This is a genomic window from Methanobacterium sp. BRmetb2, from assembly GCA_003491285.1.
Classification (GTDB): Archaea; Methanobacteriota; Methanobacteria; order Methanobacteriales; family Methanobacteriaceae; genus UBA117.
Genome location: CP022705.1, coordinates 1309556 through 1367226 on the forward strand (window position 1 = coordinate 1309556; position 57671 = coordinate 1367226).

At 32.8% G+C, this 57671-nt stretch carries 63 protein-coding genes (2 of these 63 running past the window's edge); 19 read left to right on the forward strand and 44 right to left on the reverse strand.

The genetic code is table 11. The annotated features are described in order from the left end of the window. From CIT01_06535 to CIT01_06575, 9 genes are all read right to left on the reverse strand, one after another. A protein-coding gene (locus CIT01_06535; protein ID AXV37874.1) for a glucose-1-phosphate thymidylyltransferase crosses the window boundary here: on the reverse strand, window positions 1–870 show its 5' portion. The gene continues 423 nt to the left of window position 1, outside the view; only the first 870 of its 1293 coding nucleotides appear in the window; its start codon is at window positions 868–870; its stop codon lies beyond the left edge, outside the window. Then, the gene (gene glmM / locus CIT01_06540) at window positions 867–2222 is read right to left on the reverse strand and encodes a phosphoglucosamine mutase (protein AXV37875.1); all 1356 of its coding nucleotides are present in this window, start codon (window positions 2220–2222) and stop codon (window positions 867–869) included. The genes CIT01_06535 and glmM overlap by 4 nt, the downstream gene beginning before the upstream one ends. A gap of 2 nt (window positions 2223–2224) precedes the next feature. Next, window positions 2225–3457 (reverse strand): phosphoglycerate mutase, encoded by a 1233-nt coding sequence (locus CIT01_06545; GenBank protein ID AXV37876.1) that lies wholly within the window; start codon window positions 3455–3457, stop codon window positions 2225–2227. Window positions 3458–3526: 69 nt separating this feature from the next. Beyond that, window positions 3527–4192 (reverse strand): TIGR00297 family protein, encoded by a 666-nt coding sequence (locus tag CIT01_06550; protein AXV37877.1) that lies wholly within the window; start codon window positions 4190–4192, stop codon window positions 3527–3529. 13 nt (window positions 4193–4205) lie between these two features. Then, on the reverse strand, window positions 4206–4793 hold the full coding sequence (locus CIT01_06555; GenBank protein ID AXV37878.1) for a 30S ribosomal protein S3ae: 588 nt from the start codon (window positions 4791–4793) through the stop codon (window positions 4206–4208). Between the two features lie 462 nt (window positions 4794–5255). After that, window positions 5256–5600: a hypothetical protein gene (locus CIT01_06560; GenBank protein AXV37879.1), complete on the reverse strand. Its 345-nt coding sequence runs from the start codon at window positions 5598–5600 to the stop codon at window positions 5256–5258. A gap of 49 nt (window positions 5601–5649) precedes the next feature. Further along, entirely contained in the window at window positions 5650–6390 is a 741-nt protein-coding gene (locus tag CIT01_06565) for a methyltransferase type 12 (GenBank protein ID AXV37880.1), read from the reverse strand. A 33-nt stretch (window positions 6391–6423) separates the two neighbouring features. Further along, window positions 6424–6993, reverse strand: a complete 570-nt coding sequence (locus tag CIT01_06570) for an FMN reductase (GenBank protein AXV37881.1) — start codon at window positions 6991–6993, stop codon at window positions 6424–6426. A 202-nt stretch (window positions 6994–7195) separates the two neighbouring features. After that, window positions 7196–7954 carry a transcriptional regulator gene (locus CIT01_06575; protein ID AXV37882.1) on the reverse strand — a complete coding sequence of 253 codons (759 nt, stop codon included), beginning with the start codon at window positions 7952–7954 and terminating at the stop codon, window positions 7196–7198. 161 nt (window positions 7955–8115) lie between these two features. On the opposite strand from CIT01_06575, the gene CIT01_06580 reads away from it, so the two are divergent. From CIT01_06580 to CIT01_06610, 7 genes are all read left to right on the forward strand, one after another. Continuing rightward, entirely contained in the window at window positions 8116–8355 is a 240-nt protein-coding gene (locus CIT01_06580; protein ID AXV37883.1) for a hypothetical protein, read from the forward strand. Between the two features lie 283 nt (window positions 8356–8638). Then, window positions 8639–9091 carry a hypothetical protein gene (locus tag CIT01_06585; protein ID AXV37884.1) on the forward strand — a complete coding sequence of 151 codons (453 nt, stop codon included), beginning with the start codon at window positions 8639–8641 and terminating at the stop codon, window positions 9089–9091. A gap of 91 nt (window positions 9092–9182) precedes the next feature. Further along, window positions 9183–9626, forward strand: a complete 444-nt coding sequence (locus CIT01_06590) for a hypothetical protein (protein AXV37885.1) — start codon at window positions 9183–9185, stop codon at window positions 9624–9626. Between the two features lie 81 nt (window positions 9627–9707). Beyond that, a complete protein-coding gene (locus CIT01_06595) occupies window positions 9708–10085 on the forward strand; it encodes a hypothetical protein (protein ID AXV37886.1) in 378 nt (125 codons plus the stop codon). A 5-nt stretch (window positions 10086–10090) separates the two neighbouring features. After that, complete coding sequence (locus CIT01_06600; GenBank protein ID AXV37887.1) at window positions 10091–10288, forward strand: transcriptional regulator; 198 nt, start codon at window positions 10091–10093, stop codon at window positions 10286–10288. 19 nt (window positions 10289–10307) lie between these two features. Beyond that, complete coding sequence (locus tag CIT01_06605; GenBank protein AXV37888.1) at window positions 10308–10973, forward strand: CPBP family intramembrane metalloprotease; 666 nt, start codon at window positions 10308–10310, stop codon at window positions 10971–10973. 44 nt (window positions 10974–11017) lie between these two features. Continuing rightward, window positions 11018–11362, forward strand: a complete 345-nt coding sequence (locus tag CIT01_06610) for a hypothetical protein (protein AXV37889.1) — start codon at window positions 11018–11020, stop codon at window positions 11360–11362. A gap of 86 nt (window positions 11363–11448) precedes the next feature. Here CIT01_06610 and mtnP read toward each other — a convergent pair whose 3' ends face one another. The 5 genes from mtnP to CIT01_06635 all read right to left on the reverse strand — a co-directional run bounded on the left by mtnP (window position 11449) and on the right by CIT01_06635 (window position 17547). Next, window positions 11449–12231, reverse strand: coding sequence for an S-methyl-5'-thioadenosine phosphorylase (gene mtnP / locus CIT01_06615; protein ID AXV37890.1), 783 nt, complete (start codon window positions 12229–12231; stop codon window positions 11449–11451). 73 nt (window positions 12232–12304) lie between these two features. Beyond that, entirely contained in the window at window positions 12305–13753 is a 1449-nt protein-coding gene (locus CIT01_06620; GenBank protein AXV37891.1) for an RNA-splicing ligase RtcB, read from the reverse strand. 534 nt (window positions 13754–14287) lie between these two features. After that, complete coding sequence (locus CIT01_06625) at window positions 14288–14737, reverse strand: archease (GenBank protein AXV37892.1); 450 nt, start codon at window positions 14735–14737, stop codon at window positions 14288–14290. A gap of 391 nt (window positions 14738–15128) precedes the next feature. After that, window positions 15129–16271 carry an AAA family ATPase gene (locus CIT01_06630; GenBank protein AXV38750.1) on the reverse strand — a complete coding sequence of 381 codons (1143 nt, stop codon included), beginning with the start codon at window positions 16269–16271 and terminating at the stop codon, window positions 15129–15131. A 250-nt stretch (window positions 16272–16521) separates the two neighbouring features. Further along, window positions 16522–17547, reverse strand: coding sequence for a hypothetical protein (locus CIT01_06635; GenBank protein ID AXV37893.1), 1026 nt, complete (start codon window positions 17545–17547; stop codon window positions 16522–16524). Window positions 17548–17705: 158 nt separating this feature from the next. Between CIT01_06635 and CIT01_06640 the strand changes: the two genes are divergently transcribed. Continuing rightward, entirely contained in the window at window positions 17706–20747 is a 3042-nt protein-coding gene (locus CIT01_06640) for a restriction endonuclease subunit M (protein AXV37894.1), read from the forward strand. 6 nt (window positions 20748–20753) lie between these two features. Here CIT01_06640 and CIT01_06645 read toward each other — a convergent pair whose 3' ends face one another. From CIT01_06645 to CIT01_06665, 5 genes are all read right to left on the reverse strand, one after another. After that, entirely contained in the window at window positions 20754–21728 is a 975-nt protein-coding gene (locus CIT01_06645; GenBank protein ID AXV37895.1) for a hypothetical protein, read from the reverse strand. Between the two features lie 84 nt (window positions 21729–21812). Continuing rightward, entirely contained in the window at window positions 21813–22301 is a 489-nt protein-coding gene (locus CIT01_06650) for a hypothetical protein (protein AXV37896.1), read from the reverse strand. Between the two features lie 234 nt (window positions 22302–22535). Beyond that, window positions 22536–23015, reverse strand: coding sequence for a hypothetical protein (locus CIT01_06655; protein AXV37897.1), 480 nt, complete (start codon window positions 23013–23015; stop codon window positions 22536–22538). Between the two features lie 199 nt (window positions 23016–23214). Beyond that, the gene (locus CIT01_06660) at window positions 23215–23976 is read right to left on the reverse strand and encodes a 6-hydroxymethyl-7,8-dihydropterin pyrophosphokinase (protein AXV37898.1); all 762 of its coding nucleotides are present in this window, start codon (window positions 23974–23976) and stop codon (window positions 23215–23217) included. A gap of 135 nt (window positions 23977–24111) precedes the next feature. Then, the gene (locus CIT01_06665) at window positions 24112–24525 is read right to left on the reverse strand and encodes a hypothetical protein (protein AXV37899.1); all 414 of its coding nucleotides are present in this window, start codon (window positions 24523–24525) and stop codon (window positions 24112–24114) included. Window positions 24526–24853: 328 nt separating this feature from the next. Between CIT01_06665 and CIT01_06670 the strand changes: the two genes are divergently transcribed. Further along, complete coding sequence (locus CIT01_06670) at window positions 24854–26008, forward strand: aminotransferase (protein ID AXV37900.1); 1155 nt, start codon at window positions 24854–24856, stop codon at window positions 26006–26008. A 58-nt stretch (window positions 26009–26066) separates the two neighbouring features. On the opposite strand, the gene CIT01_06675 is transcribed toward CIT01_06670, so the two are convergent. Continuing rightward, the gene (locus CIT01_06675) at window positions 26067–27419 is read right to left on the reverse strand and encodes a B12-binding domain-containing radical SAM protein (protein AXV37901.1); all 1353 of its coding nucleotides are present in this window, start codon (window positions 27417–27419) and stop codon (window positions 26067–26069) included. Then, window positions 27416–29023, reverse strand: a complete 1608-nt coding sequence (locus CIT01_06680) for an acetolactate synthase (GenBank protein ID AXV37902.1) — start codon at window positions 29021–29023, stop codon at window positions 27416–27418. Before CIT01_06680 ends, CIT01_06675 begins: the two co-directional genes overlap by 4 nt. A gap of 179 nt (window positions 29024–29202) precedes the next feature. Between CIT01_06680 and acs the strand changes: the two genes are divergently transcribed. Continuing rightward, window positions 29203–31155, forward strand: coding sequence for an acetate--CoA ligase (gene acs, locus CIT01_06685; protein ID AXV37903.1), 1953 nt, complete (start codon window positions 29203–29205; stop codon window positions 31153–31155). A 126-nt stretch (window positions 31156–31281) separates the two neighbouring features. Here the strand turns inward: acs and CIT01_06690 are convergent, their stop codons facing one another. Further along, the gene (locus CIT01_06690) at window positions 31282–31737 is read right to left on the reverse strand and encodes a deoxyuridine 5'-triphosphate nucleotidohydrolase (GenBank protein ID AXV37904.1); all 456 of its coding nucleotides are present in this window, start codon (window positions 31735–31737) and stop codon (window positions 31282–31284) included. Window positions 31738–31905: 168 nt separating this feature from the next. Continuing rightward, entirely contained in the window at window positions 31906–32415 is a 510-nt protein-coding gene (locus CIT01_06695; protein AXV37905.1) for a protease, read from the reverse strand. A 179-nt stretch (window positions 32416–32594) separates the two neighbouring features. Between CIT01_06695 and CIT01_06700 the strand changes: the two genes are divergently transcribed. After that, complete coding sequence (locus CIT01_06700; GenBank protein ID AXV37906.1) at window positions 32595–32780, forward strand: 4-oxalocrotonate tautomerase; 186 nt, start codon at window positions 32595–32597, stop codon at window positions 32778–32780. A gap of 10 nt (window positions 32781–32790) precedes the next feature. On the opposite strand, the gene CIT01_06705 is transcribed toward CIT01_06700, so the two are convergent. Beyond that, a complete protein-coding gene (locus tag CIT01_06705; protein AXV37907.1) occupies window positions 32791–33288 on the reverse strand; it encodes a hypothetical protein in 498 nt (165 codons plus the stop codon). Window positions 33289–33306: 18 nt separating this feature from the next. After that, a complete protein-coding gene (locus tag CIT01_06710) occupies window positions 33307–33999 on the reverse strand; it encodes a phosphoribosyltransferase (GenBank protein AXV37908.1) in 693 nt (230 codons plus the stop codon). Between the two features lie 204 nt (window positions 34000–34203). Between CIT01_06710 and CIT01_06715 the strand changes: the two genes are divergently transcribed. Beyond that, complete coding sequence (locus tag CIT01_06715) at window positions 34204–34881, forward strand: methyltransferase type 12 (GenBank protein AXV37909.1); 678 nt, start codon at window positions 34204–34206, stop codon at window positions 34879–34881. 44 nt (window positions 34882–34925) lie between these two features. Here CIT01_06715 and CIT01_06720 read toward each other — a convergent pair whose 3' ends face one another. From CIT01_06720 to CIT01_06785, 14 genes are all read right to left on the reverse strand, one after another. After that, the gene (locus tag CIT01_06720; GenBank protein AXV37910.1) at window positions 34926–36113 is read right to left on the reverse strand and encodes a signal recognition particle-docking protein FtsY; all 1188 of its coding nucleotides are present in this window, start codon (window positions 36111–36113) and stop codon (window positions 34926–34928) included. Next, on the reverse strand, window positions 36114–36539 hold the full coding sequence (locus CIT01_06725; protein AXV37911.1) for a prefoldin subunit alpha: 426 nt from the start codon (window positions 36537–36539) through the stop codon (window positions 36114–36116). It abuts the gene before it with no gap. Between the two features lie 4 nt (window positions 36540–36543). After that, complete coding sequence (locus tag CIT01_06730; GenBank protein AXV37912.1) at window positions 36544–36774, reverse strand: 50S ribosomal protein L18a; 231 nt, start codon at window positions 36772–36774, stop codon at window positions 36544–36546. Next, window positions 36771–37445 (reverse strand): translation initiation factor IF-6, encoded by a 675-nt coding sequence (locus tag CIT01_06735; GenBank protein ID AXV37913.1) that lies wholly within the window; start codon window positions 37443–37445, stop codon window positions 36771–36773. Before CIT01_06735 ends, CIT01_06730 begins: the two co-directional genes overlap by 4 nt. Before the next feature lie 8 nt (window positions 37446–37453). After that, complete coding sequence (locus CIT01_06740) at window positions 37454–37699, reverse strand: 50S ribosomal protein L31e (protein AXV37914.1); 246 nt, start codon at window positions 37697–37699, stop codon at window positions 37454–37456. A 12-nt stretch (window positions 37700–37711) separates the two neighbouring features. Further along, window positions 37712–37867 carry a 50S ribosomal protein L39e gene (locus CIT01_06745; protein AXV37915.1) on the reverse strand — a complete coding sequence of 52 codons (156 nt, stop codon included), beginning with the start codon at window positions 37865–37867 and terminating at the stop codon, window positions 37712–37714. A gap of 103 nt (window positions 37868–37970) precedes the next feature. Then, window positions 37971–38555 carry a hypothetical protein gene (locus tag CIT01_06750; protein AXV37916.1) on the reverse strand — a complete coding sequence of 195 codons (585 nt, stop codon included), beginning with the start codon at window positions 38553–38555 and terminating at the stop codon, window positions 37971–37973. A gap of 4 nt (window positions 38556–38559) precedes the next feature. Further along, window positions 38560–38886, reverse strand: coding sequence for a hypothetical protein (locus CIT01_06755; GenBank protein ID AXV37917.1), 327 nt, complete (start codon window positions 38884–38886; stop codon window positions 38560–38562). Between the two features lie 54 nt (window positions 38887–38940). Further along, window positions 38941–39378, reverse strand: a complete 438-nt coding sequence (locus tag CIT01_06760; protein AXV37918.1) for a 30S ribosomal protein S19e — start codon at window positions 39376–39378, stop codon at window positions 38941–38943. A gap of 14 nt (window positions 39379–39392) precedes the next feature. After that, window positions 39393–39626: a ribosome assembly protein YhbY gene (locus tag CIT01_06765; GenBank protein AXV37919.1), complete on the reverse strand. Its 234-nt coding sequence runs from the start codon at window positions 39624–39626 to the stop codon at window positions 39393–39395. Then, window positions 39595–39990, reverse strand: a complete 396-nt coding sequence (locus CIT01_06770; GenBank protein AXV37920.1) for a ribonuclease P — start codon at window positions 39988–39990, stop codon at window positions 39595–39597. The genes CIT01_06765 and CIT01_06770 overlap by 32 nt, the downstream gene beginning before the upstream one ends. A 192-nt stretch (window positions 39991–40182) precedes the next feature. Then, window positions 40183–40746, reverse strand: coding sequence for an adenylate kinase (locus tag CIT01_06775; protein ID AXV37921.1), 564 nt, complete (start codon window positions 40744–40746; stop codon window positions 40183–40185). 47 nt (window positions 40747–40793) lie between these two features. Next, window positions 40794–41570 (reverse strand): ribose 1,5-bisphosphate isomerase, encoded by a 777-nt coding sequence (locus tag CIT01_06780; protein ID AXV37922.1) that lies wholly within the window; start codon window positions 41568–41570, stop codon window positions 40794–40796. A 135-nt stretch (window positions 41571–41705) separates the two neighbouring features. Next, on the reverse strand, window positions 41706–42800 hold the full coding sequence (locus CIT01_06785; GenBank protein ID AXV37923.1) for a GTP-binding protein: 1095 nt from the start codon (window positions 42798–42800) through the stop codon (window positions 41706–41708). A 173-nt stretch (window positions 42801–42973) separates the two neighbouring features. Between CIT01_06785 and CIT01_06790 the strand changes: the two genes are divergently transcribed. Further along, complete coding sequence (locus CIT01_06790; GenBank protein ID AXV37924.1) at window positions 42974–43345, forward strand: CBS domain-containing protein; 372 nt, start codon at window positions 42974–42976, stop codon at window positions 43343–43345. A 198-nt stretch (window positions 43346–43543) separates the two neighbouring features. Here the strand turns inward: CIT01_06790 and CIT01_06795 are convergent, their stop codons facing one another. From CIT01_06795 to CIT01_06815, 5 genes are all read right to left on the reverse strand, one after another. Then, window positions 43544–45982 carry a peptide transporter gene (locus CIT01_06795; GenBank protein ID AXV37925.1) on the reverse strand — a complete coding sequence of 813 codons (2439 nt, stop codon included), beginning with the start codon at window positions 45980–45982 and terminating at the stop codon, window positions 43544–43546. Window positions 45983–46305: 323 nt separating this feature from the next. Further along, the gene (topA, locus tag CIT01_06800) at window positions 46306–48444 is read right to left on the reverse strand and encodes a DNA topoisomerase I (GenBank protein AXV37926.1); all 2139 of its coding nucleotides are present in this window, start codon (window positions 48442–48444) and stop codon (window positions 46306–46308) included. 287 nt (window positions 48445–48731) lie between these two features. Continuing rightward, window positions 48732–48998 carry a hypothetical protein gene (locus tag CIT01_06805; GenBank protein AXV37927.1) on the reverse strand — a complete coding sequence of 89 codons (267 nt, stop codon included), beginning with the start codon at window positions 48996–48998 and terminating at the stop codon, window positions 48732–48734. Continuing rightward, a complete protein-coding gene (serB, locus tag CIT01_06810; protein AXV37928.1) occupies window positions 48991–50493 on the reverse strand; it encodes a phosphoserine phosphatase SerB in 1503 nt (500 codons plus the stop codon). The genes CIT01_06805 and serB overlap by 8 nt, the downstream gene beginning before the upstream one ends. Before the next feature lie 14 nt (window positions 50494–50507). After that, window positions 50508–51053, reverse strand: a complete 546-nt coding sequence (locus CIT01_06815; protein AXV37929.1) for a TATA-box-binding protein — start codon at window positions 51051–51053, stop codon at window positions 50508–50510. A gap of 399 nt (window positions 51054–51452) precedes the next feature. Here CIT01_06815 and CIT01_06820 point away from each other — a divergent pair, with 399 nt between their 5' ends. The 6 genes from CIT01_06820 to CIT01_06845 form a co-directional block, all read left to right on the forward strand. After that, the gene (locus CIT01_06820; GenBank protein AXV37930.1) at window positions 51453–51863 is read left to right on the forward strand and encodes a hypothetical protein; all 411 of its coding nucleotides are present in this window, start codon (window positions 51453–51455) and stop codon (window positions 51861–51863) included. A 148-nt stretch (window positions 51864–52011) separates the two neighbouring features. After that, window positions 52012–53832, forward strand: a complete 1821-nt coding sequence (locus tag CIT01_06825) for a ribonucleoside-diphosphate reductase, adenosylcobalamin-dependent (protein AXV37931.1) — start codon at window positions 52012–52014, stop codon at window positions 53830–53832. Window positions 53833–53855: 23 nt separating this feature from the next. Then, the gene (locus tag CIT01_06830; protein ID AXV37932.1) at window positions 53856–54413 is read left to right on the forward strand and encodes an adenylate cyclase; all 558 of its coding nucleotides are present in this window, start codon (window positions 53856–53858) and stop codon (window positions 54411–54413) included. Window positions 54414–54644: 231 nt separating this feature from the next. Continuing rightward, window positions 54645–55820 carry a homoaconitate hydratase gene (gene aksA, locus CIT01_06835; GenBank protein ID AXV37933.1) on the forward strand — a complete coding sequence of 392 codons (1176 nt, stop codon included), beginning with the start codon at window positions 54645–54647 and terminating at the stop codon, window positions 55818–55820. Between the two features lie 95 nt (window positions 55821–55915). After that, entirely contained in the window at window positions 55916–57169 is a 1254-nt protein-coding gene (locus tag CIT01_06840) for a 3-isopropylmalate dehydratase large subunit (GenBank protein ID AXV37934.1), read from the forward strand. A 55-nt stretch (window positions 57170–57224) separates the two neighbouring features. After that, window positions 57225–57671 carry the 5' portion of a UbiC family transcriptional regulator gene (locus CIT01_06845; protein ID AXV37935.1) on the forward strand. Its footprint extends 84 nt past the window's final position, so the window shows 447 of its 531 coding nt (coding positions 1–447); it begins with the start codon at window positions 57225–57227; its stop codon lies beyond the right edge, outside the window.

Here is a 57671-nt window from a genome sequence, read left to right on the forward strand (position 1 = left end):
TAAATAACAGTTAGGACCAATATCACACCCATCGCCGATGAAAACTGGTCCCTGTATATATGAACCTGATCTAATTATACTTTCCTTCCCAATAACCACAGGACCTTCGATAGTCACTCCTTTTTCAATTCTACCATCAATTTTCCCTTTAACGTCCTTTATAAGTTCTTCGTTAACTTCTAAAAGTTCCCAGGGCCTTCCAATATCTATCCATCTTCTTTCAGATTGGAGTCCTAAAACCACCAAACCCTTATTAATGTAGTAAGTGATAGAATCAGTTATTTCGTATTCATTTCTTTCAGATTTCTCTGTTTTATCTATGGCATCAAATATATCCGTATCAAAAAGATATATGCCGGCATTTATTAGATTACTGGGGGCTTCCTCTAGACTGGGCTTTTCAACGATTTTTTTTATTTCATCCTCGTCTATCTCAACCACGCCGTATAAAGTAGGGTCTTCAACTTCAGTTAAAACTAAAACTGCTTTTGCATACTTTTTAGAATTATATTTTTCTATTAAATTAACAATAAGTTGCGGATCTACTAATATATCTCCATTTAAGACTACAAAATCGTCATTAATTAGGTCACGAGTTTTTCCAATGGCATGTGCTGTTCCCAATCTTTCTTTTTGTTCCACATATCCGATATTTACTCCGAATAGAGACCCGTCACCAAAATAATTCATTATAACTTCTTTTTTATAGCCTACCACCATGGTTATTTCAGAGACACCTGCCTTATGTAGTGCTTCTACATTGTGTTGTAATATTGGTTTGCCCCCAACAGGCAGCATGGTTTTGGGGCGATTCAAGGTTAATGGTCGCATCCTTGTGCCTTCACCCGCTGTAATTATGACGGCCTTCATAACATACCTCTTATAAATTCTGTAGAAATATTTCGAATCTCAGAAGCCATCTCAGGAGTTTTGGCTTCTAAGGTGATCCGAATATATGACTCTGTACCTGATGGTCTTACCAACACCCAACTTCCATCGGTCATAGTGATTCGAACACCATCAATATAATTCACATCAGCCACTTCATTAAAGTTATGGTGAAGCTCTTCTCTTACACTTTCCATAATCCTCTCTTTATCTATATTATCACAGATTATTTTATCACGTATTGTAGGGTAACTGGGGATGTCTTCTAGGAGTTTAAACAGTGATCCATGTTCAGTAACTATTTCCGCAAGTTTTAAACCAGACAATATACCGTCAGGACACATACAGAAATCAGGATGTAACCATGTACCTGATGGTTCTCCCCCAAATGAAGCATCATGATCTGCTATAGCTTCTGCAACGTGAACATCACCTACTTTAGTTAGTAAAACTTCTCCACCAACATTTTTCACACATTCTTCTACACAAACTGAAGCATCTACAGTGGTTACAACTTTACCTCCGATCATACTGGAAACTAAAGCTAAAGTCTTGTCAAAATCAGCTATATTCCCTTTGTCATCCACAGCAATCATTCTATCAGCATCACCATCATGAGCGATACCTAAATCAGCTTTAGTTGCTTTAACTACCTTCATAAGCTCTTGCAAATTTTCTTCGTTTGGTTCTGGGTTCCTACCGGGGAAAAAACCGTCAGGTTGACAGTTGAGAGCTATGACGTCGCACCCTGCTTTTCGAAATAGGATGGGAGATATCAATGAGCCGGCACCGTTACCACAGTCTACAACCACCTTTATATGATGTTTGATTTTTACCCTTTTAAGCAGTTCGTCCATATAGTAGGATATAATATATTTTATATCCTTTATTTTACCTATATGTTCCCAGGTTTCCTCTTTAAACTCATTATTGTGAATTATTCTTTCTATGGCTCTTTCCTGTTCCTGTGTGTAAGCCATACCACTGTTATTCCATAGTTTTATTCCATTATATTCTGCAGTGTTGTGAGAGGCAGTGATCATTATTCCTGCGTCAGCCTGGAGTTTCATGGTAGCGTATCCTACTACCGGAGTAGGCACCATCCCTACTTTTAAAACATTACACCCGCACCTTAATATACCTGAAATTATTGAGTTTTCGAGCATTTCACTTGAAACTCTAGTATCGTAGCCTATAACAATATTACGATTTTTTCCACCAATATAAGTAGCCAAAGCTTTTCCTACGTCCATAGCAAGTTCTGGAGTTATTTTTTCATCCACTTTTCCACGTATACCAGAGGTACCAAAAAGTTTCGGAATGTCATCATCCATGATTATGCACCAAATTTCTCTGATTTATTCATGAGATCCGTTAGAATATTCATAATGTCGCTACCCCTAATCCTGCATAGTCCGCCATGTGCAGCTGATCTTTCACTAAAGATTTCTACATCATCTACTCTTACTTCTGGCCCGGAAATTATGATGGGAACCGGATCTCCAGTGTGGTCCATTACAGAAATTGGGGTGGAATGATCTGCAGTTAAGATGAAGTATAAATTATTCAGTTCCTTTATTTTTCCAATTACTTCATCCACTTTTTCAATAAACTTGACTTTTTCATCAAGATTACCGTCATGTCCAGCTTCATCTGCACCATCAATATTGATTAAGATGAAGTCATAATCGCTTTGAGCAGTATCAATAATACTTTCGGTTATATTGGGGAGATTAGTGTCAATACCACCAGTTGCTCCTTCAACATCAATTAAATCCATGCCAGTTAATTTTCCAATACCTTTAATTAAACCGGTTTCTGCTATACAAGCAGATTTTAAACCGTATTTTTCATTGAAGGGAGGGACATCTGGAACAGCACCTGCACCCCGGGGGAGTATTATATTTGCAGGGTTTTCACCATTTTTTATTCGTTCTAGATTGATGGGATGTTCTTTTAGTAAATTATACGATTCTTCAACCAGTTTGTTTAATATTTCCGCGGTTTTAGCTGCGCTTTTGGTATTATCAAGAGGTTTAACCTTTTTTGGGGGCTTGCCGTCATGTTTTGGATCAGCAGCTGAAACTTTATCAGATAATCCTTCTCCTCGAAGTACTAAAACTGCCCTGTGCCCGGTAGATTCCTTAAAAATGATATTTATGTCTTCAAAACCGTTTAATTTAATGGAATTAATGCTCTGGGATATTTTATCCGTCCCATCTCTTATCCGACCTGCTCTTCTATCGGTGATAATTCCCTCATCACTGACTGTGGAAAAATTGCATCGAAAAGCAATATCTCCTGCATGAACATCTAATCCTACTCCTGCAGCTTCAAAAGGCCCACGACCAGTATAAACTGTGTAAGGATCGTATCCAAGAATAGAAATATGTGCTGTATCACTCCCAGGTCTTATACCTGGCTTTATGGGGTCCATTATTCCATTTATTCCTTTTCTTGCCAATTCATTCATGTTTGGTGTTTTAGCAAATTCAAGTGGTGTTTTATTTCCAAGCTCATTTATGGGCCGGTCAGCCATTCCATCTATTATCATTATTATTCCTTTCACACTATCACCTAAATCACGCTGGTTTATATTTAATCTCCATCAGATATTAATAACCTTTTTTATAAAATTTTAAGCAATCAATATTCCTAAAAAAGCGCCGGTTAAAGTTGCTAATAGGTTAACATGTTCATTGTTGAGATAGTTTCTTCTTTCCAGCACAGCACCAAGGATACTATCCATAAAACAGCCTACAGTGCCTGCGATTATTGATATTTTAAGAGTTACAAACGGATCTGGGAATATATGGAGCAAATATGCTGCAATTCCTATAATACCTGCTCCTAATATTCCAGCAGCAGTTCCTAAAATAGAAATACCTCCATCCGTCCCGGGAGATACCTTTTTGAGGTTTGTAATAAGACGAGGTGTTTTAGCTACACCAATTTCGCTGGCAAGTGTGTCTGCAGTTGCAGTTGCAACCGCACCAATAAAACCTGCGTAGTTACCGAAAGATGCCATAACAAAAGCTACAATACCATTAGATATAACATTTTTCGCAGTTCTTTTACCTTCATAAACCCCTATTTCTTTCTTGTACTGGTGTTTATATCTGGTAAATAACATTCCTAAAATCAAAAAAAGAAAAATTAATAAAAGCCAGTTAAAACCGGCGGTTACTATAATAATAAGACCCATGATAACCATGAATAGAGACCCTAAAAAGTCAAGGGCTCCTCTGTAATAAGTTAATGCCCCTATGATTACACATAGGATCACATATTCCCAGATAATCATGTAGGTCCCAGAATTATTTTGGTTCTTCCATAACCCGAGTCTTTATGATTTCAACCCGTTTTAGGGGGTATATCTTCTTTGCAACATGGTAGATTTCAGATGCAATTTTCCCTGTAACTACAGCTTCTACAAACTCTTCAAAGGTTTTTTCAGCAGCAATTTCTTTTATTAGGCTTTCAATAGTCTCTCTCATGAATTTTTGCTGTGAAGATTTAGCTCTTCTGGTGGTTATAGCCAGAACATGCACCTTCATCTTGTAGCCTTCTTTGGTATTTATAGTTGTAAGGGCGTCAATTCTACTGGACCCTCGTCTTATCATACTTCTAACGTAATCAGTGGTTACTTGATGTCCTACATATTTAGTGGTTGCTGTGTCTCCAGCCACTTCGCTAATCTGAAATGAGAGCTTTACATACTGTTTACTAAAATCACCAGTAAGCTCTCTTAGTGATGCTTCCACACTCCTTTTTTTAAGTATTTCTGGATCTCTTGCAGGAGTTATTCCTATTTCTGATTCTCCAAATGATTTAGGAGTTGTTATCGTGTACCATTTCTTTTCTTTCCACGTATCTCTTACTCTTCTACGTCTAGCTTTAGCCATATTATCACCTTAAATTCGTGATTATTTATAAAAAGAACTTTTTAGATAGTTAATTAAAATACTAAAAAATCTTTATTCAATAAATATTTACTAATAAGTTGCCAGTATTTATTTTCTATTAACTTATAAGTTTAAAATCTTTTATTATACATCTCATTCATGATTTATAAATGTATTGAAGAACTGATTTTTTCACTAAATCAATTGTTTAAACATAAACCAGATTTTCAAAATACAATTAAATCATTTAAATAAATTTTAATTTAAAATATAATAAAATAGTTTTGGAATCTTTTGCCGCCCTGTTAAACAGATATTTGTTTTATTGTTAATCTTCTATTTAAGGATGTTGATCATATCAACATGGCGGAATTTTTTAAGGATCTGAACCGGGGTGATTAAATTAAACTAATTAAATTATTGCTTAATTCTATGACAAAAGCATAAAACTTAATTTAAGACTTATTTATCTCCAAAAAGAGGTTTATTCATAAACTTATAATGTTTAACATAGTTTCCTAAAACATCCAAAACAGTTCCTTCATCCTGGACAACTTTAATATCTGCTTTTTCCAAACCAAATTTAGCATTAATCCCTAACTGAGCACATATAACTAAATCACAATCGTTTATCAACTCTAAAGATAATGACCATTGATGTTTGATTTCAGGGTTGATATTAGTTTTTCTATCTTCCAAAAAAGTTATTTCATAACTCTTTTCATCAAAATCATAGATTGAAAAGATTTGAGCTCGTCCAAAATGAGCGACCTCATCCCTATCTGTCCTGGCAACTGCTATTCTCATTTCAATCACTTTACAATATAGTTTATAATTTCTGTTTCAATTTATTATTTTATTGTTTTAAACCAACGAACACAGGTCTTTCCATGGAACCTTTTTCCCATTTTTTGTGGGTGAATTCTCCATATACTGCTACGTAAAATCCGACTTTTTTCATTAATTCAAATATTTCGCTGGTTTTAAATACACCAATTATGTGACGGTCAATATCAAAATCAAGCTTTTCATTTTCTTTAACCAGAAAAACAAAGTCTGCATTAAATATATTTCCTTCCAGATGTGATTGGCAGATCCTGGCAAGTTTTAGATTATCTTCTACTACAGTATCTACAGAAATCATTCCTTCCATCCAGTTTTCATGGTTAATTCCTAGATCAAATATTAAAACTCCCCCTGGATGGAGATGTTCATAAAAATTTTTCAGAGTTAGTTCATATTCTTTTAAACTGGTATTATAGTTCATGGCACTGAAAAGACAGGTTATAACATCAAATTTGCCTTTTAAATCCAATTTTTTCATATCACCTTCTTTAAATTCAACATCTGGAACTTTTTCTCGGGCGATATCCAACATATCTGAACTTATATCCACACCCAGAATAGAAAAATTCTTTTTTAGGAGATCTGCATGTGCACCGGTTCCACAGGCAACATCCAGTAATTTTTTACCAGCACGGGTCTTATGTTGGGCCACGGCCCATTCTATAAACTGGCATTCTCCTATGTAATCCTTTTTTGAATAGATTTTATCATAGTATTTAGCAAATTTCTTGTAAAGCTCTTCTTTACTCATTTGTCCACCCAAAAATAAAAAATTCATTTATTTTTATTCATTTAATTTGTTTATTAACTTGGCCACATTTTTCCCAAATCTTCTGATTGTTTCTAGACCTTCAGAATCCTCTTGAACTTCTCCTGGTGCCAATCCAAATACCATGTTCCAGTAAGTGGATCCGGGGACGATCATCTCATTTATAAAGAAGAACATCAACATTTCCTGTATAGTGGCGGTTTGACCTCCTCTTCTTGCCACAGCTATAGGACCACCTACTTTCCAGGATAAAAATTGGTCAGATGCACGGGATACCATACCCACTCTCTGCAGGAGGGACATGACATCTCCACGCGCAGTACCAAAGTAAACCGGAGCCCCAATTATGAAACCTTCTGATTCTCTGATCTTTTCTATTATCTCGTTTAATCCATCTTCTAAAGAACATCGGTGAAGTTCGGCGCATTTACCACATGCAATACATGATTGTATTTTTTTACCTCTAAGGGATAAGATTTCAGTTTCTAAACTTTGGTTTTCAATGGATTTGGCACATTCTTCCAGTACCTGGGCAGTGTTTCCATTTGGTCGTGGACTGCCACATATTAAAAGAACTTTTTTCATAAAATTATACCTCCTGCACTTTATTTTCCATAATATATCAATGAATGATTTTAATCTTTTTAAATTTTTTAGATATGGCTATGATTTACATTACGCGAAGTTATGAAATAACCTTTAATTACTTTTAATGACTCGAAATTAATTAAAATCTTTGTTATATATTTGTTATACTCATATTAATCAGGTTGTAATGTAAATAGAATTATTTCTCATTTTCTATGAATTTTTGACAATCAGCAAGTAGTAATAATAGACTGAATCCTTTTTGTGTGATCATATAATCCCCCCGCTCATGCCTCTGTAGAATGATACCACTTTCAAGCAGTTTTTGCAGGTGAAATAGTAAATTACCACCACGAAGCCCTGTTAATTCTGAAAGAGCAGAAAATGTTCGGGTTTTAGAAGACAATGATTTAATTATTTGCAACCTCTGTTTGTTTGATAAAGGTTCGAGTACATTTTTGGCTATGAATTCTTCATTTATTTTAGATATTTCAGATTTTTTTTCTTCATGGTCATTGTAGATATGGAGTGAATTTATAAGACTTAATTGTTTGTTAAAGAGAGAATCAACCTCAGAAAAACAAATTTCGCATTTGTCAAACGGAGCACTATTTCTAATTTCGTTTAATTCAGATTTTTTTTCTTCAATTTTTTCTTTGGGGACAGAATCGCACTTTATAAGTTCTGCATTTTCTGTTAAAAACTTTTGAAATCTTGATTTACAAGTATCTCTCATATGGCAGGGATCTAACATTCCTCTTTCTAGATTTTTTTCAAGGTCTTCAACAACATAATTTGAGATTGAATTTAAAAAATCCTTTTTGAAATCAGATAGTAAATTATCCAGATATTCTTGATTGGATTTTTCAGTCAGACGTTTAATATCATTATGTATTGTTTCTAATTTTGCTTTAACATCACACATTTCTGAATTTTTCGTTTCATTCATATTTTCCATAATAGGATTATGGTAGGAGAAATATTAAAGGTTTGTATTTTGACTTGGAAGGTCATTTTAGTATATAAAAATATACTTAGTACATTTTAATGACGGTTTAATATATATTTATAACTGGGTATATTTTAAGATGTAGTTAAAAAATCAAAGGAGATGAAATAATGGGAGTCAAAGAAGAAATACATGCACAGATTGTAGGGGCACTGGCCGGTGTTAATTTTCCTATAGAAACACCAGAGGCACTTCTAGCAGCATTTCCAGATGGAGCAGAAACCACATGTAAAGCTGGAGATGTCGAACTAAAAGCAGGTGATGCTGGTAAAGTACTTACACCAGATGATTTCCCTTTTAAATCCGCTAAAGATGTTGCCGACACGATAGTTGAAAGAGCAGGGTTATAAAACCCTCTTATTTATTTTTTACTATTTTTCTGTATAATAAACTAATTTTTAGATTTTACTATTTTTTTCATTGATTTTATGTTGGGATGGTTCATTTATTCATTAATAAAATTAATTTTAGACTTATAAGACTCATTCTGCTTAATCAGGTTTTATCTGATTGTTTAGATGCTGAAACAAGATATATTATGAGAAGTTAAGATCAGCACATAGTAATGTTTATGTTACATATAGTAAAGTTTATATAACATTATGTAAAGTACTATTTACATGGGATGATTGGATGAACAACATTTTTAAAATAAATATCAAAGCAGCTTTTGCATTTTATATAATTTTAGATACATTATTTGTTGGAATGGGAATGGGTGTTCCATTTTTCTGTATATTATTTGGATTTCCCGTTGGATGGTACCTTGCAAAGCGGTTGACACTTTTTGAAAGAAATCTAAGCGATATTTTAAGCGATATTTTAAAATATGCATTTTTTACATCAGTTTTTACATTTGTATTAATGTTGATTATATGGGGACCAGCAAGTACACTGCTTTTGAATCCAACTGCAAATTTCGTGAATTTCGGAATGCCATTGATTCTTTTCGACCCTAAAATTAGCTTTATGGGGTGGATTATACTCATGATATTTATATCTCCATTTTTACAGCTACTTATGACAATTTTTGCCTCATATATGGCTTTATGGAGATTATCTAAAAAGGAGAATATGCTAAAATGAAAAATAATCATATAAATATAATTATTCAATTAAAAAGAATTTTTGTGAAGTTAAAAGAAAATATTGGAAAATCAAGTAAAGGTGAAATATTATGAGCTTGCAATCCGGAACAATTATGAAAATACTCTCAATTTTTGAATCTGGTCTATTTATAAAAATATTATCTGTATTTATATCAGCATTATGGTTTGCAGGGCTACTGTTAGCAAATATTTACATCATTGTACTGGCAATTGTACTTTTAATGGCATTAGGCATTGTTTTATACGTCCATAGAGACAATTTAAAAGAAATCTTCCAAGGCGACAGCACTGTTATTATAGAAGATGAGAGAACCCAATTGATTAACGAAAAAGCTGCTACCATGACTTTAGGGATCCTTATAGCAGTTGTAATCTATGCAGGGATAATTATAGTTGCTTTAAGAAATAATTATCCTCAATTTCTACAGGCGGGTTATATCCTTTTTGTAGTAGCATTTTCCTGTTTTATACTTTATTTTGCCTCAAGAGCATATTACAGTAGGAAATATTGATTTAAACCAAAAAATGAAGAGATATGGATTAAAAGAGCTGCAGATAATGAAGTCCATTAAGATAACTATAAAGGTGATAAAATGGAAAATTTTAAGATCTTAAGAATGATTATTGCTATGTTTGTTGGAATAGTAGCAGCACTATCTGTTATCCAAGGAACCCTCCTTCCAGCAATCCTAGCCATAGTTATTGGTGCTATGATATCATATATTTATAAAAAACGTACTCATGAAACTTTAGAAGATGAAAGAATAGTTAAAATAAGTGAAAAAGCCTCCAGAATGGCTATGGTACTATTTTCCATAGCCATAGCCATTATTGGATTAATCCTTATCACTCTAAGAAATGAGTATCCTGATTTTACACAGGCAGGTTATACTCTTTCATATGCTGCTGTTGGTCTTCTAGCCTTGTATTATGTATTCTATGGATATTATAACAAAAAATATGGTTATTGATTTCTATGAATAATAAACTTAAAGTATATCGGGCCATGAGTGACATAACTCAAGAAGAGCTTGCAAAAGAGCTTGGAGTAACCAGACAAACTATAATTGCCATAGAAAAGGAAAAATATGATCCTTCACTGGTTCTGGCTTTTAAAATAGCAAAATTCTTTAAAATACAAATTGAGGATATTTTCATCTATCAAGGGGATTAATATAAGTGAGGAATAAAATATGAACGTATTTGGCACAGTTAAAGACAGAAATAACTTTTTAAAGCTAGTTCTAAAAATTATACTGGTATTAGTTGTTATACATGTTTTAAGAGCATTCATTTTCAACTTTTTATTTGTAACTGTCCAACCAAGTGGACCGTTAGTACTGATTTTTAGAGGTTTAGATTTTATAATCGTAGGTATAATCCTGCTTTTATACTTTAAACCATCTTTAAATGATCTTGGACTTAGATGGGATGATATTCGGCTAAGAAGTAGGATATTTTATATTATGGGATTTTCATTAATTCCCACGCTCATATTAAGCCAATATATATTCAAATGGGATTTTTATATCCTTATTTTCCAGCTAATATATGCCATTATAGCTCCAGTATTTGAAGAACTATTATTCAGAGGTTATATCTGGACTAAGATACGTGAATCCAAAGGAATGATTAATCCAGATGGTTTAACCTTTTTGACTGTTACACTGCTTTTCAGTGTATGGCAACTGGGTTATGCCGATGTATTAATCCGATATTCAAATTTAGGCTTTATCATGATCTTAAAAATGATGGCGGGTCTGGTTTTAGGTCTGATTGTAGGATATTTACGTCTTAAAACAGGTAAAACCTATGCTTCAATCATATTCCATGCTTTATGCAACCTTTTTGAACTTTGATATTTAAAAAACTAGAAAATCAAATTTTCATGAGAGGAAATTAAATGACTAACACTAAAAATAGAATAACCAATTGGAAAAGTTATCTAAAAACCCGGTTATATATTGCTTCATTTATCCTTGCACTTGTGGGATGGTTCATATTATTTGTTTATTTATTTGGCCCATTTTTTGAAAAGGAACTTCTTGCTTTGGAAAGAACCATACAGTCTCCAGTTTTCATATGGGGCCTAAGGATTTTTATCATAGCCGTGATTATACTAGCAATCAAAGAAAAGAAAAGAATTCAAAAATTTTTCGTTAATAGAAGCATCAAGTGGGCAGTATATGTAATCTATGTTATAGGTGCTTTAGGGTGGTTAGCATGGTTTTTGAGCCTATTTTTATGATTAACCCTGTTTTTTGATTATAATTTACTCAATTATTTAGTTACAAGTAATTAGATGCCATCAGTGGGGATAAGAAAGAGGATTTTTTAGAGGTCTTCCACATCAATTTCTACTTTTGCTCCTTCCAGGGCATTTTTACAGGGACAATTCCTGTCATCAGGTATTTTAGCTATTGTTTCAGATATTAATCGAATTAAAACCTTCTCTTTTTTCTCTAAAATTTCAAAAACTTCGTCAATGGTTAATTTATCCGGAGAAATAGAAGCAGCATAATTGGATATAGTGCATATGCTGGCATAACATATTTCCAGTTCCCTTGCAAGTATGGCCTCAGGAATACCAGTCATACCCACTACAGTCCCTCCCAGATTTTTAAACATTTTGACTTCAGCAGCAGTTTCAAAACGGGGTCCTTCAGTACATACGTAAACCCCTTTATCAATCACATCTCCAGAACTTATTAATAAATCTCGCAGTTCGGGACAATATGGATTTGTAATATCAATATGCACGGTATTATAATCATAAAAAGTACTCTTCCTAGTTTTTGTAAAATCTAAAAAATCATGGGGTATTAGAATATCTCCTGGCTTTATGTCTTCATCTAAAGATCCCACAGCATTGGTGGATAAAATTCTGTCAACTCCCAACCTTTTGAAGGCACATATATTGGTATGGTATTTTATCATATGTGGCGGGGTGGTATGACCTTGGGCATGCCGGGGCATGAAAGCAACTTCTTTGTCATGCAATTTAAAAATGGATATTTCAGGAGAATCACCATAAGGGGTTTTAATAACTTTTTTATCGATTATTTCTCCCATTTCAACTATTTCATATATTCCTGTGCCGCCAATTATTCCTATCATCACATCAAACCTCAAATTAAAGTAAATTTATTATAAATTGTTCATTATTTAATTTAAAATAGATTCATGGATTCTATCCTTTTGCCACTCCAAGAGGTACCATTTTACCTACTAATTTGGATATGCCTGATTTGTGTGCAGTTTGTACTACCTTATCAACATCTTTATATGCGCCAGGTGCTTCTTCTGCCACTACCGGCATTGAAGTGGCTTTTATAGCTATTCCTCGAGATTCAAGGGCTTTTTTAACTTCTTCCCCACGATATGTTCTTTTTGCTCCAGCACGACTCATTTTTCGACCTGCGCCATGGGCAGTAGAACCAAAAGTTTCCTCCATAGCAACATCAGTCCCTGCAAGCAGGTAAGAGGCTGTTCCCATTGTTCCAGGTATAAGTACTGGTTGTCCAACTTTTCTGTATTCTTGGGGAATTTCCACTCTTCCAGGTCCAAAAGCCCTGGTGGCTCCTTTTCTGTGCACATACACTTCTAAATCTCTACCTTTGATATTGTGAACCTCTTTTTTTGCTATGTTGTGGGCAACATCATAGATAATTCCCATTTCCATCTCTTCGGCGCTTTTTTTGAATATTTGTTCGAAAGACTCCCTAACCCAGTGTACAATCATCTGCCGATTAGCCCAGGCATAGTTAGCCGCAGCCGACATTGCTTTAAAATAATCCTGGGCTTCTTCTGAATCTACGGGAGCACAAGCTAATTGTCGATCTGGGATATTTACTTTATGTCGTTTATACGCTTTATCCATTATTCTAAGGTAGTCCGAGCAGATCTGGTGACCACATCCCCGTGAACCAGTATGTATCATCACAGTTATGTCACCCTCTTTAACGCCAAAGACATCTGCAGTTTTTTTATCGAATATTTCATCAACTTTTTGGACTTCTAAAAAGTGGTTACCAGATCCTAAAGAGCCTAATTGGGGTATTCCCCTTTTTTTTGCTTTTTCACTTACTTTTGAAGAATCTGCTGCATCCATTTTACCATTTTCTTCTAGGAAACTGAGATCTTCTTCCCAGCCGTATCCATTTTCCACGGCCCACTGGGCACCATTATTTAAAACTTCGTCAATTTGTCCATCCTGTAGTCTTATTTTTCCTTTGCTACCTACACCTGATGGTACATTTTTGAACAATGTATCTATTAATTCTTTAATTTTAGGTTTAACTTCTTTTTCTGTGAGATTTGTTTTTAAGAATCTTACCCCGCAGTTTATGTCAAAACCTACTCCTCCAGGACTTATAACTCCATTATGCCCACTGAAGGCAGCTACCCCTCCAATACTAAATCCATATCCAAAGTGGATATCGGGAAGTCCTATGGAAAATTTTTGGATCCCAGGTAAACAGGCAACGTTTGCTACTTGATCCAAAGCCCCTTTTTCCACTAGCTTTATATCCTGGTCATCCAGATACACTCTACCTGGTACTCTCATACAATCTTTATAACTACTTGGAAGTTCCCATACGCACTCTCGAACTTTTTTTAAGCTATCTTCCATACTCATGATAATCATTCCATCAAATTTCTTAATAAAATTTTTTTAAGATTGATAAATTTGATAATTCCATTGAAATTCAGAAATTTATTAAAAGGTTAATATTAATATTAGTCTATTTTTCTATTTATAATTCATTATTATACTAAAACATATTCAATTAACTTCTTGCCACATATAAAATGAAACCAGGAATTAAAATAAATATTTAGGTTCTAAATGGTATAATGGATGTTAATACTACCATTTACTGCCGATAAATCATAAACAAGTTATTACAATTCTATAAAACACTCTTTTTCTTGACAATATGGTGAGTAAAATTTCCACAGAAATGAAAATTTATAACAAAAAATGGACTTGATGCTGCTTATAATTGAATCAAAATATTTTAAGATATTTATTTTATAAATAGTCATGTTTTAAGTGTTTAAATAATAAAGTTAGTCATACAGTTGAAAAGATTTGTAGAAGTAGGAGAACAGAATTTAAAATAATTCTCAATAAAATAAACTTTTAAATTAAATCATGGTTTTTAGAATTTCATATGTCGAGTATCACTTGTAAAATGTAATTTTGATTCTTTTTTATGTCCATCATGTGATAGGTCACTGCTTTTACTTCATCTCTTGCTTCATGAATATCATAATTAAATTCTTCCCCCCAAATTTTGCCTTTTAATTGATATTCATTCTCTTTTTTTTCTATTTCCACTTTAAATCTGGAAAACACTAGATATTCTGAGTCATGAAATACTAAAAGTTCGGTTAACCAGTCAAAAAGAAGAGCATAGTCATCTTCAGCTTTTATTTTAACTTCTTTCTTTATTGATGGTTGAATTTTGGAGGTATCGGTGATAACATTGAACATAGCTAAAGCTGCATTTTCAAAAGCCCTCTCTAAACTTTCACCATAGGCTCTAAATCCCACATCTGCAGTTACATCAAAAAATTCAAATTTTGGCTTTTGTGATATATTATTTTCAAATTTCAACAAAAATTCCTCTTTTAAACTCTTAATTAATCTTTGTTTTGTAGCTGTAATTATATTTTTTTCTTGAATTGGTGTTTTATCTTAGACATTTGGATTACTTTTCACACGCTCTCTATCTCTTTCTTTATATTAACTGCTGACTAGGGTTATAACAAGGGAGGAAAAATATATGTTAAGAAACAAAAATTCTTCAATTCCAGATTTAAGAAAAAAAACAAGCCTAATTGACCTAAAAAGTGTTAACCTAACTGCATGTATCCTGGTTATATTCATACTAACTGTATTGATTATAAGTATATTGTGTGTGGCTGCTGCTCCAAATTCTAATATACCTGCATCTATTTAATACTTAATAACTGTTTAAACATTTTCATAGTTTCTAGATACAGATTTAATGGTCATCCATAAATTTTCGGATATCACCAGTTTCAAATCTCAGAATAATAACTCTTGATTTTCCTTTGAAACCTTTTCCAGTGAATTTAGTGTCAATAAGTCTTAAAAATTCTAATTTATTCAGAACACGGTTAAAAGAAGAATAACTAGCATTGGTTTTTTCACTAAATTCTTCAAAAAGTTCACCAGCAGTTAAATTATCTCCTGAAAAAGATGTTATACTATTTAATACAACCCTTTCATTCTTTGATAATGATTTAAGGGTTTCAATCAGATTTATAGAACTTGATTTTTTCAAAGCTTCTTGCACATGTTTTTGTTCTATACTTTTTGATGCATCTGCCTCTGCTAAATTAGCACTCACTCTCAACAGATCAATTCCAACTCTTAAATCCCCATTTAACAAGGTTTCATCAGCTATTTCATCTATCAACTCTTCAGAAATAACTTTAGGATAAAATCCAGCTTTTACTCTTCCGTCTAATATACTTTTTATTTCGCTGCGGCTATAAGGATTGAAAACAATTTCTTGTGGAATAAAAACCGAGTTCACATTTTTATCCAAAGCATGGCGAAATTCAATATCAGATAAAATAGCAAAAATACCTGTTTTAATCCCAGGATAAACTTCCTGGGCACGTAAGATATCATAAAATATTTTATTAGCATTTTTGCTGTGGAAAAGGTAGTTAACATCATCTAACGCAACAACCAATGCCTTTTTATTGTCTGCAAGGTGTTGCATTATCTTTTGGTAAATTCTAGAAAAAGGTACCCCGGTTTCAGGGGGTAGGTGACCAAATAGTTTGTTATAAATCTGTGAGAAGATGTTAAAACGGGTGGTGTGTAATTGACAATTGACATAGACACATACTACTCTATCAGAACTTCTTTCCACCAATTCAAAAACTTTTTTCACAGAAGTAGTTTTTCCAGTGGCAGGAGAACCCAGAACCACGGCATTGATGGGTCTGCCCATCTTCAGTGCAGGTCTAATGCAGATAGCAAGTGCTTCCATCTGAGATTCTCTGTATCTAAAATTTTCTGGGATATAATCCTGGTCAAAAACATTCATATCTCTAAAAATGGTTTCATCATGTAAAAGTATATCGTCAATTCCCTTTGCACTGCGTCGCATACTATTGTTTGGTGTCATGATATTATGCCTATGAATATAGAAGATGAACTTTCTATAAAAGACTTTTTTTGATCATGAGGATTGAAAAATCAACTTAAACACACAATCTCGTGAATAAAAAATAAATACCAAAACTTAAAAAAGACCAGACGGACTAAAAGAAACCGTTGACAACCTAATGAAATTCGCAAAAGAAGACCCAGAAGGCTTCGTCAAATACGTGAACAAAAAATAAAATAATTCAAACAAACTAAGTTCTAATTTTTTCTTTTAATTTTTTAAGAAGTTTTTCATCAATTTTATCCTTATTAATATTGATAAATTTAGGTAGATAATCTCTTTTACATAAACCTGAATTCCAAATTTGATTATTATTAATAGAATGAATAACCACAACATTTACTTCTTCAACGCTTAATTCATGGAAAAAAGGTTGTAATTCGCTCATTAACTTTTCAGCATTACGGTATCCATGTACTGTTTTTAATTTTTCAATTAAATTATCTAAAATATATAATCTAGGAAAATTTTTTTTTATGGGAGTTATTAAATAATTTGAAGGAATATTCTTTTCTTTTATAAATTTTCCTTGCCGATGATTCATAAAACCATACGGTTCGATTTCTTTATCCAGTTTTAAGGGTATAAAGCAAATATTTCTAAAACAAGCGATACCTACTTCCTGAGAACACCATTCAGACTCCTTGAAATTTTTGCTTAGTATGGGGATAAACACATCTGTTTTGGCGAGTTCTCTCAGAATGCGTTTTTTCCATTTTTCAGATATTCCGATATCGTCATGGGCCATGAAACAATCTACTCCAAAACTTGCAAGAATTTCTTTTATTTCGGCTGCAACAAGCTTATCTTTACTAGAATAACCTATAAACACCTTAATTTTTTCTTTCGTAGAATTTTTATCTTTAGGACTAATTTCAGATGGAAATTTGTTGTCGTTTAAAAAATCTTTTAAGTCAGGATATTCATTTGGATACTCCTCTTGAATTACTAAATACTTTTTTAAAATATGATTCATCATTTTTTTCGCATTATCTGGATTTTCTAAATACGCATCTTTAAGTACATTTTTAATTGACTGGTAATAATCATCTTCATCATATAATTGGCTATTTAATAGATGATAATGTTCTTCCAATAAATTTTTAAATTCAAAAGCTTCTAAAACCAAATCCCAATCTATTTTAATATCTTCAGCTTCTTCGTTGTAAATTATCTTTGCAACATCACCCACAAAAAGCAAGTCTTTATCAACCATTAAAAACCCCCATAATCCTTAATAATTAAATAACATCAAATTTTACATAAAACTTTTTATTTATATGTGTTAAATAAAATTTATATTACGCTTATCTTTAAAGTTAATCCTATAAAAAAAAATCTTTTATTGGTATTTTAAGGGGGTTTGTTTTTAATATGCCAGAAGCACCAAAAGAAATCATCAGATTGGTTAAAAAATTTGAGGATAATCATGAAAGATATAAAAATCCTAGTTACAATGAGGAACAGCTTAAACAAGAGTTTATAAATCCATTTTTCAAGGCTTTGGGTTGGGATATGGAAAATGAAGAGGATGCAGCTCCCCAATATCGAGATGTCATTTTTGAAGATTCCATTGAAGTTTCAGGGAGTAAAAAAGCTCCTGATTATTGTTTCACAATGGCAGGACAACGTAAATTTTTTGTTGAAGCTAAAAAACCATCAATAAATATTAATAAAGATCGAGAACCTGCTTTCCAAGTGCGAAGATATGGTTGGAGTGCTGATCTTCCTGTGTCAATATTAACTGATTTTGAAGAATTTTCTATTTATGAATCAAGATCTAAGCCCAAAAAGAGTGATAGTCCTAGTAAATATAGGATCAAATATTTTAAATTCACAGATTATGTTGAGAAGTGGGATTATATTTATGAAAGGTTCTCTAAAGAAGCTGTAAGGAAAGGATGGTTCGATAAATTTGCTGAAACCGACAAAAAAAAGAGGGGAACAACTAGTGTTGATGATGAGTTTCTAAAAGAAATGGAAGAGTGGAGGGAACTTTTAGCAAGGAATATAGCTAATAGAAATAAAGAATTAAGTATTGATGATTTAAATTTCGCCGTTCAACAGATTATTGATAGGATTGTATTTCTTAGGAACTGTGAGGATAGAGGGATAGAGAAATATGAACGAATAAGAAATCTTTTGGACAATAAAAACATTTATAATAATTTTTGTGAGTTATGTAAAAAGGCTGACGAAAAATACAATTCAGGATTATTTCACTTTAAAGAAGAAAAAGGCCGACCTAGCTATCCCGATAAATTAACCCTTAATTTAAATATAGATGATGGTGTTTTGAAAAAAATAATTACAAATTTATATTATCCTGACAGTCCTTATGTATTTTCAGTTATACCTCCAGAAATATTAGGCCATGTATATGAACAGTTTTTAGGAAAAGTTATAAGATTAACTCCTTCGCATCAAGCTAAGGTTGAAGAAAAACCTGAAGTTAAAAAAGCAGGCGGAATTTATTATACTCCTAAATTTATCGTTGATTATATTGTAGAAAATACTGTAAGAAAACTTTGTAAAGGTAAAACACCTAAAACAGTTTCAAAATTAAAAATATTGGATCCTGCGTGTGGATCAGGATCATTTTTGTTAGGGGCATATAATTCACTTTTAGATTGGCATTTAGAATATTATATAAAACAAAAGGATAAGAAAAAGCTAACTTCTAGAATTTATCCTGGAAAACATAATGAATGGTATTTGACTATACAGGAAAAGAAAAGAATTCTTTTAAATAATATATATGGTGTTGATTTAGATCCGCAGGCGGTAGAAGTTACAAAGTTATCTTTATTACTCAAAGTTCTGGAAGATGAACATAAAGAGGTGATAGATGTTCAAAGTCAATTTGGACAAAGAGCACTGCCTGATTTAGATGGAAATATTAAATGTGGAAACTCTTTAATAGGAAATGAAATTTATGAAGATTCTGACTTAGATGAAAGTGATATTAAACGTATTAATCCTTTTGATTGGGAAAAAGAATTTGGAACTACTAAATTTGATGCAGTTATAGGCAATCCACCGTACATACGTATTCAAGCAATGAAAGAATGGGCTCCAATTGAAGTTGAATTTTATAAGAAAAATTATGTTTCAGCAAGTAAAGGGAACTATGATATTTATATTGTTTTTGTTGAAAGAGGTCTTGAGTTATTAAATGAAAAAGGACGATTAGGATTTATCTTACCCCACAAGTTTTTCAATGCAAAATATGGAGAATCTTTAAGAGGACTAATTGCTGAAGGCGGTTATTTGGATAAAATTGTCCACTTTGGAGATTTACAGATTTTTAACAATGCTTCAACATATACCTGTTTATTATTTTTAGATAAAAAGCCCAATAAAAGGTTTGAATTTGTTAAAGTAGAAGATTTAGAAAAATGGCGTAGATTAGGAGAATGTGTTAAAGGTAAAGTTAGTCTTAAAAAGGTATCAGATAATGAATGGAATTTTATTGTTGGAGAATGTGCTGAATTATTTGAAAAATTAAGTAAAATGCCAGTTAAACTGGGTGATATATCAAAAAGGATATTCCAAGGCTTAATAACTGGTGCAGATAATGTTTTTATATTAGAAAATTTAGAAAATGGTGTATATTTTTCTAAAGCTGCTAATAAGTCCTATAAATTAGAAAATAATCTTTTACATCCATTGTGTAAAGGTTCTGTAAATATTCGTCGTTATCATATTTCAAATTTAACTAAATCAATTTTATTTCCTTATGAATTTGTCAATGGAAAAGCAACCCTAATAAAAAAAGAACCGTTCTCTAAGGAATATCCGAACACTTGGAAGTATTTATTAAGCAATCGTAATAAGCTTGAATCCAGAGAAAGGGGTAAATGGAAAAATGAACGGTGGTATGCATTTGGACGTACACAAAATATGAATGAAATGGAACAGATAAAACTTTTAACTCCAAGTATTGCAAGTTCCGCATCATTCACATTGGATAAAAGTGAATTCTACTACTTCATTGGAAGTGGTGGAGGTGGTGGGGGTGGATATGGTATTACACTTAACTCTGATAATATCAATGATTATATGTATATTTTGGGTCTTTTAAATTCAAATTTACTTGATAAATATCTCAAATCCTACAGTAGCCAGTTCCGTGGGGGTTATTATGCATATAACAAACAATATATAGAAAAATTACCGATTCATGCGATTGATTTAGATAATCTTGAAGATGTAACTATTTATGATAAAGTTGTTATCTTAGTAGAAAAAATCCTTAAATTACATGAAAATCTAACAAACACAAAAACTCCAAATGAAAAAGAGATGATCCAACGTCAAATCGATGCAACTGATAAACAGATTGACAGGTTGATTTATGAATTATACGATCTAACACCTGAGGAGATAAGGATCATAGAAGATAGTCTAGATTAGAAAAGGTCATTTTATACGAATTGCATCTAAATAAAATTCTGAATCTCTCATTTCCATTTTATATACTTCAAAATTTCTTTCTTTAGCAATTTTGATAACATCTTTAATATTTTCTTCATTTGCTTTCGCACCTAAATATACAGATTTAGGCTTAGGTAAATTTATATAATGTTCGTTTGATTTCTTGTTAATAGTATTAACGTATCTCCATTCCTTTTCATAACTCCACTCATGGGATTTTGTGATTGCGGCACGATATGAAATATTATGTAAGATCTTAGAGTGTATGAAAAACTTAGTTGCATCAAAAATAGTATTTTCATAAATAACTGGGAATAAAAATTGTTTTAAAAGGTCATGATTTTCTAGAGAACTAAAATCATATTCAATGCAAAGTCCTTTATGGCGATCTGCATAATGGCTCCACATTAAAATTGAATCGTTTTTTTCACTAAAACAAGTAATAAAAGTTTTATCTTTAGATTCTTTAATTAATTTACTATAAAACTTACTATATTCCTCCTTTGAATCTTTTAATATTGCTTCTGCATTCTCATCTGCTTCTCGCATTAATTCAACCATTTTTTGTGTTTTTCTATTTGAAACATTTTTTGTGTTGATTATTCTTAATAGTTCCTTAGTAGGTTCAGTACTACTTTTTATATGATCTATTTCTTCAGGCGCTAATTCAAGAGAAATATTGTTTATTATACCATCTATTCCTTCACGAAAGTATTCATTTATCACTAGTTTTGGAATGGAGGAAATAGCACAATCAAATGGATCATTAAATTTATTAGGATTTGAAAGCCACATTTTATCATTTTTTAATAGGTCTAATGTATGGCTTTCCTTATCAAAAGGCCCATATTTATATAAAGCGTCGGGAATATTTTGATTTTTTAGTTCTATTGCTTTTTCCCTATCTTTTGTTTGCTTTTCTGGATCAAAATAAAGATATACAAATTTTTTTTTCCACAATTTTAACCCTCAATTATTCTAAATGTTCCATCCAATTTTAGATCATTATGGAGTTTTTTATTTTTCCACAAATTCATAGTATTATTATTCTACATTTTTGGCTTCACGGATTATCAAAGCTATTCTATCATCTATTGCTTTTTTATTTGGGTTCCCAATTTTATCATCCCAATATATGCTGTACCATCTGTTATTAATTTTGAATAATACTTCTCCTTCAATTTGATTTGCAATGATATCTTCATATATACCATAATAAACTTTAACTTCTTCAATGATGGTTTCACCATAATCTAAAACTCGATATCCTATTTCTGCATCTTCAGCACGGGGTGATGTTCGTCTTTTAGCTTCTTCAACATCCATCTCTTTTAGCATAGTATAATTCTGTAAATAAACAACAAAATCCTTTTTAGCATTCTCTTTATTCCATTCTGATAATTCATCACCGGCGGGTGGAGCTCCATATTCTTTTATAAGCTCTTCATATGTTAGAGATTCAGTACATCCGGAAATAGTAACGATTCCAACTATCAATAAAACAAAAATAATAAAATTGATGCTTTTATTCATCTAAGCCCCTCTTCATCCCATATTTTTTATTCATAAATAAAATTTTTTGTTACATTACTTTTCATATACTCTCTTTTTAGTAATCTTTATAAGTTACATTGTTGAATATATTAATGTGCAACTGTAAAAACATAGAGTTGTTGGGGGAGAAAAGGGGAAAAACCGGAGACCGCCAAGTTCACATTATTTAGAAGGATGTCTAAATAATTATTCATTTTATCTTTCTTTTTTAATTTATTCATTGTTTAAATCATTAATAGAATTAGTTAGGTCTCCATCCGAAGCTTTGTATAAGCTTTTTAGATTTTCCGTTATGCTGTATATTTCTTTGATTTGTTTTTGATATTCATTTTTGCTTATTTCTTGATTAATGTATTTTTTTCGAAGTTCTAAGCTCTTTTTTAATTGTTCTATGTTTATTTTGTAAATTTTCTCTTTCTCTTTCAATGAATCATCCAATTCTGTCTTGGTTATGGATCCTATCTTATAATTATATTCACTAGTCGCAATTGTAGCTCTGTGCTCTGCTTTCATATATTCTAATTCGATATTATAATGTTTATCCACACTATTCAACAATTCAGTATTGTTTTCTCCACCTTCAACAGCTTCTACAAACATATCATCCCAGGTGGGAGAAAATTCGTAATCAAGATACGCTAATAGTCCAATAAAAACCAAGATTATTCCGGGCAAAATAATCAAAATAAGCAATTTTTTTCTATTGTCCATGAAATAAGTGAAATATAAACTAGTAATTAAAATTTATTATTTTTTTATAAATTATTATAACCTTTATTTTTCTCATTTTTGGAAAGAATAAATCTGAAAAATAAATCTTCTTTTTTCTATTTTTAATCATCATTTATGTAATTCAAAATAAATTTTTCAGAAAAGATCCTCAATGCCCCATTCAACTGTTTAAATTAATCTCATCAACTTTCACTTGTCTAATCCCTTTTAATAAATCACCATAGGATATATTAACTATCTTCACATTTTCATGTCTTGCTGCCCATTCTATAAGCCTTTTAGCATAATCTAATTTCAATTTTTTTATTTCATCTGCGTTATCTAATGATTTTCCCAATTCGGGCCGTGAATAGTTGGTCACAATATCTCCAAAGTCCATCCCGGCTAAAATTATTAAACGTGCTTTTAGTTCAATGGCTAAAAATACGCACCGGTCCCCATCAGTAAATCCACCAAAATTATACACATTTTTTAAGGGGGTACTCTGTGTGCTTCCCATGATATTTTTGATCCGTGGCACATATTTCTTGATTTTATCCTGATTGTCTCCATGTGCATGAACAACAAGTACTGAACCCAATTTATCTGCCTGTAGTATATCATCTATTTTACCATCCAGGTCGGTGATTATTATGTCAGGCACTATATTTTCCTCTAAAAGGGCGGTGGTAGCACCATCTGCAGCTATGATTGTAAAATTATCAATGTTGATTTTCTTAAGTTCTCTTATATTTCTTTTAATAGAAGGGCCTGCACCAAAAACCACCACATTTTTTTTTATATTAATTTTTTGTGGTGATAAAACCGATTTATCCTCTAATAGTTTACTTAATATAAGTGCAGAATCTTCATCATCTTTTTTACTAAAACCAAACTCTTTAAGTATGGTTTTATACCATGAAAACCAGGTATCCATGTCCATAACAGAGAGTATTGTAGTGGTTTATAAAATAATTTTTTATTATCATCAATTTTTTTAAAAAAATAAAAAGAGATTAAACGAAGTATCGCTTTGATTTTTATTTTAGAACCAATAAATCCATCCAAAAAAGGATTTTCAGCGACTTTTTGCGTATTCTGCAATGTATGCATCACAGGATTCGCAGTGGTAATAGTAATAATACCACCCTTCAATGATATTTGAACCTACCTGTATTGCAGTGCCTTCACAATAAGGACATTTTACTTTATTTGGCCCTAAAGCCTTTAGTTTACCTTCTTCAAAAACAGTATAATTCCTTCCCTTATATTCCACAGTATCTGTAAAAGGGGGAGTGTCACTGATTGGAGGAGTTGTATTTTCTACTTCTTCAGAAATTTCTTCTGGGACTTCAAAATCTTCTTCTAAATTAAGCACCTGTGATTGGGAGCTTACCCTCAAATAATCTTGCAAAAAAAAGCCTAAAGATACTCCCAAAGTAATTACAATGGTAAATACTATGATTAGAATAATTTTAGCTCTTTTATCCATAATATTCACTTATACCTTTTTGTTTTTTCAGATATTTAAATTTTAAAATGAGATATAAATATTGAATTGAATTAGTATTCGAATTATCCGTAGTCCTTAAATATTTTTAGTACTGGAATGGTTGATAATTAGATTTTAGTCTATGGAGGTTATCCTTATATAAATTTTTGGTCCATTAATATTATTAATTCCAATTTTCTGATTTATTACCAAAAATTGGTTTAGTATTCATTAAAAGCATTTAAATTAATATTAATACTATAAAAATAAATCATTATCTATTATAGATAAAGCTTATAAGTGAAGTTATAATTGGAGGTTTTTTTAGATGCACGAAACACTGCTGATGATACCAGGACCTACCAGGGTAGCTCCCCGAGTATTAAAAGCCATGTCAGAGAATGTAGTAAATCATAGAAGCGCTATTTTCGGTAAAATATTAACCGAAACCAATGAGATGATGTCTGATGTATTCAGGACAGATAATCAATCCTATATATTAACTGGATCTGGAACTGCGGCCATGGAAGCGGCCATAGCTAACATCTTGAATAAAGATGATAAGATTTTAAATGTTGTAGGTGGAAAATTTGGTCAAAGATTCATGCAGATAACCGAAGCTCACGGTGGAAAGCCAGTTGATATCGAAGTTGAATGGGGAACTGCAGTAAACCCTGATGATATTGGGTATACACTGGAAGAAAATGAAGATATTAAGGCAGTAACAGTGGTTCATAACGAAACTTCTACTGGAGTTGCCAGTCCCATTAAAGAAATTGGAAAAGTAATGAGTGATTATGATGCCCTCTACGTAGTGGATACAGTATCTTCCCTAGGTGGAGACGAAGTAGATGTAGATGGCTATGGTATTGATATATGTGTTACTGGTTCCCAAAAATGTCTGGCTGCACCACCAGGATTGGCAGCTATAACTTTAAGCGATGATGCATGGGCTGTGGTGGACAAAACAGAATCACAAACATATTACCTGGATTTAAAAAAGTACCGGAAAAGCGGACAATCTGAACCTCCAGAAACACCTTACACTCCAGCAGTATCACTAATGTATGCTATGCACGAAGCATTAACTGTTATAATGGAAGAAGGACTTTTAAACAGGGTTAAAAGGCATCAAATAGCTGCTCAAGCTACTAGAAATGCTATAAAAGCTCTTAACTTAGAATTATTCCCTAAAGAAGAGGTTTCTTCAACCACAGTCACTGCAATTAATATGCCGGAAGGTTTAACTGACAGAGAACTTCGAGGAACTATGAGAAACAAATATCATGTAGAACTAGCTGGCGGACAGGACCACCTTAAAGGAAACATTTTCAGAATAGGTCACATGGGCAATATTACCCATCGAGAACTTATAACCACTATTTCATCGTTGGAGATGACTTTAAGGGAATTTGGTTTTGAAGTGGAGATGGGAGAAGGAGTAGCTGCAGTAGCAGATACTTATCTACCAAAAAATCTCTAATTTTTTTTCCTTTTTCTTTTTTTAATTCATTTTTTATAAAAAATTGTTTTCACACGATTTAAACTTCTTTTATCATGACGGCAATAGTTTTTAAGATTATAAAACCATCCATACGTAATTGACGTAGAATATAACCCGGTCTTAGATAAAATTTCCGGAATCCTTTTTTTTGCAACTTTTTAAGTTCTTCCAGGGAACAATCTACTGTTTCTAGAACTGGACTTAAAAGAGTGTACTTGGACCAGTCATTTACTTTAATAAGATCATTTGCACGGGCTTCATTGTAAAATGCTGTACCAGGATAAGGAGTGGCCAGTGAAAAAATAGCATAAGACGCATCCAGATCTTTTACGAAATTAATGGTTTTTTCAATATTTTCCTTGGTATCACCAGGCATGCCAATGGCTACAGAGGCAATTGTCCGCATATCTGCTTCCTTTGTAAGTTTAAATGCATTTCTTATTTTATCCACACTAATTTTCTTGTTCATACCATCTAGAAGTTGTTGGTCTGCTGATTCAACCCCGTAAAAAATGGTAATGCATCCGGCTTCTCTCATTTTCTTTAAAAGGCTTTTTGAGACAGTATCCACCCGAGCGGTACATCCCCAGAAAAAGTCCAAATCCCTTTTTTTAATTTCATCACATATCTCGATTACTCTTTCAGGGCGCAATGTGAATGTGTCGTCCATAAAAGCAATCATTTCTGCATCATAATCTGATATAAGATGTTCTATTTCATCCACAATATTTTGAGCTGATCTAAACCTCATTTTTCTCCCGTGCATGGCTGAGGAAGCACAAAATGAACAGTTAAAAGGACATCCTCTACCAGATATCAGAGTACCGGTGGGTAATTTGATATTAAGAACTTTGTATTCATCCATAGGCAGTAAGTGCCGTGCCGGGAAAGGAAGACTATCAATATCCTTTATTATATCTCTGGAAGGAGTGGTAAAATCTTTACAGGCTATACCTTTTACCTCTTTTAGATCACCACCTTTTTCCAGAGTTTTCACCAACTCCAGCATGGTGTATTCGCCTTCACCCAGAATCACGATATCTATAAAATCATTTTTTAAGAGTTCAGTGTAGGTGAAAGTGGGATGATAACCTCCCATGACAATATTTGCATTTGGACAGGTTTTTTTAGTAATTTTAGCAGTTTTAAGAGCTTTGTTTATGGTGGGGGTTAAAGCGGTTATGGCCACAACATCTGGAGAATAATTCTCTATTTCTTTTTTTAAAGTATCCCATTCCATTTCCATGGCTGCGGCATCTATTATTTTAACATCAACTCCACCTTCTTCTAATACTGCGGCAATATATGCAATGCCCAGAGGGGGAGCGACTAATCCTATGAATTTATACTTGGAATTTACATATGGTGGATTTATAAGCAAAACTTTCATTCTAACACCTGGGGAAGAGGTATTCCCTCTTCTGAGTCAACAATAATATCAATCAAATAGGGTTTTTTAAGATTTATGACCTTTTTCACAGCTTCAATAACAGCTCCAGGAGAGTCAATTCGGGATGAATCAATACCATAAGACTTTGCAAGCTCTACAAAATCAGGGTTTTCCATTTCCACCTCATATCGTCCATTATAGTATAGATCCTGCCACTGTTTTATTATTCCCAGGCTACTGTTATTAATTATGCAGATTAATATGGGTAGTTTTTCCTGGGCAATTGTTGCCAGCTCTTGAAGAGTCATTTGAAATCCTCCATCACCGGTTATAACTACCACAGTTTCTCCCCTACGGGCCAAAGCCACACCAACCGATGCAGGCAACGCATATCCCATAGGCCCAAAACCACCAGAAAAAATTAATGAACCCGGCTTTTTCACTCTTCTTAGAAGCGTAACAAAGGTAGTATGGACACCAGCATCATTAACTATTAGTGCATCAGCGGCTCCATCTAAAATTTCTTTAACGGCTTTTTGAGGTTTCAGGGGTTTTTCCTTATAATCAGTTTTTATATGGTGATATTTTTCATATTGATTAATTTCTTGCAGCCATTTTGGATCTATTTTCAGATTTAACTCTATAATTTTAGTTAAAAACTCTTTAACTGAAGTACATACTTTATAATCACCTATCAAGACGTCTGGATCTAAATTTACATGGATTATCTTGGCCTGGTTGATACCAACCCAGGTACGTTCGGAAAACCGACAACCTAATCCAATAACTAAATCACAATTTTTACCTGCAAAATTAGCAGCATCAGTGCCTCTAAGTCCTACCATACCTAAACATAATGGATGTTCTTCAGATATTACTCCTCTAGCATGATATGTAGTTGCAACAGGTATACTATATTTATTCACAAATTTTTCCAGTTCATTCCGGGCATTACCCCACATAACACCAGAACCCGCCACGATAAGGGGTTTTTTAGAAGTTTCCAATGTTTTTAGGGCGGAATTTAACTGGCTTAAATCCTTTTCTGTGTGATATTCAACTTCTTTCTGGATACTGGAATGATTCACATTATAGTTAAAAATATTTTTTGGAATATTAAGATGAATAGGCCCTGTTTTACCATTTTTTAACATTTTAATTGCCTTTTTCAAGCTGTTAATTGCCTCTTCACTCTCTTTGATCTGGAATGTTTCAATTGTAATAGGCCGAAAAATAGATTCTAAGTCAATTTCCTGGAAGACATTTCCACCAGCAAGATCAGTTGGAACATCTCCAGTTATAACCAGCAAAGGAACAGAATCTTTATATGCAGTTGCCACACCCATAACTAAATTTAATGCACCTGGCCCGGCAGTGGCGATACAAACTCCAAATTTTCCAGATGATCGGGCATATCCATCTGCTGCGTGTGCGGCCCCTTGTTCATGCCGCATTAAAACATGTTTTATTTTGGATTTTCTAAGTGCGTCGTAGAATGGGAGAATTTGTTCCCCTGGATGGCCAAAAATAAATTTTATCCCATTTTCTTCTAAGATTTTCACTAATGCATCGGCGCATCTTATATCTTCACTAGATGATTTCATTACAATACTATTGGTAGTAAAACGTTATTAATTTAATTAATTGGTTGACAATTTTTTCAAATTAGCATTGAAAGACGAACCAAATCTTTTCCATTAAATATTTAAAAAAAAAATTTAACATAAAAAGAATAGATAATTAGTTTAGATAACATGCATATTTTGATAGAGGGGGATTATTTATGCCGAAAGATCTGGATGCTCTTTTAAAAGAGGAGAGAATTTTCACAACACCTGAAGGGTTGGTTAATGATAGCAACATTAAAAAATGGATGGACGAGCATGATATTGATGATTATGACGAATTATTAAAAAAAGCAGATGAAAATCCTGAATGGTTTTGGGATGAGATCGCAGGGGAGTTGGACTGGTTTAAAACCTACAATAAAGTTTCCCAGTGGAATCCACCCCATGCTAAATGGTTTTTAGATGGGAAGTTCAATATTGTTTACAATGCACTGGATAGACATGCCCATAGCTGGCGGAAAAATAAGGTGGCCTATATTTGGGAAGGAGAATCAGGAGAAGTAAAAAAGTTAACTTACTATGATCTCTATTGTGAAGTAAACAAATTTGCCAATGCATTGAAAAAATTAGGAGTTGAAAAGGGAGATAGGGTAGCTATTTATCTGCCTATGATTCTGGAACTACCCATCGCCATGCTGGCATGTGCTAAGATTGGCGCCGTCCATTCCGTTGTATTTTCAGGTTTCTGGGCAAAAGCATTTCAGGACAGGGCAAATGACGCCCAAGCCAAAATTGCTATAACTGTTGACGGATTTTATAGGAGGGGCAAAATAATTCCTTTAAAAGAGAATGTTGATGAAGTTTTAGATGAAACACCCTCTGTTAAAAATGTGATTGTTGTTAACCACTGTGATTGTGATATAGAAATGGTAAAAGGAAGGGATATGTGGTGGCACGATGCAATTGCAGATATGAATCGTGAATGTGAAACTGAAGTTATGGATTCAGAGGATCCCTTATTTATTCTGTATACTTCAGGCACCACTGGTAAACCTAAAGGTGTTCTCCATGTTCATGGAGGATATGCTGTTGGAACCTATGCCACCCTTAAATTTGTTTTTGATTTGAAAGAAGAGGATATATGGTGGTGTGCAGCAGATATTGGATGGATAACTGGTCATAGCTATATTGTTTATGCTCCTCTAATGTTAGGGGCCACCTCAGTCATGTATGAAAGTACGCCGGATTATCCTGATCCTAGTAGATTCTGGCGGATGATAGAAGATTATGGAGTAACTGTTTTTTACACGGCCCCTACTACAATACGAATGTTTATGAAATATGGAGAAAAATGGCCGGATAAACATGATCTTAGTTCTTTGAGATTGTTGGGATCAGTTGGTGAGCCTATAAATCCTGAGGCATGGATGTGGTATTATAATCATATTGGAAATCGGAACTGTCCAATTATGGACACCTGGTGGCAGACAGAGACAGGAATGCACCTTATAACTCCTCTGCCCATATCAAACCTTAAACCTGGTTCAACAGTAAAACCATTTCCCACAGTTAAGGCGGACATTTTTGATGATGATGGTAAATCTTTAGAGGAGAAAGGAGGACATCTGGTTATTAAATCGTCCTGGCCGTCAATGTTCCGGACTTTGTACAATGACCCGCAAAGGTATGTTGATGCTTACTGGAGTGAATTTGAAAATGTTTATCTAAGTGGTGATGTTGCCCGCAAAGACAAAGATGGATACTTCTGGATACAGGGAAGAGAGGATGATGTACTTAATGTTGCCGGACATAGGATAAGTACGGCTGAGGTTGAATCTGCACTGGTAAGTCATTATGCAGTAGCTGAAGCTGCAGTGGTAGGAAAACCTGACATTTTAAAGGGAGAAGAGATTAGTGCATTTGTAGTATTGAAGGAAGGTTATACAAATATGCCTAAATTCAAGCATTTACTAAGAGAACATGTTCGAAAGGAGATAGGGCCCATTGCAAGTCCTTCATACATTGGTTTTGTCACGGATCTTCCTAAGACCCGTTCCGGTAAAATAATGAGACGGGTTATAAAAGCCAAAGTCAAAGGAGAGCCAGTAGGTGATATAAGCACACTTGCAAATCCAGAAGCAGTTGACGCTCTGGATGATGCCATTTAGCTTCGAAGATTAGTTTATAAAAAAATTGAGGGATAATTAAACAAATTAGTTGATAGTAGGAAGGTAAGGATAATTAAAAGATTTAATATAAGTCTTTTATTCAAATTTATTTTTTAGAAAAAGGAATTAATCTTCTTCTTGATAACTTCCATTATATTCTCCAGAACCAGTAACATCAAACACTACGCCTTGTGCTATTCGTTCTCCCTTTTTAATTGTATAATCAAAGTTTCCGTAATTATACAACATGAAGTTCAGAGTTCCGTAGAATCCAGGATCTCCTACTGCAGTATGGATGGATATAAACGACCTTAAAAGAGTTGATCTTGGAAGATAAAGCATTGAATAACCTTTAGGTATTTTTATCTTTCGGTCTACAGTAACTAGATAACTGGTTTTTGCTTTTAATGTATATAAAGGACCTTCCACCTCTTCCAGTTCTGGAAGATTTTTTTCATTATCAATAAGTGAACCTGAGCCCTTCTGGATGTAAACTTTGTCTAATGGTAGATCAATGCCAGAAGGTTGAACCAGCTCTTTGAATTCAGGGAATAATTTAATAAGCTCTTTTTCGCCGATCATGTGTTTGACTCCTTAGAATTTGTTCTAGTTAATCTTAGATAAAACAGATAATATAAGTTGGTTCTAATAATTAAACCCACTACAAAATAATTCATTAAAACTTATTAAGGCATTTCTAATTTTTAGTATTAAACTGTCCAAGTCTTTTAAATAATTAGTATTTTTAACTTATTTAAGTTTTTTAAGAGATGCGGCAATAAATGAGGGCAAATCACCAGGACGTCTACTTGAAATCAGATTACCATCTTCTACTACTTCTTCATCAATATATTCTGCTCCAGCATTTTTTATATCTTGTACTATAGATTTCCATCCAGTAACTTTACGGCCTTGGAGTTGTTGGGCAGTTATAAGAAGTTGGGGACCATGACAAATAACAAATACAGGTTTGTTGCTTTCCATAAATTCACGGGTAAACTCTACCACATTATCATGGGATCTTAAATTATCAGGGGAAAAACCACCTGGAATTAAAAGAGCATCAAAATCTTCCACAGACACATCTTTTATTGCTTTATCAATAACTACTTCTGTATTTTCTTTTTTTCCTCTGACAATCTTACCTCTTCCAAGTCCAACATGAACTAAGTGGTGACCTTCTCTTTTAAATGCATTTGCAGGTTCGGTGTATTCTACATCTTCAAACATATTATCTATTAAAACTGCAATTTTACTCATATTTTCACCAGTTATATTATGGGAACTAAAAGAGAAAATATTTTTCTGCAAACTTATTAATGAAATTATGAAAAAATTTGATTAATGAACTAGATAGTGGATGGACAGATTTTTAAGATATTTAGATCAAACCTAAATAATAATTCATATCTAAAAAAACATTATAAAGGAGGATAAAAATGCCAGTTATAACAATAGATTCCCCTAAACTAAGTAAAGAACAGAAAAAAGCACTTGTTGGAGCTTTTACTAAATCGGCAAGTGAAATTATGAAGTTACCTGAAAGTGCAATGATTGTACTGATTAGGGAGATGGATTCAGAGGATGTAGGTGTAGGCGGAACATTACTTTGTGATAGAGAATGATTCCACATCTTTAAATAAAATTTTCAACAGATACTGCTATTCCCGCAGCATTATTAAAGAAAACAGAGGATAAAATCCCTACAACCTTTCTATTTTGTATTATAGGGGATCCACTATCTCCTGGAAGAGGAATAGAACGATGGGAAAAAGAGAGATAGTGGTAAGTTTTTCCAACAGTCATTACGTTACATGAATTCTTTTTTGTACCATTAAGTGCATATGCAGAGCCAATCCGAGGACGGCCTAAATTGGAAATTTCTGATTCATCTGAAGATGCATCAGATTCAATTATTACCAGATCAAGGTCATCCAAAATCTTTGAAATGCTTCCCTTAAATCCGTTTAAGGAAAATTCACTATCTAAAGTACATTTTGCAGCTTTGATAAGATGATAAACAGTTAAGGCACAAATTTTGTCGTTATAGTTAATAATTGCGCCTATCACTCCATTTTTATCGTTACATTTTACTGTTGCGCCAGCCCTTAATTTTTCAGGATTAGATTTCATCTTAAAGTTTATATTAAATTAATAACATCTTTTTTTCAATATATCCATTACTTCATCTTCACTAACATCAGACCATTGCTGATAGGCATCGGCCACAGCAAATGTATGTCCACTTCGAATATTTGCACAGTAAATCCTACTAAACTGAGATTTCAGTAGATTTAGATTGTCTAAACTTCCAGTGGGAGTGGCTAAAATTAATTCATCACACCCTATTTTTTTAAGAGCTTTTGAAGCTACTAAAACAGTAAAACCTGAAGCAACACCATCATCAACCAGTATAACAGGTCGGTTTGTTATATTAAGAGGATCTTTATCCAATCCAAATTTTTCAATCCTTTTTTGTACTTTCTTTTGGGTATTTTCTATTCCTTTTTTGATTTCTATATCTTCCAGTACCAGTTGTTTTACGAAATTTTCATTCAAACCAACAGTTCCATCAAAAGCAACCGCACCATACCCTACTTCTGTATTCCAGGGCAAAGTTATTTTGCTTACCACAGCAACATTTAGGGGAAGTTTTAATATACGGGCTATTGCATCACCAACCGGCACGCCACCGGCAGGAATAGCTAAAATAATGGTATTTGTATTTTCATATTTTTTTAGCATCGTGGCTAATATTTCACCCGCATGCATTCTATGGTGAAAAACAAATAATCTGTCTCTTAACTCTGGCAGATCCACTATTTTATTATTAAAATCGGGCATCAAAAAAGACACCTATAAAATTGAACTATCAATTAAGTATATAGATGCAATACGATATATTATTTTCTTTATCCCAGGCTTTATTATCATAGTTAAAGAACAATATACCTGTAAGTATTGTGTTCGTAGAATTCATATTTTATAGCCAATATCTTTAAGCAAGATAAATTTTTTATTTAATGCTCCCCTATGGCGGTGATAAAATTGAAAAATGTAAAAAACCATTTTGAAGAAGAAGCAAATGAATTTGATAGAATAATAAAAGTAATTATACCCTCTTATGAGCAGATGATTGAAGTACTAATAGAAACTATTCCCTTCCCAGAAGCAGCAGATATTAAAGTATTAGATCTCGGCTGTGGAACCGGTAATATTTCTTCTAAGATTAAAGAGAGGTTTCCTAATTCAAAAATCACCTGCCTTGATCTGGCCGAGAACATGATTGAAATGGCTAAAATTAAATTATCAAAATACGATGATATAATCTATAAAAATCTGGATTTTCGTGATTTTGATTTTAAAGGAGATTTTGACGTTGTTGTTTCGTCATTAGCTATTCATCATCTGACGAATGAGGATAAAGAGAGTATATATAAAAATATTTATAATTCATTAGTTCCTGGTGGAGTTTTTTATAATGCAGATACTGTTTTAGGTGCTAATGATAAATTACAGGAAATTTATATGGAAAAATGGACCAATCATATGATGAAAAAGATTTCAAAGGGGGAACTAGAGAAAAAATGGCTTCCCAAACATAAAGATGAAGATATACCTGCTAAATTAACAGAACATATAAAATGGATGAATAAAGCTGGATTTAAAGGCATAGATATTGTATGGAAATATTACTATTTCGCTGTCTATGGTGGTACAAAATAAAAACTTTGAAGTTTTAATGATAAATGGAGTTAAAATAAGTATTTTTAAGCACCTATGATTTGTTCAACCATCCAATCTGGATTAAATTCCATTATATCCTCATAAGATTGGCCGGTTCCAAGAAACATAATGGGCTTGTTAATTACGTATCCTATGGAAAGAGCTGCCCCTCCTTTAGAATCTGCATCGGCTTTGGTAAGTATAATACCATCTATACCAACAGCATCATTAAATTTAAGGGCTTGTTCCACCGCATCGTTTCCAGTCAATGCATCTCCCACAAATAGTATGAGATCAGGGCTGATGACTCTTTTTATTTTTTTCATCTCATCCATGAGATTTACATTGGTTTGCATTCTACCAGCAGTGTCTACTAGCACCACGTCTCTGGTTTTGGCCTTGGCATGTGATACTGCGTCGTATGCAACTGCGGCAGGATCAGCACCTTTTTTATGTTTAATTATTTTCACGCCTATCTTATCTGCGTGGTGAGTTATTTGTTCGATTGCACCTGCTCTGAATGTATCAGAGGCAGCAATAACGGGATGGTAACCATCATTAATAAAATAAGTTGCAATTTTGGCAATAGTCGTTGTTTTGCCAGTTCCATTAATACCTACAAACATTACAATGAGTGGCTCGTTTTTTGATTTTTTTTCATCAACCAAAATTTTAATGGTCTTACCTTCAACATCTAATATTTCAGAGATGGCTTGTTTGAGGGCTTTTTTGGTGAGTTTGGCAACATCACTTCTTCTTTTAATCTTTTTACCCACAAGATTTTCTTTCACAGAATTTATAATCTTTTCAGCAACTTCCAGGGCAACATCACTCTCTAAAAGAGACATTTCAAGTTCCCATAGAATATCTTCCACATCCTTATCAGATATGGTCTTTTCACGAATAAAAGAAAGGATACCAGATTTTTCATCAGCAATTAAAGTTTCATCTTCAATTTCGGACGAAATTTCTTCATTTCCAACTTCTATTTCTTCATTTTCAGATGATTTATCCCTTTTCCAGGGTATAAAAGATTTCTTAATTGGTACATCATCTGATTCTTCTGAAGTTTCGATTTTGTTTTCAGAGGCATTTTTTATTTCTTCTTCAGGTTTATCTTCTGGAGAAGTTTCTACAGCTTTTTGTTCAGCTTCTTCTTCAGCCTCTTTAGATACCTTGTCTGATATTTTTCCTATGGCACCGTTGAATTTCTTCTTTAAAGAATCAAACAACTATTCTTCACTTCCTCTAACTTTCTGTAGAAGTTCTTCAGCCTGAGGGCTGAGTTTCACGATTATATCTGAGAGTTTCTGCAAGTTTTCAATCATTTTACTCTCTGTTTTTTGCAAATCTTCCTTTTGAACCTTTAGGGTCTCTTTGGCGTCTGTTACTTTCTTTTTTATAGCTACACCTGCCCCAATGCTCATAATAACTTGATCAGTATTTTTCAAATCTGCTTGTATGAATGATCCGGCACCAATAGGCACAAACGCTTCTGCACCTTCTTCTCCTTCTATATTATCGAGAGTATCTTCTAGAATTTCTAATTCTGAAATAGAAACTCGGATAGTTTCAATTTGTTGTTGCAGTAATTCTGCCTGACTTTGATAGAGATTTAATTCGTTTACAATTTCCTGTAACTTTTGCTGATCTTCCATAAGATCACCTGCGTGCCAATGTTTTTATAACCGTGTCTTGTGCTTCGTCTATGGAAATTTCTGAGATTTCTTCTATTTTTATTTTATCTCTACCAATACCATGTTTGCTTCCAAACTCTGAATAAATTTTTTCGTATATGTCCTCTTCTTTAATTGCTTTTAATTCTTTAGTAAAAGGCTGAAGGTTTTCACCCATCATAAATTTGCCCTGAATTCTAAATATTTTTGTCTTCATAAATATCCCTCAAGAAAACCTAGTGATTCTTCTATCCTTGCAAGTTCTGGTCCGGTAGTATCCTGACTGACTATAATTCCTTCTGAATTGGCAGCAGTACAGGCACCAACTAATCCTACTCCATTATTCACAGTACCAATATCTGCCGGAACTTTCATTATTTTTTCAACTAGTTCTAATTCACTTTTAGATGTTTGTGGATGTAGTAATGCGCCTTTATTGGTGGCAGTTCCAACAGATCCGGTAATTTTAAAACCACCTACCGTTGTTTTAACCACATCAACATCTAGAACTGTTTCTATAACCTCAACAGATTCATCTGAAAGCAATGGATTCACTATGGCTCCATTATCGTTTGCAAGTATAATATTTCCTACTGCTGTAAATCTGTCTGGTATCCGTCCTACATCAACATCTGATTTTTTAATCTTTTCTATTTCGCTGTCAAGAGCATATCTAGATAATAAAATTCCATTGGAATTTCCAACCGATAATGCGCCAGCGAGGCTGCTTCCACTTATGGAAGTTTTAATTATATCCACTTCAAGACATTCTTTTATAATGTCAGTAGCGGAATCAAGCATGTTTATAGGGACAATAGCCAAATCATCAGTTGCCGAAACTGAAACACCTATATTTGGATTCCCGTTCAGATTTATTCTTCTAATCATCTAATCACCTATTCAGCTAAGGTGACTTCTACAGTACCGTCCTCTTCTTTAACGGCTTTAACCTTTATTTTTGGAGGTATTTTTTGTATTCCTCTTTCCCATATTTTTTCGTTAACAGAGGCATCTAATTTTATTTCATCTGATTTCATATGTTTTTGTATGAATTCCTTGATTTGTCTAATTGCTCTTGGGGCTCTTATTGTCCTTGGAACATTTTTTACTTTTCTAAGTGGTATCACGTAGATTTTTTCCATTTAAAACCCCTCCTATGCTTTAATCTTACTTCTTCTCCAATGTCTCATTTTTGGATGAGTTCTTACTTTTCTATTGGTTTTCAACATTGCCCATAGAGGTACACGTCTGTTCTGTTTATTTGCTTTAGCAAGCCTTAATTTTTTAGCTAATGGTTTATTTCTACTCATTATGTCCACCTGATTAATGTTATATGATTAATAAAGATAACATTTCATTTCAATTAATCTATTCATAATTATTTCAGCACTATTTTCAATTTTAATATTTTTACTATTTCCAACCAACTACTCTCGTTTGAAAATGTTTTGGAAACAAGGAATTGGCAATTTCTTCACTTTCTCTTTCCTTAATTAAAAACCTGATTTCTGTCTCATAGTCCGAATTTTTAACACTACTCTCTTCCTTCTTTATTTGAAAAAGATTTTCAGCCAAATGATTAATAGTTCTGTGACCAAAACCTTGAAGAGTTACATATTCTACCATATATTTATCTTCTAAACTTCTTATTTCATTAATGTCAAGTTTAGGAACTTTGTCATCTCTTCTGGTGCCATCAGCCACAACATCGTATTTTTCGGCAACAGTTTCTATGGTCTTTTTGTGGATGTAGTTAATTCCATTATTTGGAAAGCCGTCCTTTAGTATCAATAATATGGCATCTTCAAGTATCTTTTTTTCCATTTTTAAAATGTTATGTTTAAATCCTAGGGATTCTGCAGATTCTTTTGCAGATATCCATGAATCAAAAACACTAAAATGGGCTGTTAAAAGTTCAACGTCATATCCTAATTTTTTAAGCAGGACTGAAACCAGTGAACTGTCTTTTCCACCACTATAGAGCACACAGGCTTTCATTTTTTCAATATCTTCGAGTAATATTTATTTCTCTTTTTTGTCCAGTTAGTTTTTTAAGAAGTTCTTTAAGCTGTTCATCTGTTATTTTAGACTGAATTCGCCCCATCTGGGCTAACTGGATAATTTGTAGTTCGACTTGTTCTACAAACTCGGGTTTGGTAAGTCGAAGATTTGCTAACCGCCCTCTAGCTTCAGGCGTTAATATTTGCATTAAAACCTGTTTTTTTTGCATTTCAATTTCTTGTCGTGCTTGTTCTTGTGATTCAGATTCGGCAGCTTTCTGCTGTAATTCCTGCATTCTTTTACGGCGTATATCTTCGATGTCACTCAATACTAAACCTCCATATTAATATTAAATTGGAAAAGAAAATTCAAAAAATTGAACTTAATACTGTGCTAATTCCGGAACTTCTTTTTTTACTGCATTTGATGCTTTATCCAGGAATGATTTTCCTTTTGCAGTAATAATTCGCCCAGATTCAACTTTTTCTACTAATCCTGCCTTTTCAAGCTGATGAAGACTAACTCTTATAATTGATCCGCTTCCTTTTTTGAACTTTTCTGGGCTGGATCCACGATCCTTTTTTCCACCATAGGAAGTTCTAAGGCTGTTAATGCCTGTAGGACCATCAATATAAACTCTTCTAAGAATGGAAGCACATCTTACATACCACCAATCTGAATTCTCTGGCCTTCTTTCTTTATGAACTCCTGTTTTAACGAAATCAGCCCATTCTGGGGGTTTTATTTCTTTTTCTTCTTTTAATTGTTTTGAAACCTGATTTATTAGTAAATCTGCAGGTACATCGTAAACTGTAGTCATATTTATCCTCCTAATTACCTTTTTTTCTTAATTATTACAGCAACATTTCCTCTTAAATCAATAAGTTTAGAATTTGATTTTTCAATTATCTGGCTAATATAACTTTCTTTCTGGGATGATATATTTTTTGAGAATCTTAATTTTAAAATTTCTTTATCCTTAAGCTGCCTTTTTATCTCTTCTATAACGTTTTCGTTTATTCCTGACTTCCCTATATTAATTGTCATTGCAGAAAGAGCTCGGTTCATTAGCTCTTTTTTTGATTGTGTATGACTCAACTTTTTCTCTCCTTTTATTCTTCTTTTCTTTAATGTAGGGAATTCTCATTACATTCCCACATTCAAGGCAACTGATAACTACACAAGATTTAGATAACCGTATCCTGCAATTATATCCTGGTTTTAGGAATAAATAACAGTTTTTACAGAATCTACGCCTCCAAATTTGGGGCATTTTAATATTATACTTGGTGGCTATATTCCTAGCTAATTTGACATAACGATTTGATCTTTCAGGATGCTTTTGAAACTCTTTATCTGCCAATCTAAAAAGAATGTTAATCCTTTCTCTAGCTATTTTTAACATCCATTTTGGTCTTCTTCCTCTCCTCAAAGTTTAACCTCGTTTCAAAACTCTAGAGACGAGAATATATAAAATATGTTACCAATTATTCTTTAAAATATAAGAGTAAGATCAGTAATCAGTTCATTTAAAACTCCTAATCAATATACTTCAAGAAGAATATTATAAATGGTATGTTCATACCTATTTAAAAAGCTTTTCTATATTCTCATCTAATTTATATTAGTTTAATAAAGTATTTTTATATTCCATCAAAAACTCCGAAAAATCTATTTTACCAACCTGAAACTTTTTATTACCTTTTATTATTTCAATGACCAGGTCCACAACCTCATCAGGCGAAAGTTCTGAGTTATCTATCTCATTTACCTTGTGGCCATGAATTTCAAAAGCTTCAAACGTGCATAAATCAATAGCTTCGGCTTCCATATTTTCATTTATTTTATCTGCACTATATTCCCTTTGTTTTAGTCGTTCCCCTAAAATTTGAGGATTGGTTCTTAAAACAATTACAATATCTGCTTTTTCAATATAATGAGAAAGATGCCCCTCTACAATTAGAACATCATGTTGATTTTCAGCAATGATCTTCTCCATTTCACTGCATAAAGCATTTAAATCAACAATTTTAAAGTTTTTCTCACGATCATAACCAGTATACAATTTTTTATCATTAATAACTTGATTAATGGGGATAAGATGTCCATTTATTTTTTTAGCAAGCATAGAAGCTATGGTGCTTTTTCCTACCCCTGGAGTTCCAGTGATTAGAATTAATTTCGGCATAATTTTGAATCTATTATTTTTTAACAATATTTGATTTATTTAGAGGCTTATTTTAATTTTTCAATTAATATTTCTGCTATTTTTTCACCAGAGAGTAACATTCCTCCAAATATAGGGCCCATCCTTGGAGATCCATAAACTGCATTGGCGGCCATTCCAGTAACGTAAAGATTAGGATAAACTTCTTTAGTATTGTCCATTATGGATTTTTCACCTATTTCAGCCCACATAGGCTTTTCACCCATTATTTTTCCGTTTTCGGTATTGAGTTTTGGTCCAATTTTATCTTGGACTACGTTGACAATTTCGCAGGCATGGCCTGTAGCATCTACAACTGCTTTAGAACGCATGGTCAATGGATCAACGTGCAATCCGCCCATTTCAACTGCACTCCAGTTTAGAACCAATCCTTTAATCTCTTCATTTCTAATCATAACATCTTCAATACTCATCAGGTTAAATATTTTAAGACCAGCTTTAGTTGCTTTGGAACATAATGTAGAAACTGTTTCAATTGAATCAGCAACATAATAATTATCCTTATAATAAATGGCATTAATTCCAAATTCATCTAAAATTCGGCGGCTTTCTTCCTGGACGACTATTTTATTGAACATCATACCTCCGCCCCACATTCCACCACCAATACTGAGTTTCCTTTCGAAAAGTGCGACTTTCAAACCGGATTTAGCAAGATAATACCCTGCTGCAAGTCCCGAGGGGCCACCACCCCCAATAGCCACATCAACCTCCATATAATCCATGAATTCTTTCGTAAATTCTTCAACTATCGCTTTAGATATGATTATATCATCTAATTCCATTTTTACACCACTAAACTTCAATTTTCACTCATTAACATTAAAACGTTAAAAAAATGTAAGTATTATTATTTTTTGAATTAATTGAAATTACTACTACTATTTTATTATAGAACTTATTATGTTTCTAACTATAGGTTACTTTTTAACAATTATTCTTAATACATCTTCGTCATTTAAAACATGTTCAAAACCCACCTTTTGGCCTTCAAATTTCACTGAAGAACCCCAAACTTTAGCGTGTCTGAAATTTTTAACAAAATCCCGGTGAAGTTTCGAACAAACATCTTTCACATTAGATCCTTTTCTAATGATAAGTGGTTCATCATAATCTGCTTTCTTGCCCTGTGGTTTTAAATAAATTCTGATAAGCTCCAATTTATTAAAAATTTCTTTTTTAAGTTTCTCAATATTTAAATTTCTATCTGCAGATATGGGAATAGCATCTGGAAATTTTTCTTTCAGTTTATTTAGATAATCCTCATCAACCAAGTCAATTTTATTTAAAACAACTAATGTGGGGATATAACAACGATTACTTTCTAAAACATCAATAAACTGGTCTATATTTACATCATCCCGTATAAGCACGTCAGCATTATGTATTCCATATTCATTAAGTATCGAACGGATGGTCTTTTCATCTATCTGTGTTAATTTCGTTGTTTTAGAAAGGTGAATACCGCCTAACTTGTTTCTTTTAATGGTTACGTCCGGTTTTTGTTCATTAGGACGGATACCCACACTTCCCAGTTCCCTCTTTATTATGTTTACATGATGGGGATTGAAAACATCCAGCACCATAACTACCAAGTCTGCGTTACGTGCCACGGATAATATTTCTCTTCCTCTCCCCTTACCTGTGGATGCACCAGTGATTATTCCAGGGATATCAAATATTTGTATTTTAGCCCCTTTGTAATCCATAACACCGGGAATTATATCTAAAGTGGTAAATTCGTAAGCCCCAACTTTTGATTCAGCATTAGTCAGATCATTTAATAGTGTTGATTTTCCAACGGAAGGAAATCCAACCAAAACTACCGTGGAATCTCCACTCTTTTTCACATGGAAACCTTTACCTTTGGTTCCTCCACTTTTTCTCTGAAGGGACTCTTCTTTAAGTTTAGATAACTTTGCCTTAAGTTTCCCTATATGGTGAGATGTGGCCTTGTTGTAGGGTGTTTTCCTGATCTCTTCTTCAATTTTTTGTATTTTATCATCGATGTCCATAAAACTCACATAAAACTAGTTAAAAGTTGTTAAAAAAAGTTTAATATCATATTAGTTAGACACTTTCTATTAGGTATACGTACTATTTACTTTTTTTCACCGTAATTCTTTTATTTATTCTTTTCCATGAAATTTTATATTAAATAACTTTCATAATTAATCTGGGCGATTTTATGAAAGTGAAAAATATCATGATTAGTGAAATGGATACTATAAATGAGGATGCTAACTTGGAAGATGTTCTCAGAAACGGGATTGAAAGGGAAAGAGGAAGCTTTATCGTTACAAAGGGAGATGAAAACATAGGCATTGTTACAACGTGGGATGTTCTGGAAGCAATAGCTGAAGGTGATGATTTAAGTGAGATTAAAGTTTGGGATGTCCTAGAGCGAGAGTTAGTAACCATTTCTCCTGAGGCCACTTTAAAAGAAGCTGCAGATACCATGGTAAAAAATGTTGTATGGAGACTTCTCGTAGAAGAAAATGATCAGATCGTAGGAATGATCAGTGCTACTGACATATTCAAAGCAAAGTTAGGCAAATAAAATTTAATAATTTTATTTTATTAATAATTCTATTTTAAGAGTTTAATGATTAATTTATACTTTTTTTATTCTAGATGGGGATTAATAAGTCTTCTAAATTAACTTTGATTGGCTTTTGATAAATCTTTCAATTTTTAGTATTTTACATTTAATTTTAATAAATAAATCAAGGAGTAAGTATTAAAGGAGTAAGTTATACTATAAACTCCAGACTAACACTTCTCCATCTTCTTTAGCTAATTTAAACAATTCCAGACCTGTTCCTTTCATATAATACAATTTGGTGAACATGGAATCTTCCAGTTCTTTGTTCATTATCACTGCAGTATACGTATCATTCTCTTTTATTAAGAGAATACTTAAAGGGCTGTCCTCTGAAACTAATTCATCTTTTACAACTTCTCCATTTTCAATAATAATTAGCTTGTGAGGCTCTATTGCTTGTTGTTCTTCACCTTGTTTGGCTGCTATTACTGCAGTAATGTTTGTCCCGTTGATCTGCCCTATAACACCCACAGTTGCTTCTTCTGTCACAATGTTAACGGTTTGGATTATGGTGGTATTGTTGATCACTTGTTCTGGTGCACTTGCAACTGCTGGGTAATATCCATATTGGGTTCCCTGATTGCTATCGAAGTTCCAACTTCCAAAGTAAGACCACCAACCAGCTTTACCAACCATATCCCCACTGGTTATAAGTACAAAAGGCGCAGGATTATCTGGGTGAGTATATTTAAGGATAGTAGATGCTTGACTTGAGCTTAAATTGTATTGAGTAGTTAATATTGATTGGGCGGCTTGTTTATCAACACCTAAAATAGTATCCAATATCTCCACACTCTTTTTTGTATCTTTTGTGTAATTATCCAGTGTGAGATATGCCTCATCACCACTCGAAGTTATCATTCGCAGTATTCCTGCAGATAAACTTTCATTATTAGTTATTAAGGCTTTTCCAACCCAATATGCTCGTGGAGTATTTTGAGATCCACCATCAAATGTGACGGGCCTATCTCCAACTGCCGCAAATAGATGGCCAAAGTCCCACCAGGAGGTTATAACTGTATCCTTTGAAGTATTTTGATTTATCCACTTTAAGGAGTTAACCATAGAGTCATCGGTACCAGGAACTACTGAACTTGATATGGAATAGGCACCAGAAACTGATTGATAAGATACTACTGCTATGATTAATAAGGCTACAATGGCACAATAGCGGGGATTTTTGATATAGTTTCTTAAATAAAGTACTCCAATTCCAATAAAAATACCCGTACCCAGAGCTATAGGTAACGAAAATGCAGCAATAAATCTAACACCTTTGGTAACTGCATAAGCAGTGATTAAAAGCCATAAAGCGAAGAGCACGATGTATAATAGATAATTCTTCTTATCCTCAGTTAAAAAAGGAGTCGATGGTTCTGATTTTTTAGTAGCGGCATCTTGTGATTTCTTTGCCTTTTTATTTTTCTTTTTACGTTTTTTAGATTTTTTATCAGAATTAACTTCTTCTTTCTTTTTGCCAGGACCTTTTCCCCTTATCATCTGAATTAGTAGTACAATGCTTAATATTCCCATCACAAAAGGTAATACACCCCCAACACCGTACACTACTTCCAAAAAGCCGGGTATTTGTAGTTCTGATACTGAGACATAAACATTTGGATAAGCAGTATTTTGCACTACAGACTGTATCTGTGCAAATCCAAATGGTTCAAAAAGTGATGATGCAAACTTAGAAAATCCAAAGAATAGACCTATAAAAAGGGAGCTTAGAACCACAAAGATTAGGAGTGACATAATTTCTGGATGATCAAACAACCATTTTTTGATATATGATCCATCAATCTTTGTTTTATCTGGTTTATTAGTCTCTTTTTTCTCTTTTTTCTCTTTAAAGAATAGTTTGAGAACTATTAGATATATTACTACTGTGGCTATTATGAGGTAGAAAAGGTACCACCAACCTACCCAGGCCATGGAAAATACTAACATAGATACAGCAGATAAAACACCATAAATTCCTTTCATTTTAATGTCACTAACCCTAATACTTTCTACAAAGAACCAAACCACCAGAAGGGGAAGCAGCATGTTAAACATGTCTGTATCAAAAAATCCGGCAAATGTATGGGAGAAATATGTGGGTGCCGTACCTACTAAAATAGCAGCTGTAATTCCTCCGAAGTCGTTGGTTATTTTTTTGATAAATAAATAAGCTGGAATGACACATAAAGAGGCTATAAAAGCCGCCATCCAGTAACAAACTGTGATCAACGACACACTGGTAAATGCATTCACAATTTTATAAACCATGGCTGTTACATAAACAATTAAAGGTGGATAATCCGCTGCTCTTCCAGGGGGGTAATATGAATGCAGATCCCATGGTACTCCGTCCAATATGGTGTCTCCTAAATATCCATGATCCAGGAAATCCTGAGTCATACGATAGTTATAATAAGAATCCATTTCACTGAAATATGGAAGTCCGTTTTCGTCTTGATAAAAGCTTTTCATGTCTTGAGGAACGCTGGATAAATTCACAGATTCTGTCCTCAAGTAAAACATCATTGAAAATAGTAATATAATAATTATTATGGTCCTGTATTTGGATAGAAATTCTTTTGCGTTCATGGTATGCCCTCTGATTGCATGAAGGATATGTGTTTAAAATATATAAAAGTTCCCTATTTTATTTTAAATGGATTCTATTTAAATTATTTAAGAGATACAATATGTGAAATAGTATTTAAAAAGTTTAGAACAAATCAATTCCTTTTATTAAATCTTCAAAATTTGAGAAAAAAAGCCATGTCTCTAAATCAAAATTTTTAATAAAAATAGCTACTTTATTCACATTTTAACAAAAATTTCTCCATTCTAAACATCAACTGGTTTTTAATTATCTTTGAAAAAAGAGATATGATATTTTGTTGTTTTTTTAGAATAAGTGTTTATTAGTTGGTTTGTTTCTCTTCTTCAATAGATTTGGTGAATCTGCACTTAGGAAAACCACTGCATCCAATAAATTCTCCATAACGGCCGGATCTTTTTATCAAATCACTTCCACAATCTGGACATTTTCCCACAACTTCGTTAGATGGTTTTTTGCCTTCCCTACCACAGTCTGGATCGAGACAAGCCCTTTGACGAGGTTTACCAAATGATATCATGGGCAGACCACATTTTTCACAAGTTGTTTTTAATATGCTAGCACCGCGTGGAAGGGGATAAGTTACCTTACAGTCCGGGTATCCTGAACATCCCACAAATATGCTTCCGGTACGGGGAGAATTGATTAATATTAAATTATTACCACATTTACATTTACCAACAATTCTACTTTCTTTGTAGGCTTCGTAAAGTTCTTCACCTATCTTTAATTTTTTATTCTCTATATCCTCTAAAATAGATGTAACTTCTACTTTAGCCTCTTCTATAACTGTATCTTTTTCAATAGATCCTTTTATTATCTCTTGTAGTTCATTTTCAAATTGTCTGGTTAATTCTTCACTGGTAATTTTATCACAATATTTCTTCATGGTATCAATGAGCTGTTCACCAAGCTGATTTACCTCAATTTGCTTTCCTTCTATGTATTTTCGATCATAAAGGATGGATATTATGTTGGCTCTTGTTGATTTAGTACCTAATCCTCTTTTTTCTAGTTCCCGTATTAAAGAGGCTTGGTTGTATCTTGCAGGAGGTTTTGTCTCCTTTTCATCGCAGATAATTTCTAGTACTTTCAATACATCTTCTTCTTTTATATCTGGAAATACATCATTTTCTATTTTTCGGTAAGGATAATGCTCTAACCAACCCAGTTTAGCAGTTTTTCTTCTACTGAATGTAAATTCTTCATTTCCAATATCTAAATCAACTTTCATAGTCTCAGTAACTGCATCGGCACTGAACACGCTTATAAATCTGTATACAATCAATTCATAAATTTTTTGAGAATCTGTACTTAATTTTTTAGGGATTAAACCGGTAGGATGTATAGCTGGGTGAGCTTCATCCTTTTTTTTACCTTCTTTGGGGAAATAAGGTTTTTTGAGTTTGGAAATATGCTTTTTAAAAGTGTTATTTTTACCAAGTTTTTTTAATATTTTGTCATATCCTATGCTTTTTGGCAGTTTCTGTGAAGATGTTCGAGGATAAGAGGTATATCCTTCAATATAAAGATTTTGTGCTACTTGCTGGGTCTTTTTTGGACTAAAACCAAATAAACCATATGCTTCTGATTGTAAAGTTCCCAGATCAAAGGGTACGGGAGGTCTCTTTTTACTTTCCCGTAAATTGATACTTTCAACCAGCGCATCTTTGTTTTCACAATTTTTTAAAATAGAATCCGCTTCTTTTTTATCAAAAATTTTGCCTCTTTTATGATCTGCGAGTATTCCGCCCTCTAAATCAGCTTTGATCATCCAGTAAGGCTCTGGTATAAACTCTTTAATCTCTTTTTCCCGATCAACCAGTATAGATAGAGTTGGAGTTTGAACTCTACCTGCAGAAAGTTGAATATACCTGGAGGTGGCTTTCATCACAGAATCTGTTAAATATTTAGATATATTTACTCCAAAGAGAAAATCAAGTACGTGACGTGCAATACCACTATCCACCTGTTTTAGATCAATATCTATAGGATTTTCATATGCATCTAACACATCTTCCTTAGTTAAAGTGGAAAATTTCATTCTAAATGCATTATCTAAACTTTTTTCCCCACAAGCATATTTTAATGCATTATAACCAATTAATGTACCTTCTATATCATAATCACAAGCATGAATAAATTTATCAGCATTTTTTGCGAACTTTATAATGGCGTCAATGTAATTTTTAACATATTTTTTGCTTTTGTCTTTTTCATACAGAGGTTTCCAGTCAATATCAAATATTTTTTTCTGCCGGGAATTTTTAGGTGCAAGTGAGTATAAATGGCCAACTGCAGCTAAAACAGTAGTTTTTTTACCATTTTCTTCAAATTCGTAATAAGGAACTCTTTTATAACTTTTTTTAACCGCGTTGCTGGAGAGTGCGCTGGCTATTTTTTCAGATGATTTTGGTTTCTCGCAGATTATAACCTCATGCATAATATCACTCAATTCATTGTTATGATTATTTTAAATTAAATTATTATCGTTTAAATTAACTGTTGCATTTATTACATAACTTCTTTCGATTTTCATATTATTAATATAAGTACATAATTAGTGGATTATTTTTAGTTAATATATTTAAATAAGAAGGATAAATTTGAAAATCCTATTTAATAAAATATTGATAAAACCTAAAAAATGCACATTAACTAAATTAGGCCTTATTTTAACACTTTAAAATTTATTTAAGTATCTAAAAAAAGATTAATTAATAAATAAAATTAATAAAATCCATAAAACTCGGAACAATAAGGACAGAGTGGATATTTCCCATGAATGTATCTACTAATATCATCTTCATTCATGTCAAATTCTTTATTACAAATAAAGCAAATTTCAATCTTTTCAGATTTTACTTCCTTTTTATCTTTTATCATCATGGAAACCTCATAATGGACATTATTTACAGAATCTATCTCCTCGTAAATGATTACAGAATATAATTTAGAATTTAAATAAATATTAAAGGGATTTAATCCCTTAAACAATGTTGTGTTTTTGAAGCAGTAGTAACTCATCAGTACTGAGTTTTTTACCCTCTTTGAATTTTTGATATATCTCTTCAGCTTTTTCTTTTTCTTGTAAATTTCGTTTTTTACTAGCTTTGTTTTCAATATGGCGTTTCTCTGATTTGACTTTACCAATTTTTTTATTTATTTTGTGGATTTCATCTAAAATTGCCCGGAATTTGTCATGTTTTGCTGATGCTTTTTCCTTGCATTCCACAAACTTTTTATGGGCATCATCGGCTTTGCTTCGTATTTCATCTGTTTTTTTGAAATATTCAAGCATTTTATCATGGGCAATTTGTGCTTCATCTGAAAATTCAACAACTTTAGCATGATATGATTCTGATGTTTTTCTAAGTTCAAGAGCTTCTTCTCGAACTTCTTCGTCTTCCTGGATTTCTTTAAGCTTTTTTCGAAGATCTGTAGATTTTTTGACTAATTCATTTTCTTTTCTAATATCCAAAACCTTGGTTTCTATGGTTTTTTCAATCTTTTTAATTTCATTTTCAATTTTAATACGATCTTTCTTACCAGAAGCCCATTCCATACTTTTAAGTTCTTTATTAGCTTTTTCACGAAGTTTTTTGTTTTTCTCAACTTCTTCGTTGAATTTGTTTCTTTTGTCCCGGAATTCTATGGCATTATTAAGATTTTCTTTAAGACTACTATTAAGATCATCTCTTAGCGTTCTGAAATTTTTAGCTTCCTGATTAAGCTTATCTCTCTCTTCTGCAACTTTTGTTAGCATTTTTTCATAAGTTTGCTTTTCATTAAGCAGCTTTTCATTGCTTTGTTCCAGGTTAACTGATTTTATTTCATAATCACCATCAGTCTCTTCAGCGTCGCCATCAGTATTTAAATGAGTTAAAAGTTCTCTTAAATCTTTTTTATCAATAACAACATCTGCTATTTCTTTAACTGCAGGTTTAGCATTAAATGCTATTCCTAATTTAACAGATTTAAGCATGGATATATCATTAGCTCCATCACCAACAGCAACACAATTTTCTAATGATATGTTTTCTTTTTCAGATAGTTCCTTTAGAACATCTGCTTTTGAACCTTTTACCAAGGGGCCTTCAACTTCTCCGGTTAGTAAACCATCTTCTTCCATGAGACTGTTTGAAAAAGCAAAATCCAATCCTAATTTGTCTTTAATATGGTTGGATATGATTTCGAAACTACCGGTTATTGTCGCAATTTTATACCCTTTATTTTTGAGTTCTTTAATAGTTTCTTCAGCTCCTTCCATCAGCGGTATTTTTTCAACAACCTTCTGTATATCTTCGACTGAAGTCCCTTTAAGTAAAGATACTCTCTCTTTAATTGCTGTTTCAAAATCTAATTCGCCTTGCATGGCTTTTTCTGTTATTTCTGTTATTTCTTTGTCGACGCCTTTTAACTTACTAATTTCATCTATAGCCTCGCCATCAATAATTACGTTGTCAAGATCAAAAACTACAAGCTTAATCAATAATACCACCGAGTTTAAATCAAATCCAATTCTTCTAAACGCTCTCGAGTTTTAGCAACACCGAGTTTAGCGTCATCAAAACTCTTAGCCCCAGTACAAACTACTTTCCCGGAACCAAATAAAAGCAATACTACTTTTGGGTCGCCAAGTCTGTAAACTAAACCAGGGAATTGTTCTGGTTCATATTCTGTGTTTTCTAATCCTAAGGCCACTGCTTCCAGATTTAAGGTTTTACCTAAATTGGCTGAAGCTACAATGTTTTGAATTTTTATTTCAAACTCTTTAGGAATATCTGGATCTAGTGTTCTCATTTTATCCACTGCAATGTGAATAGCCTTCTTAGAATCTTCTATAGATTTAGCTCCAGTACAAACTAATTTACCTGAACCAAATATCAGGGCAGCGGTTTTTGGCTCTTTCAATTTATATACTAATCCTGGAAAATTTTCTACATTATATTCTACGCCTTCTAATGCAGGTGCAACTTGTTTAAGTTCTAATGATTTTCCTAATGTTGCAGAAGCCACGATGTTTTCGATTTTTATTTCTACATCTGTCAAATATATACCTCCGAATAATCACGATTTATTTATATACATTTTTTATATGGTTTATAAAGGGTTATTTATATTACTTTATATTATAAAAAATATTTTTTTGTCTTTAACAGTAAATATGAAAAATAATCTAGATAAATAATATCCTATTCTATAAATTTTATTGGCTTAAATCAAAATAAAAATGATTAGAAACCCTTATTTTTCATTTACAAAATCAGAGAAAATTTTTTTAAAACTATCAACTAATTTTATCATTCAAATATTTACATTATATTATATCATACTTTACACGTATTGTTTTTTAAGTTTTTTAGTATTTAAATAAACATTTTATTAAATATATTGTTCTAATAGTACTTCATACGGTGATAGAAAAATATCAATATAAAAGGGGAAATAATGGTTTTAGATCCAAGATTCTACCGTGAAGAAATTTCAAATCTAGAAATCGAAGGTTTAAATCTAGATATTGATTCGGTTGCAGAAGCTTTACAATTACTCGTCAAATTAAAGAAAATTGAAAAGACTTTACTTAAGATAAACTATAATATTCGCATGGACACGCGTTCCATTCGAAAAGAATATCTAAAGAGAATTGAAGAGTTGAATAAACCAGTTAAAGTAATGAAAGTATTTAATAAGAAATTAAATAAAAAAGAATCTTTAAAAGTTAAGAAAAAAATTGTAGATGAGAGGGATCATAGAATAAAACCATACGAACTTCTTGAAAGACTTATAAATGATTATTTATTGCAGATCCATGATGCAAAAAATTATTTAGAAAACTTTATAGAAAAAAACGTAGAATAAATAATATTTTAAGCAATACAAATCTTAAAATTAAGTATTATTCCAAGATTCATTAATCAAAATACATTATTAACTAAATTTTTCTTACAAAATTCCTATAAAATTTTTATATTTAGTTTCACTCGATTAAAACTAAGGCCGTGGGAATATAAGAAAAGTAGAAAACTTTGCAAAATCTTATGAAGTAAAACTATCTGTAAATGCTATTAAAATCCTTAAAAAGAGATATTTACTCAAAGATGAGAGTGGTAAACTTATTGAAACACCATCAGGTATGTTTAGAAGAGTAACTAAAGCAATTTCTGTAGTAGATGAAATATACGAACCAGATATTGATTTAAAGTCAATTGAAGAGAAATTTTACGATTTAATGTCTAATTTGGAATTTCTTCCAAATTCACCAACTTTAATGAATGCTGGAACTCAAATTAATCAACTGTCTGCTTGTTTTGTTTTACCTGTTGAAGATTCTATGGGAGCTATATTTGATTCACTAAAATATATGGCACTTATCCATAAATCAGGTGGCGGTGTTGGTTTTTCTTTTTCACAGCTTCGACCCCGGGGAGATGTTGTAAAATCAACTAAAGGTATTGCGTCAGGACCGGTTTCGTTTATGCGCATATTTGATGTGGCAACTGATGTAATTAAACAAGGAGGAAGAAGAAGAGGGGCAAATATGGCGGTAATGGATGTTAATCATCCAGATATACTTGATTTTATTTCGTCAAAGGTTCAGGAAGGATTGTTTAAAAATTTTAATCTGTCGGTAGCGGTTCCAGATAGTTTTATGGATGCAGTGTTAAGTGATGGGAATTATGAATTAATAAATCCCAGAAATAGACAAGTGGTAAGAAAACTTAAGGCAAGATACTTATTTGATAAAATAGTGGAGATGGCGTGGAAAACAGGAGATCCTGGATTAATTTTTATAGACGAAATAAACAGGCACAATACTGTACCTAAACTTGGAAAAATTACTGCAACAAATCCTTGTGGGGAACAACCACTTATGGATTATGAATCATGCAATTTAGGTTCAATTAATTTAACCAAAATATTTAAAAATGGTAAAATTAACTGGAAAAGATTAGAATACATTGTAAATGTAGCAGTACACTTTTTAGACAACGTAATCGACGTTAATAATTATCCGTCACCTAAAATTGAAAATGAAACACTAAAAAATCGTAAAATTGGTCTAGGAGTTATGGGTTTTGCTGATCTACTTTTAATGCTCGGAATTCCGTACGATTCAGTTCCCGCTTTAAAAATAGCTGAAGAAATTATGAAATTCATATCCAAAAAGGCAACAGAAGCTTCAATCAAATTGGGTAAGGAAAGAGGATCTTTTTCTAACTTCAAGGATAGTAAATGGTATGATAACGGCTTTGAGACAATGAGAAATGCTACCACTACTACTATTGCCCCTACTGGAACTATAAGTATATTGGCTGGTGTTACTAGTGGTATAGAACCCTTATTTGCAGTTAGTTTCGTTAGAAAAGTATTGGATGGTACTAAATTAATGGAAATAAACCCTGTTTTTAAGAAAATAGCAGAAAAAGAAGGATTCTTTAACGAAAGTATCTTAAAAAAGATTGCAGTAAATGGTTCCATCCAAAATATTGAAGAAATTCCAGAAACAATTCGAAGATTATTTGTAACTGCTTATGATATCCCTCCACAATGTCATGTTAAGATGCAGGCCAGTTTTCAAAAATATGTGGATAATGCTGTTTCTAAAACAGTTAATCTACCTACAGACGCATCCCAGGACGATATAAAAAATATTTTTATCTTAGCCTATAAACTAAAATGTAAAGGAATTACTATCTATCGATATGGAACTAAAAAGGAACAGGTCATATACCTTAACAATTTCCCAGAAACGGATTCTAATAAAGAATATTTAAATGTTGATCCAGAATTTTCTGGGGGATGTCCTAAGTTTAATTGTCCTCACTAAAATCAAATAATTCAGGTGATATAATGATAGAAGTTGAAGTTAAAGCCCATGTAAACGATTTCAGTCCAGTTAAAAATGCTTTGGCCAAGTTAGATGCTGAGCTTATAAAAACTGAGCTTCAGGATGATATTTACTTTAATGCACCCCACCGTGATTTTGCTAAAACAGATGAGGCACTTCGAATTAGAAAGGTTACCCAACCGGGTTTAGAAAATTCAAAATATGAAAAATTAATTTTAACATATAAAGGAGCGAAGATGGACGCTGTTAGTAAAACCCGAAAAGAAATAGAAGTTGAAATTGAAGATTTGGAAAAAATGTCTTCTATTCTGGAAAATATTGGATTCATTCCCGTTGCAAATGTTAATAAAAAAAGAGTTATCTACCACTACCATAGTTTTATTATAAGTCTGGATGAAGTTCGGGATGTAGGAACGTTTGTGGAAATCGAAACTGAAGCCAATGAAGGCGAAAATTTTGAAGATTCTGTAGAAAAAATTTTCGAAATATATAAAAAAATAGGAATTACAGATGGATTTGAAAGAAGATCTTATCTGGAACTTATGGGAATTTATATTTAATTGGTTCAATACTTGACTTTCGAGAAAATAACCATATATTAAATTGTAAAATTTGATTATTATAAAAAAGTACGATAATATAAAAAAATGGATAATTTAAAATGGAAATGTATTTTTTTTATCATTCCATATGGGTAAATATTTTAATTATAAAGCGTAAAGTTAAATAGATTAATTCCTTTAGAAAAGTTTCAAGTTTAAATCTATTATCTAAATAATGGTGGGTATAATTTGAAGTATTTTGTAAGTCCTTTCAATAAAGAAGTGAATTTAGAATTTCCAAAGAATATTACCATCTATGATACAACTTTAAGAGATGGTGAACAAACACCAGGGGTTTGTTTAAGAACCCCTGAAAAACTTAAAATAGCCCAAAAGCTGGATGAACTTAAAATTCACCAGATTGAAGCTGGTTTTCCCATAGTATCCAATGAAGAAAAAAGATCAGTAAAGGCCATAGTTAATGAAGATTTAAATGCAGATATAATTGTTCTCTCCCGTACTAAGAAGGAAGATATTGATGTAGCGTTGGATTGTGATGTTGATGGCATAATAACATTCATGGGAACTTCAGATATTCATTTGCAACACAAACTAAAACTTTCCAAGGATCAAGCTCTGAATGTATGTATGAAATCAATTGAGTATGCTAAAGATCATGGGATATTTGTGGCTTTTTCAGCCGAAGATGCAACCAGAACAGACTTAGATTTCCTTAAAAGAATTTATAAAAAAGCAGAAAATTATGGTGTTGACAGAATTCACATAGCTGATACTGTAGGGGCTATAAATCCATATGGTATGGATTTTTTGGTAAGGGAGCTTCGATCACATCTAAAAGTAGATATTGCTATGCACTGCCATAATGACTTTGGTTTGGCTCTTTCTAATTCAATCGCAGGACTTTTAGCAGGAGGAAATGCCATATCAACCACAGTTAATGGTATAGGTGAAAGGGCAGGTAATACTTCTCTGGAAGAGTTGATAATGGCTCTGCTTATGGTTTATGGGGTTGATCTCGGATTTAATATAAAGGTGTTTTATGAGCTTTCCAAACTGGTCGAGGAACTTACTCACATGAAGATACCTGATAACAAGCCTATAGTTGGAAGAAATGTGTTCCGTCACGAATCAGGTATACATGTTGACGCAGTTATTGAAGAACCATTAACATACGAGCCATTTCTACCAGAATTAATAGGCCATCATAGGAGGATAGTTTTAGGTAAACATTCAGGGTGCCGGGCAGTAAAAGCAAAACTTCAAGAATGCGGAATAGAAGTGACTAGAGACGAATTATGTGAAATCGTTGAACAAGTTAAAATGCAAAGAGAAGAGGGTAAATATATTAACGACAAATTATTCAATAAGATAGTTAAATCCATCCGCGGACCGGTGGACTTCTAAAAATATAAAGCAATGAAAAGTTTTCAATAAAAAATAGTTTGAATCTTCTTTATTGTTTAGAATGATTATAAAATTGATTGTTAGTGGTTTTTGATATGAATATTACCGAGAAAATCTTAGCAAGGGCCTCCCAAAAAAGGGAAGTTAATCCCGGCGAACTAATTAAGGTAGATGTAGATCTAGCAATGACACATGATGGAACCTCCCCACCTACCATAAATACATTTAAAAAAATTGCAGATACAGTATGGGATAATGAAAAGATTGTTATTGTTTTTGATCATAATTTACCTGCAAATAATATTGGTTCTGCAGAATTTCAAAAAGTAACTCGGAAATTTGCCAGGGAACAAGGGATAAAGAATATTTACACTCATGGAGAGGGCATATGTCATCAGGTTCTCCCTGAAAAAGGATATATAAACCCTGGAAAAGTTATTGTAGGTGCAGATTCTCACACATGTACTTATGGGGCCTTTGGAGCATTTGCTACAGGTGTAGGGGCTACAGATATGGCTATGATTTTTGCAACCGGCAGGACATGGTTTATGGTTCCTGAAGCATATGAAATCATTATAACTGGTAATTTAGGACCATATACAACTGCGAAAGATGTTATTTTGAATGTTATTGGTGAAATTGGCTCTTATGGAGCAACATATAAATCACTTGAATTTCACGGAGAAACAGTAGAATCCCTGGATGTATCGGGAAGAATGACCATGTGTAATATGGCAGTGGAAATGGGGGCAAAAAATGGAATAATGGAACCTAATCCTCTGACATTGAAATATTTAAAAGAAAGGTCCGGTGATTCTTTTGAGATAGTAAGATCTGATAAAGATTCCCAATATGAAAAAGAATATTTATTTGATATAAATGATATGGAACCGCAGGTGGCATGTCCACATAATGTAGATAATGTAAAAAATATTTCCAAGGTCGAAGGGGTGCACATAGATCAGGCTTTTATAGGTTCATGCACCAATGGTCGTCTGGAAGATTTAAGAATAGCATCCCAAATCTTGGAAGATAAAAAGGTACACCCGGACGTTCGTTTAATAGTAATCCCCGCTTCTGCAGAAATTTATTCTAATGCCTTAAAAGAAGATATTATTGACAAATTTATATCTGCAGGAGCAATAGTTTGTAATCCTGGTTGTGGGCCTTGTTTAGGTGCTCACATGGGAGTAATAGGCTCTGGGGAAACAGCGATCGCCACCACCAACCGGAACTTTTTAGGAAGAATGGGCGACCCTGATTCAGAAGTTTATCTGGCAAATCCTGCTGTGGTAGCATCTTCAGCAGTAGAGGGCGTAATTAAAAACCCGGAATCATTAGTTAAATGACTATATCTTAGTTATCACTATAATATATCATAAAAAAATAAACATAGTGAGCAAAATGGATATTAACATCATTGATGAGATAAAAAAAGTTGAAAAAAAGATTGGTGAACTTTCTAATACTCAAAAAATTCTTTTAGCTACAGACGGTTCAGTCACAACTATATTAGATGTTTTAAATGGCGGTAAAATCAATATTAAAACCATGACCCAAGAATTTCAGGAATCTAATGAAGAAATTGCTAGGGCACTGGATATTATTGCAGGGGATACAATAAATTATAGGGTGGTTATCATGGGACGCAAAAAGCCCCTGATTCATGCAGTCTCCTACATACCAGTTGAAAGACTTAATAATAGTTTTAGAGAGGACTTAATTAGAGCAGATATTCCTATAGGTAGAATTCTAAAAAAGCATAATATTGAGTCTCGAAGAGAAATTAAGATGATCGGTGTAGAAAAACCCAGCCAGGAACTTTCTGATATTTTTAATACAGATTCTATG

Coding starts and splice junctions, on each gene's coding strand:
- glmM (AXV37875.1), bottom strand. CDS start 2,222: ATGGATGATGACATTCCGAAACTTTTTGGTACCTCTGGTATACGTGGA.
- CIT01_06550 (AXV37877.1), bottom strand. CDS start 4,192: ATGATTATCTGGGAATATGTGATCCTATGTGTAATCATAGGGGCATTA.
- CIT01_06555 (AXV37878.1), bottom strand. CDS start 4,793: ATGGCTAAAGCTAGACGTAGAAGAGTAAGAGATACGTGGAAAGAAAAG.
- CIT01_06560 (AXV37879.1), bottom strand. CDS start 5,600: ATGAGAATAGCAGTTGCCAGGACAGATAGGGATGAGGTCGCTCATTTT.
- CIT01_06565 (AXV37880.1), bottom strand. CDS start 6,390: ATGAGTAAAGAAGAGCTTTACAAGAAATTTGCTAAATACTATGATAAA.
- CIT01_06570 (AXV37881.1), bottom strand. CDS start 6,993: ATGAAAAAAGTTCTTTTAATATGTGGCAGTCCACGACCAAATGGAAAC.
- CIT01_06575 (AXV37882.1), bottom strand. CDS start 7,954: ATGGAAAATATGAATGAAACGAAAAATTCAGAAATGTGTGATGTTAAA.
- CIT01_06580 (AXV37883.1), top strand. CDS start 8,116: ATGGGAGTCAAAGAAGAAATACATGCACAGATTGTAGGGGCACTGGCC.
- CIT01_06585 (AXV37884.1), top strand. CDS start 8,639: ATGAACAACATTTTTAAAATAAATATCAAAGCAGCTTTTGCATTTTAT.
- CIT01_06590 (AXV37885.1), top strand. CDS start 9,183: ATGAGCTTGCAATCCGGAACAATTATGAAAATACTCTCAATTTTTGAA.
- CIT01_06595 (AXV37886.1), top strand. CDS start 9,708: ATGGAAAATTTTAAGATCTTAAGAATGATTATTGCTATGTTTGTTGGA.
- CIT01_06600 (AXV37887.1), top strand. CDS start 10,091: ATGAATAATAAACTTAAAGTATATCGGGCCATGAGTGACATAACTCAA.
- CIT01_06605 (AXV37888.1), top strand. CDS start 10,308: ATGAACGTATTTGGCACAGTTAAAGACAGAAATAACTTTTTAAAGCTA.
- CIT01_06610 (AXV37889.1), top strand. CDS start 11,018: ATGACTAACACTAAAAATAGAATAACCAATTGGAAAAGTTATCTAAAA.
- mtnP (AXV37890.1), bottom strand. CDS start 12,231: ATGATAGGAATAATTGGCGGCACAGGAATATATGAAATAGTTGAAATG.
- CIT01_06620 (AXV37891.1), bottom strand. CDS start 13,753: ATGAGTATGGAAGATAGCTTAAAAAAAGTTCGAGAGTGCGTATGGGAA.
- CIT01_06630 (AXV38750.1), bottom strand. CDS start 16,271: ATGCGACGCAGTGCAAAGGGAATTGACGATATACTTTTACATGATGAA.
- CIT01_06635 (AXV37893.1), bottom strand. CDS start 17,547: ATGGTTGATAAAGACTTGCTTTTTGTGGGTGATGTTGCAAAGATAATT.
- CIT01_06640 (AXV37894.1), top strand. CDS start 17,706: ATGCCAGAAGCACCAAAAGAAATCATCAGATTGGTTAAAAAATTTGAG.
- CIT01_06650 (AXV37896.1), bottom strand. CDS start 22,301: ATGAATAAAAGCATCAATTTTATTATTTTTGTTTTATTGATAGTTGGA.
- CIT01_06660 (AXV37898.1), bottom strand. CDS start 23,976: ATGGACATGGATACCTGGTTTTCATGGTATAAAACCATACTTAAAGAG.
- CIT01_06665 (AXV37899.1), bottom strand. CDS start 24,525: ATGGATAAAAGAGCTAAAATTATTCTAATCATAGTATTTACCATTGTA.
- CIT01_06670 (AXV37900.1), top strand. CDS start 24,854: ATGCACGAAACACTGCTGATGATACCAGGACCTACCAGGGTAGCTCCC.
- CIT01_06675 (AXV37901.1), bottom strand. CDS start 27,419: ATGAAAGTTTTGCTTATAAATCCACCATATGTAAATTCCAAGTATAAA.
- CIT01_06680 (AXV37902.1), bottom strand. CDS start 29,023: ATGAAATCATCTAGTGAAGATATAAGATGCGCCGATGCATTAGTGAAA.
- acs (AXV37903.1), top strand. CDS start 29,203: ATGCCGAAAGATCTGGATGCTCTTTTAAAAGAGGAGAGAATTTTCACA.
- CIT01_06690 (AXV37904.1), bottom strand. CDS start 31,737: ATGATCGGCGAAAAAGAGCTTATTAAATTATTCCCTGAATTCAAAGAG.
- CIT01_06695 (AXV37905.1), bottom strand. CDS start 32,415: ATGAGTAAAATTGCAGTTTTAATAGATAATATGTTTGAAGATGTAGAA.
- CIT01_06700 (AXV37906.1), top strand. CDS start 32,595: ATGCCAGTTATAACAATAGATTCCCCTAAACTAAGTAAAGAACAGAAA.
- CIT01_06705 (AXV37907.1), bottom strand. CDS start 33,288: ATGAAATCTAATCCTGAAAAATTAAGGGCTGGCGCAACAGTAAAATGT.
- CIT01_06710 (AXV37908.1), bottom strand. CDS start 33,999: ATGCCCGATTTTAATAATAAAATAGTGGATCTGCCAGAGTTAAGAGAC.
- CIT01_06725 (AXV37911.1), bottom strand. CDS start 36,539: ATGGAAGATCAGCAAAAGTTACAGGAAATTGTAAACGAATTAAATCTC.
- CIT01_06730 (AXV37912.1), bottom strand. CDS start 36,774: ATGAAGACAAAAATATTTAGAATTCAGGGCAAATTTATGATGGGTGAA.
- CIT01_06735 (AXV37913.1), bottom strand. CDS start 37,445: ATGATTAGAAGAATAAATCTGAACGGGAATCCAAATATAGGTGTTTCA.
- CIT01_06740 (AXV37914.1), bottom strand. CDS start 37,699: ATGGAAAAAATCTACGTGATACCACTTAGAAAAGTAAAAAATGTTCCA.
- CIT01_06745 (AXV37915.1), bottom strand. CDS start 37,867: ATGAGTAGAAATAAACCATTAGCTAAAAAATTAAGGCTTGCTAAAGCA.
- CIT01_06750 (AXV37916.1), bottom strand. CDS start 38,555: ATGAAAGCCTGTGTGCTCTATAGTGGTGGAAAAGACAGTTCACTGGTT.
- CIT01_06760 (AXV37918.1), bottom strand. CDS start 39,378: ATGACTACAGTTTACGATGTACCTGCAGATTTACTAATAAATCAGGTT.
- CIT01_06765 (AXV37919.1), bottom strand. CDS start 39,626: ATGAACCGAGCTCTTTCTGCAATGACAATTAATATAGGGAAGTCAGGA.
- CIT01_06775 (AXV37921.1), bottom strand. CDS start 40,746: ATGCCGAAATTAATTCTAATCACTGGAACTCCAGGGGTAGGAAAAAGC.
- CIT01_06780 (AXV37922.1), bottom strand. CDS start 41,570: ATGGAATTAGATGATATAATCATATCTAAAGCGATAGTTGAAGAATTT.
- CIT01_06785 (AXV37923.1), bottom strand. CDS start 42,800: ATGGACATCGATGATAAAATACAAAAAATTGAAGAAGAGATCAGGAAA.
- CIT01_06790 (AXV37924.1), top strand. CDS start 42,974: ATGAAAGTGAAAAATATCATGATTAGTGAAATGGATACTATAAATGAG.
- CIT01_06795 (AXV37925.1), bottom strand. CDS start 45,982: ATGAACGCAAAAGAATTTCTATCCAAATACAGGACCATAATAATTATT.
- topA (AXV37926.1), bottom strand. CDS start 48,444: ATGCATGAGGTTATAATCTGCGAGAAACCAAAATCATCTGAAAAAATA.
- CIT01_06820 (AXV37930.1), top strand. CDS start 51,453: ATGGTTTTAGATCCAAGATTCTACCGTGAAGAAATTTCAAATCTAGAA.
- CIT01_06830 (AXV37932.1), top strand. CDS start 53,856: ATGATAGAAGTTGAAGTTAAAGCCCATGTAAACGATTTCAGTCCAGTT.
- CIT01_06840 (AXV37934.1), top strand. CDS start 55,916: ATGAATATTACCGAGAAAATCTTAGCAAGGGCCTCCCAAAAAAGGGAA.